The 54,530-nt window shown below is 71.0% G+C and carries 43 protein-coding genes (1 of these 43 only partly in view); 18 read left to right on the top strand and 25 right to left on the bottom strand.

The genetic code is table 11. The annotated features are described in order from the left end of the window. The 4 genes from KAK03_RS13235 to KAK03_RS13220 all read right to left on the bottom strand — a co-directional run. Positions 1-1,433, bottom strand: a 1,433-nt coding sequence (locus tag KAK03_RS13235; RefSeq protein ID WP_210854422.1) for a cadherin-like domain-containing protein, incomplete at its 3' end; no start/stop codon positions are given. 238 nt (positions 1,434-1,671) lie between these two features. After that, positions 1,672-3,162, bottom strand: a complete 1,491-nt coding sequence (locus KAK03_RS13230) for an HlyD family type I secretion periplasmic adaptor subunit (protein WP_247661137.1) — start codon at positions 3,160-3,162, stop codon at positions 1,672-1,674. Positions 3,163-3,164: 2 nt separating this feature from the next. After that, positions 3,165-5,435: a type I secretion system permease/ATPase gene (locus tag KAK03_RS13225; RefSeq protein ID WP_247661136.1), complete on the bottom strand. Its 2,271-nt coding sequence runs from the start codon at positions 5,433-5,435 to the stop codon at positions 3,165-3,167. Next, complete coding sequence (locus KAK03_RS13220) at positions 5,435-5,980, bottom strand: NUDIX hydrolase (protein ID WP_210854421.1); 546 nt, start codon at positions 5,978-5,980, stop codon at positions 5,435-5,437. The genes KAK03_RS13225 and KAK03_RS13220 overlap by 1 nt, the downstream gene beginning before the upstream one ends. 71 nt (positions 5,981-6,051) lie before the next feature. Between KAK03_RS13220 and KAK03_RS13215 the strand changes: the two genes are divergently transcribed. The 3 genes from KAK03_RS13215 to pgeF are packed head-to-tail and all read left to right on the top strand — an operon-like array spanning position 6,052 to position 8,161. After that, on the top strand, positions 6,052-6,744 hold the full coding sequence (locus KAK03_RS13215; protein WP_210854420.1) for a fumarylacetoacetate hydrolase family protein: 693 nt from the start codon (positions 6,052-6,054) through the stop codon (positions 6,742-6,744). Positions 6,745-6,768: 24 nt separating this feature from the next. Continuing rightward, positions 6,769-7,401, top strand: coding sequence for a maleylacetoacetate isomerase (gene maiA / locus KAK03_RS13210; RefSeq protein ID WP_210854432.1), 633 nt, complete (start codon positions 6,769-6,771; stop codon positions 7,399-7,401). 46 nt (positions 7,402-7,447) lie between these two features. Next, a complete protein-coding gene (gene pgeF / locus KAK03_RS13205) occupies positions 7,448-8,161 on the top strand; it encodes a peptidoglycan editing factor PgeF (RefSeq protein ID WP_210854419.1) in 714 nt (237 codons plus the stop codon). Here the strand turns inward: pgeF and KAK03_RS13200 are convergent. Beyond that, positions 8,093-8,368, bottom strand: coding sequence for a hypothetical protein (locus KAK03_RS13200; RefSeq protein ID WP_210854418.1), 276 nt, complete (start codon positions 8,366-8,368; stop codon positions 8,093-8,095). The genes pgeF and KAK03_RS13200 overlap by 69 nt on opposite strands. A 213-nt stretch (positions 8,369-8,581) precedes the next feature. Between KAK03_RS13200 and phaC the strand changes: the two genes are divergently transcribed. From phaC to phbB, 3 genes are all read left to right on the top strand, one after another. Then, on the top strand, positions 8,582-10,201 hold the full coding sequence (gene phaC / locus KAK03_RS13195) for a class I poly(R)-hydroxyalkanoic acid synthase (protein ID WP_247661146.1): 1,620 nt from the start codon (positions 8,582-8,584) through the stop codon (positions 10,199-10,201). A 67-nt stretch (positions 10,202-10,268) separates the two neighbouring features. Next, complete coding sequence (locus tag KAK03_RS13190) at positions 10,269-11,447, top strand: acetyl-CoA C-acetyltransferase (RefSeq protein WP_210854417.1); 1,179 nt, start codon at positions 10,269-10,271, stop codon at positions 11,445-11,447. A gap of 133 nt (positions 11,448-11,580) precedes the next feature. Beyond that, positions 11,581-12,318, top strand: coding sequence for an acetoacetyl-CoA reductase (gene phbB, locus KAK03_RS13185; protein WP_210854416.1), 738 nt, complete (start codon positions 11,581-11,583; stop codon positions 12,316-12,318). Positions 12,319-12,445: 127 nt separating this feature from the next. Here phbB and KAK03_RS13180 read toward each other — a convergent pair whose 3' ends face one another. The 5 genes from KAK03_RS13180 to map form a co-directional block, all read right to left on the bottom strand. Next, on the bottom strand, positions 12,446-13,063 hold the full coding sequence (locus KAK03_RS13180) for a YitT family protein (protein ID WP_210854415.1): 618 nt from the start codon (positions 13,061-13,063) through the stop codon (positions 12,446-12,448). Beyond that, entirely contained in the window at positions 13,060-13,278 is a 219-nt protein-coding gene (locus tag KAK03_RS13175) for a DUF2788 domain-containing protein (protein ID WP_210854414.1), read from the bottom strand. Before KAK03_RS13175 ends, KAK03_RS13180 begins: the two co-directional genes overlap by 4 nt. Before the next feature lie 155 nt (positions 13,279-13,433). Further along, positions 13,434-14,231, bottom strand: a complete 798-nt coding sequence (locus tag KAK03_RS13170; RefSeq protein WP_210854413.1) for a DUF2189 domain-containing protein — start codon at positions 14,229-14,231, stop codon at positions 13,434-13,436. A 63-nt stretch (positions 14,232-14,294) separates the two neighbouring features. Next, positions 14,295-16,901, bottom strand: coding sequence for a [protein-PII] uridylyltransferase (locus KAK03_RS13165; protein WP_210854412.1), 2,607 nt, complete (start codon positions 16,899-16,901; stop codon positions 14,295-14,297). Next, a complete protein-coding gene (gene map / locus KAK03_RS13160) occupies positions 16,901-17,713 on the bottom strand; it encodes a type I methionyl aminopeptidase (protein ID WP_210854411.1) in 813 nt (270 codons plus the stop codon). The genes KAK03_RS13165 and map overlap by 1 nt, the downstream gene beginning before the upstream one ends. Positions 17,714-17,832: 119 nt before the next feature. On the opposite strand from map, the gene purL reads away from it, so the two are divergent. From purL to KAK03_RS13145, 3 genes are all read left to right on the top strand, one after another. Beyond that, positions 17,833-21,840 (top strand): phosphoribosylformylglycinamidine synthase, encoded by a 4,008-nt coding sequence (purL, locus tag KAK03_RS13155; protein ID WP_210854410.1) that lies wholly within the window; start codon positions 17,833-17,835, stop codon positions 21,838-21,840. A gap of 290 nt (positions 21,841-22,130) precedes the next feature. Further along, positions 22,131-22,745, top strand: coding sequence for a DUF938 domain-containing protein (locus KAK03_RS13150; protein WP_210854409.1), 615 nt, complete (start codon positions 22,131-22,133; stop codon positions 22,743-22,745). A 9-nt stretch (positions 22,746-22,754) separates the two neighbouring features. Further along, entirely contained in the window at positions 22,755-23,120 is a 366-nt protein-coding gene (locus KAK03_RS13145) for a hypothetical protein (protein WP_210854408.1), read from the top strand. A gap of 15 nt (positions 23,121-23,135) precedes the next feature. Here KAK03_RS13145 and KAK03_RS13140 read toward each other — a convergent pair whose 3' ends face one another. From KAK03_RS13140 to KAK03_RS13125, 4 genes are all read right to left on the bottom strand, one after another. Beyond that, entirely contained in the window at positions 23,136-24,284 is a 1,149-nt protein-coding gene (locus tag KAK03_RS13140; protein WP_210854407.1) for an aminotransferase class V-fold PLP-dependent enzyme, read from the bottom strand. 79 nt (positions 24,285-24,363) lie between these two features. Further along, positions 24,364-26,376, bottom strand: coding sequence for a serine hydrolase (locus tag KAK03_RS13135; protein ID WP_210854406.1), 2,013 nt, complete (start codon positions 26,374-26,376; stop codon positions 24,364-24,366). 161 nt (positions 26,377-26,537) lie between these two features. Continuing rightward, the gene (locus KAK03_RS13130; protein WP_210854405.1) at positions 26,538-29,393 is read right to left on the bottom strand and encodes a serine/threonine-protein kinase; all 2,856 of its coding nucleotides are present in this window, start codon (positions 29,391-29,393) and stop codon (positions 26,538-26,540) included. A gap of 8 nt (positions 29,394-29,401) precedes the next feature. After that, positions 29,402-29,968, bottom strand: coding sequence for an ECF-type sigma factor (locus KAK03_RS13125; protein ID WP_210854404.1), 567 nt, complete (start codon positions 29,966-29,968; stop codon positions 29,402-29,404). 160 nt (positions 29,969-30,128) lie between these two features. Between KAK03_RS13125 and KAK03_RS13120 the strand changes: the two genes are divergently transcribed. From KAK03_RS13120 to KAK03_RS13100, 5 genes are all read left to right on the top strand, one after another. Then, positions 30,129-30,929, top strand: a complete 801-nt coding sequence (locus KAK03_RS13120; protein WP_210854403.1) for an alpha/beta fold hydrolase — start codon at positions 30,129-30,131, stop codon at positions 30,927-30,929. Further along, a complete protein-coding gene (locus KAK03_RS13115) occupies positions 30,922-32,820 on the top strand; it encodes a PAS domain-containing hybrid sensor histidine kinase/response regulator family protein (protein ID WP_210854402.1) in 1,899 nt (632 codons plus the stop codon). Before KAK03_RS13120 ends, KAK03_RS13115 begins: the two co-directional genes overlap by 8 nt. 170 nt (positions 32,821-32,990) lie before the next feature. Beyond that, complete coding sequence (locus tag KAK03_RS13110) at positions 32,991-33,566, top strand: ECF-type sigma factor (protein ID WP_210854401.1); 576 nt, start codon at positions 32,991-32,993, stop codon at positions 33,564-33,566. A 22-nt stretch (positions 33,567-33,588) separates the two neighbouring features. Continuing rightward, on the top strand, positions 33,589-36,435 hold the full coding sequence (locus tag KAK03_RS13105) for a serine/threonine-protein kinase (protein ID WP_210854400.1): 2,847 nt from the start codon (positions 33,589-33,591) through the stop codon (positions 36,433-36,435). 148 nt (positions 36,436-36,583) lie between these two features. Continuing rightward, the gene (locus KAK03_RS13100; RefSeq protein WP_210854399.1) at positions 36,584-39,208 is read left to right on the top strand and encodes an ATP-binding protein; all 2,625 of its coding nucleotides are present in this window, start codon (positions 36,584-36,586) and stop codon (positions 39,206-39,208) included. Positions 39,209-39,215: 7 nt separating this feature from the next. Here the strand turns inward: KAK03_RS13100 and KAK03_RS13095 are convergent, their stop codons facing one another. From KAK03_RS13095 to KAK03_RS13085, 3 genes are all read right to left on the bottom strand, one after another. Then, entirely contained in the window at positions 39,216-40,232 is a 1,017-nt protein-coding gene (locus KAK03_RS13095; RefSeq protein WP_210854398.1) for a hypothetical protein, read from the bottom strand. An 81-nt stretch (positions 40,233-40,313) separates the two neighbouring features. Then, positions 40,314-41,597 carry a PQQ-dependent sugar dehydrogenase gene (locus KAK03_RS13090; RefSeq protein WP_210854397.1) on the bottom strand — a complete coding sequence of 428 codons (1,284 nt, stop codon included), beginning with the start codon at positions 41,595-41,597 and terminating at the stop codon, positions 40,314-40,316. 51 nt (positions 41,598-41,648) lie between these two features. Continuing rightward, positions 41,649-42,278 (bottom strand): LysE family translocator, encoded by a 630-nt coding sequence (locus KAK03_RS13085; protein ID WP_247661134.1) that lies wholly within the window; start codon positions 42,276-42,278, stop codon positions 41,649-41,651. Positions 42,279-42,385: 107 nt separating this feature from the next. On the opposite strand from KAK03_RS13085, the gene KAK03_RS13080 reads away from it, so the two are divergent. The 3 genes from KAK03_RS13080 to KAK03_RS13070 are packed head-to-tail and all read left to right on the top strand — an operon-like array spanning position 42,386 to position 43,561. Next, positions 42,386-42,844, top strand: a complete 459-nt coding sequence (locus KAK03_RS13080; protein WP_210854396.1) for an Lrp/AsnC family transcriptional regulator — start codon at positions 42,386-42,388, stop codon at positions 42,842-42,844. A gap of 10 nt (positions 42,845-42,854) precedes the next feature. Then, positions 42,855-43,100, top strand: coding sequence for a DUF3297 family protein (locus KAK03_RS13075; RefSeq protein ID WP_210854395.1), 246 nt, complete (start codon positions 42,855-42,857; stop codon positions 43,098-43,100). A 2-nt stretch (positions 43,101-43,102) separates the two neighbouring features. After that, on the top strand, positions 43,103-43,561 hold the full coding sequence (locus tag KAK03_RS13070) for a hypothetical protein (RefSeq protein ID WP_210854394.1): 459 nt from the start codon (positions 43,103-43,105) through the stop codon (positions 43,559-43,561). Here the strand turns inward: KAK03_RS13070 and KAK03_RS13065 are convergent. From KAK03_RS13065 to KAK03_RS13050, 4 genes are all read right to left on the bottom strand, one after another. Beyond that, positions 43,527-44,036, bottom strand: coding sequence for a nucleoside 2-deoxyribosyltransferase (locus tag KAK03_RS13065; protein WP_247661133.1), 510 nt, complete (start codon positions 44,034-44,036; stop codon positions 43,527-43,529). The genes KAK03_RS13070 and KAK03_RS13065 overlap by 35 nt on opposite strands. Before the next feature lie 19 nt (positions 44,037-44,055). Next, entirely contained in the window at positions 44,056-46,083 is a 2,028-nt protein-coding gene (locus KAK03_RS13060) for an NADPH-dependent 2,4-dienoyl-CoA reductase (protein ID WP_210854392.1), read from the bottom strand. 157 nt (positions 46,084-46,240) lie between these two features. Beyond that, entirely contained in the window at positions 46,241-47,881 is a 1,641-nt protein-coding gene (locus KAK03_RS13055; protein ID WP_210854391.1) for a SulP family inorganic anion transporter, read from the bottom strand. A 4-nt stretch (positions 47,882-47,885) separates the two neighbouring features. Then, a complete protein-coding gene (locus KAK03_RS13050; RefSeq protein ID WP_210854390.1) occupies positions 47,886-49,136 on the bottom strand; it encodes a nitronate monooxygenase in 1,251 nt (416 codons plus the stop codon). A 109-nt stretch (positions 49,137-49,245) separates the two neighbouring features. Between KAK03_RS13050 and KAK03_RS13045 the strand changes: the two genes are divergently transcribed. Further along, entirely contained in the window at positions 49,246-49,461 is a 216-nt protein-coding gene (locus tag KAK03_RS13045) for a SlyX family protein (RefSeq protein ID WP_210854389.1), read from the top strand. A gap of 68 nt (positions 49,462-49,529) precedes the next feature. Here KAK03_RS13045 and KAK03_RS24980 read toward each other — a convergent pair whose 3' ends face one another. From KAK03_RS24980 to KAK03_RS13025, 4 genes are all read right to left on the bottom strand, one after another. Next, entirely contained in the window at positions 49,530-51,251 is a 1,722-nt protein-coding gene (locus KAK03_RS24980; protein WP_210854388.1) for an ATP-binding protein, read from the bottom strand. 137 nt (positions 51,252-51,388) lie between these two features. Beyond that, positions 51,389-53,368, bottom strand: coding sequence for a peptidase U32 family protein (locus KAK03_RS13035; protein WP_210854387.1), 1,980 nt, complete (start codon positions 53,366-53,368; stop codon positions 51,389-51,391). A 44-nt stretch (positions 53,369-53,412) separates the two neighbouring features. Continuing rightward, a complete protein-coding gene (thrH, locus tag KAK03_RS13030; RefSeq protein ID WP_210854386.1) occupies positions 53,413-54,033 on the bottom strand; it encodes a bifunctional phosphoserine phosphatase/homoserine phosphotransferase ThrH in 621 nt (206 codons plus the stop codon). Positions 54,034-54,119: 86 nt separating this feature from the next. Beyond that, positions 54,120-54,530, bottom strand: the final stretch of a protein-coding gene (locus KAK03_RS13025) for a molybdopterin-dependent oxidoreductase (RefSeq protein WP_210854385.1). It continues 1,803 nt past the right edge of the window; only the last 411 of its 2,214 coding nucleotides appear in the window; the start codon falls outside the window, past its right edge; its stop codon occupies positions 54,120-54,122.

Genomic DNA, 54,530 nt, shown 5'->3' with positions numbered 1-54,530 from the left:
TCGTTGACCGGGTCGACGGTGATGTCCACCGTGGCGATGGCGGTGCCGCCGTGGCCGTCGTCGACGATCACGGTGAAGCTGTCGCCTCCGTTGTAGTCGGGCCCGGGGGTGTAGGTCCAGGTGCCGTCGGCGTGCACGACCACGCTGCCGTGGGTGGGTGCATCGTCCAGGCGGAAGGTGAGGGCGTCACCGTCCTTGTCCGAGCCCTTGACCTGGCCGCTGACGGGCGTGTCCTCGGGCGTGCGCTCGGCGTAGTGGCCGGTGGCGGGGTCGTAGCTGGGGTCGGGGTCCGGACCCACCTGCGGCGGGTCGTTGACCGGGTCGACGGTGATGTCCACCGTGGCGATGGCGGTGCCGCCGTGGCCGTCGTCGACGATCACGGTGAACGAGTCGTGACCGTTGTAGTCGGCGCCCGGCGTGTAGGTCCAGGTGCCATCGGGCTTGACGACGACGCTGCCGTGGGTAGGCGCATCGTCGAGCCGGAAGCTCAGCGTGTCGCCGTCGACATCGGTGGCCTTGACCTGGCCGGCCACCGGGGTGTCTTCCGGCGTGCGGGCGCTGTAGTGGCCGGTGTCGGGGTCGACGTTGGGGTCGGTGACCGGGGTGCCGTCATCGCCAGGCTGGGTGCCGGGCACGGGCGGGTCGTTGACCGGTGTGACCGTGATCGTGATCGTCGAGCCGATGGTCTGGCCCTGGTCATCGACCACGGTGTAGGGCACGGTGATCTGACCGTGGAAGTCGGGCGCCGGCTTGAAACTCAGCGTCCCGTCGGGGTTCAGCGACAGCGTGCCCTGCGGCAGCACCAGCGGGTTGCCCACGCTGATCGGCTGGCCGCCCACCGTGGTCACGGTGAGCACGCCGCCCTGGGTGCCGGTGTCGTTGACGCGCGGGTCGAAGCTGACCGAGCCGTCTTCTGCCACGCTGACCGAGTCCGGCGCCGCCGCAGCCGCCGCCAGGTCGGGCCCCTTTTCCTCGTCGCGCACGGTGATGGTGGGGCTGCTCAGCGGGCTCAGTTCCAGCCCGGCCGGGGTCACCGATTCGGCCACGCGGTCGACCCGCAGGCCGGCCTGCAGCGCATCGCCATCGCCCGCCGCGGGGTTGCTGTCCGGGTCGCCGGTCTCCAGGGCCTTGATCGCCTTGTCGGCGTTGCCTGCAGACGCCTTGGCGGCGGCGGCATGGGTGGCGGCGCGCGCGGCCGGCAGATCGGCCTTGGCGATCACGTCCACCGTCTTGGCGGCCCGCCCCGGGGCCTCATGCGTCCGGGCAGCGGCTTCGCCGCCCGGTGCGGCGCCGGCCGCGGCGGCCTGCACCGGCGTGGCCAGCTTGGCCGGCAGCGGGGCGCCCAGGGCGACCTGGATCGCCTTGTGGACGACCGCGGACGACTTCAGGGCGTGGACGGGGGTGGGGGCGGCGGGCTTGGCGTTGTCGGGCATGAGCGGGGCTCCAGGGTCGGTGGACGCCAGCGGCCGAGGGTGATCGGCGCGCCGGACGCGCGTGGCGTGATCCAGCCGGCTCGCCGAAGCGATCCGACCGACCAGGCCGATCCGAGACCGTGGAGCAGGGCGGCTCAGCCGCCGACGCGTGTGCGTCGGCAGACCAAGTCGTCCAGGGGGGCGCCGTCAGGCGCTGGACACCCGCCGCCCACGGTGAGCGGCATGCCTGGTGTCCGTCTTATCGTTCGCGCAGTGCGTAAGCTTTAGCCTTGATGATCGGCTTGAGCAGGTAAGACAGCACGGTCTTGCGACCGGTCAGGATGTCCACCTCGGCGGTCATCCCGGGCAGCACCGGCAGCTTGTCGCCAAAATTGGGCTGCTGGGTGCGCACGCGCACGACGTAGAAGGCATTGCCTTTCTCGTCGACTTCGGTGTCGGGGCTGATGTTCTCGACCGTGGCTTCCAGACTGCCGTAGATCGAGAAATCGTAGGCGGTGAACTTGACGTTGGCCTTCTGGCCGGGCACCAGGAAGGCGATGTCGCGGGGCAGGACCCGTGCCTCCAGCACCAGGGTGTCGTCCAGCGGCACGATCTCCACGATGTCCTTGCCGGGCTGGACCACGCCACCCACGGTGTTGGCCATCAAACGCTGCACGCGGCCGCGCACCGGTGACTTGACCTGGGTCTTGTCCACCTTGTCGTCCAGCGCCACCTTGCCCTCGTTGAGCGCGTTGAGCTTGCCCAGTGCCTCGGAGAGCTCCTTGCGGGCCTCGTTGCGGAACTGCAGCTCGGTCTCCTGGACCTTGCGGTTGGCTTCGCCGATCGCGGCCTGGGCACGTGCGATCTGCGCGGCGGCGCCCTCGGCGTCGCCACGGTTGCGGGTCACGTCGCGCTCCAGGCGCAGCACGTCGACTTGCGAGACCGCGCCCGTGGCCAGCAGCGGCCGGGTCTGGTTGAGTTCCTGCTGCGCCAGCTCCAGGCCGCGGATCGCGGCCGAGCGACGTGCCTGGGCCTCGGACAGCTCCTGCTGGCGCTGCATCACCTGCTGGCGGCTGATCGACACCAGCGTGGAGAGCTCACTCATGCGCGACTCGTACAGGCGACGCTCTTCCTCGATGATGTGCTCGTCCTCGGCGTCCTTGCCGGAGGGCGGCTTGAAGGTCGACCCCTCCGCCTGCGCACGCAGCCGGGCCACACGCACCTGCAGCGCAAAGCCCTGGGCGTTGGCCTCGCGCACGCCCGAGGTGGCGCGGGTTCCATCAATGCGCAGCAGCAGCTGGCCGGCGTCGACCACGTCGCCCTCGCGCACCTTGATCTCGGAGACCACGCCGCCGTCGAGCGCCTGCAGCACCTGCAACTGGCTGGAGGGCACGACCTTGCCGTCGCCGCGGGTCACTTCGTCGACCTGGGCGAAGGCGGCCCAGGCCAGCAGCACCGCCAGCGTGATGGCGGTGACGCGCACCAGGTGCTGGGCGCGGGCCGTGGACTGGCGCGACATCACGCCCTCGACCGTGCGCTCGAAGGCGTCCATGCCCGGCATCACCGCCGTGCCAGCCGGTGGCGGCAGGACGATCTGCTTGAGCGCGCTCCAGACCTGTCCCGGCTTGCGCTGGGCGGCCGCGGGCTTGGCGGGCGGCGCCATCGTGACCGAGGGGGCTGCGGGGGCCGCGGGCGCTGCGACCGGCGGTTGGGTGCCTGCGGGCACCGAGGCGTTGTCTTGCTCGCTCATGCTCATGCCGCCCTCGCGATGCGGCCGCTTTGCAGCGCTTCCATGATGCGGTCGCGCGGGCCGTCGGCCACCACGCGTCCGCCATCGACCACGATGACCCGGCTGACCAGCGACAGCAGCGAGGTCCGGTGGGTCACCAGCACCACGGTCTTCTCGCGGGTGAACTCACCCAGGCGCTGGGTGATCTGGGCCTCGGTGGAGAAGTCCATTGCGCTGGTCGGCTCGTCCAGCAGCAGCACCGGCGAGTTGTGCAGCGCGGCGCGGGCCAGGCCCACGCCCTGGCGCTGACCGCCGGAGAGGTACTCGCCGCGCTCGCCCACGTTGAGGTCGAAGCCGTGCGGATGGCGGTTGATGAACTCGCCCAGGCCGGCCAGTTCAGCGGCCGCGACGATCGAGCCGTCATCCGCATAAGGCAGGCCGAAGGTGATGTTGTCGCGCAGCGAGCCGAAGAACAGCATCACGTCCTGCGACACGCAGCCCACATTGCGGCGCAGGTCGGCGGGGTCGAGCTGGCGCAGGTCGATGCCGTCGATCAGCACCGCGCCCTCGGTGGGCTGGTACAGGCCCATCAGCAGGCGCTGCAGCGTGGACTTGCCCGAGCCCACTTTGCCGATCACCGCCACCCGTTCGCCGGGCTGGACCTTGAAGCTGATCTTGTCCAGCGCCTTGTCGTCGCGGCCGGGGTAGGCAAAGGACACGCCGCGGAACTCGATCTCGCCGCGCAGCTTGGCGCGGTGGATGTAGGCCTTGCCGGCCGGACGCTCGACCGGGTTCTTCATGATCTCGTCCAGGCCGGTCAGCGCGGTGCGCGCGCCCTGGTACTGCATCAGCAGCGCGACGATCTGGCCGGCGGGCATCAGCGCGCGGCTGGCCAGCATCGACGAGGCGATCAGGCCGCCCATCGTCAGCATGCGGTTGCCGATCAGGTAGACACCGATGACCACGGTGGTCACCGTCACCAGCTGCAGCACGAAGTTGGTCAGGTAGCCGGCGCCCTGCGACAGGCCGCGCATGCGCACCGAGGTGCTGGCCAGGAAGACGTTGGTCTTCTCCCAGCGCGACTGGATCACGCCCTCGGCGCCCTGCGCCTTGATGGTCTCGATGCCGGTGAGCGCCTCCACCAGCGTGGCGTTGCGCATCGCCGAGGCACGGTAGGTGGATTCCGACAGCCGCTGCAGCTTGTCCTGCAGCAGCCAGCCGGCGCCCATCACCGCGGCAAAGCCCACCACCACGGGAATGGCCAGCCAGGGCGAGATGACGATGATGACCAGCAGGAACAGCGCGGCGAAGGGCAGGTCGATCAGCGCGGTCACGGTGGACGAGGCGATGACGTCGCGCACCGTCTCGAAGCCGCGCAGGTTGGAGGCGAAGGAGCCCACCGACTGCGGCCGCTTCTCCAGGCGCATGCCCAGTACCTGTTCCATCAGGCGGGCGCTGAGCTCCACGTCGATGCGGGCGCTGGCCTCATCGACGAAATGGCTGCGCAGCTTGCGCAGCAGCAGGTCGGCCAGCAGCACGATCACCACGCCGACCGCCAGCGTCCACAGCGTTTCATAGGCGGCGTTGGGCACCACGCGGTCGTAGACGTTCATCGTGAACATCGGCAGCGCCAGCGCCAGCACGTTGACCAGGCCGGCGGCCAGCAGGATGTCGCGGTAGACGTGGCGCTGACCCAGCAGCGCCGACCAGAACCAGTGGCCCTTGGCGCGCTCATGCACCTCGGGCGCGCGCTCGTCGAAGCGGAAATGCGGCCGCACATACAGCACCAGGCCGCGGTAGCGCGCTTCCAGCTGCTCGGTGCTGAGCTGCACCGCACCCTGGCCGGTTTCCGGCAGCAGCACCCGGGCCTCGCCGGCCTCGGTCCAGCCCAGCAGCACGCAGCTCTTGTCGTCCTGCAGCAGCAGGATGGCGGGCAGCGCGGCGGCGTCAATGGCCTGCACCTGCTGGCGCTCCAGCCGGGTGTACATGCCGGCCCGGGCGGCGGCCCGCTCGGCCAGGTCCAGCGACAGGCGGCCCTGGTTGTTCAGCGGCAGGCCGGCGCTGAGCGAGGCACGGGTGGCACCGTGGCCATGCAGGCGGCAGATCTCGACCAGGCAGTCGAGCAGCGGGTCTGGCGTCAGCAGATCCTCGCGCTGGCCCGGCGGCGGCAGTCGACCGCTGACCACGCGCGTGGCAGCCACCGCCGGGGCGGGGGCCGGGGCGGCTGGCGTGGGGGTGGGCGCGGGTGTCCCGGGAGCGGGCATGGTCGGCTCGGGCGGCGAAGAGGTCGTCATCAGGCGATATCGGAGGAATGGACGCCGAATTGACCCCGACGTCGGTCGTCGAAGAATCGGGTCAAGGTTTCCCGCACGGTGCGGAAGGCCAGTTCATCCCAGGGCACCTCGTCCTCGCGGAAAAGGCGGGCCTCCAGGGTCTCGGGACCGGGGTCCAGGTGGGTGTCGAGCATGCGGGCGCGGTAGAACAGGTGGACCTGACCCACGCGCACCACATTGAGCACGGTGAACAGGCCGTCCAGCTCGACGTGGGCGCCGGCCTCCTCGACCGTTTCGCGCAGCGCGCCCTCGGCGGTGCTTTCACCCAGTTCCATGAAGCCCGCCGGCAGCGTCCACAGGCCGTGGCGCGGCTCGATGGCGCGGCGGCACAGCAGCACCTGCTCGCCCCAGACCGGGACGGTGCCGACCACGTTCAGCGGGTTCTCGTAGTGGATCAGGGCGCAGGCGCTGCAGACGGCGCGCGGCCGGTTGTCGTCGGCCGGCACCTGGTACTGGGTGGGCGCGCCGCAGGCGCGGCAATGCTGGATGGTTCGGGCTGCCCACATGTCACTGAGTGTAGCGGCCCGCATGGCATCATCGACGGCTGCACAGCCCTCGTCAGTGAGAGAACCCGCCCATGGATGTCATTTTTCCGCCGGCCCCACCGGTCATCGTGCCCACCATCGACGGCCGGGGTTTTCCGGTGCACCGCATCTACTGCGTCGGGCGCAACTACGTGGACCACGCGATCGAGATGGGGGCCACCGGCCGTGAGCCCCCGTTCTTCTTCATGAAACCGGCCGACGCCGTGGTGCCGGTCGCGGCGGGCCAGACAGGCCACATCCCGTACCCGTCGCAGACGAAGAACCTGCACCACGAGGCCGAACTGGTGGTGGCCATCGGCACCGGTGGCACCGATATCCCGGTGGAGCAGGCCGTGCGCCACATCTTCGGCTACGCCTGTGGCCTGGACATGACCCGCCGCGACCTGCAAAACGAGATGAAGAAGCAGGGCCGCCCCTGGGACATCGGCAAGTCCTATGACCAGTCCGCGCCGATCGGCCCGATCCACCCGATCAGCGCCACCGGCGAGTTGCTGACCGGTGCAATCAGCCTGAGCGTCAACGGCCAGGTGCGCCAGCAGGCCGATGTCTCGCAGCTGATCTGGAGCGTGGCCGAGACCATCTCCGTGCTGAGCCAGGCCTGGGCCTTGCAGCCGGGCGACCTGATCTACACCGGCACGCCCGCTGGCGTGGGGGCGGTGGTCTCGGGCGACCGCATGGACATGCAGATCGACGGCCTGGGCGGGCTGTCGGTGGTGGTGGACTGACACGGAGGCGCGGCGACCATGGCGATCGAGCTGTTCAACTACTTCCGCTCGTCGGCGTCCTACCGCGTGCGCATCGCGCTGGCGCTCAAGGGCCTGCCCTTCGACTACCGTGCGGTGCACCTGCAGAAGAACGAGCAGACGGCCGAGTCCTACGCCGCCGTGTCCGCGGCCCGGCTGGTGCCGCTGCTGCACGACGGTGACGCCTGGGTGCACCAGTCGATGGCCATCATCGAGTACCTCGACGAGACCCACCCCGAGCCACCGCTGCTGCCCGCCCATCCGCTGGACCGCGCCCGGGTGCGCGCGCTGGCGCAGGACATCGCCTGCGAGATCCATCCGCTGAACAACCTGCGCGTGCTGCGCTACCTGGTGCAGTCCATGGGCGTCAGCGAGGACGACAAGAACCGCTGGTACCGCCACTGGGTCGAGACCGGCCTGGAGACCGTCGAGCGGCAACTGGTGGCCCGTCCGGGTCGCTTCTGCCACGGCGACACGCCGACGCTGGCCGACTGCCTGCTGGTGCCGCAGATCTTCAACGCGCAGCGCTTTGACTGCCGCCTGGACCACGTGCCCCAGGTGATGCGGGTCTTCGAGGCCTGCATGGCGCTCGATGCCTTCGAATCCACCCGTCCCGAGAAGTGCCCGGATGCGGCCTGAGGACTGGCTGCGGGCTGACGGGTTGCCGGCCGGGGTGGCCGGGGGCATGTCCACGCGGGCCGGTGGGGTCAGCCTGGCCCCGTTCGACGCGCTGAACCTGCGGCCCTCTGGGCTGCGCGCCGATGCGGTGGACGACCCGCTGGCCATTGCCGAGAACCAGCGCCGCTGGGCGGCCGTCATGGCTCCCGCGCGGCCGGTCTGGCTGGATCAGGTGCATGGCGCGCGCGTCGTGCGCCTGGGGCTGGCAGACCTGAACGAGGCCAGCGGTCCCTTTCACCAGGCCGATGCGGCGGTCACCACCGTGCGCGGCGTGGCCTGCACCGTGCTGGTGGCCGATTGCCTGCCGGTGCTGCTGGCCGATGTCCGGGGCGTCGCCGTGGGTGCCGCGCATGCGGGATGGCGTGGACTGGCTGGCGGTGTGCTGGAGGCCACGGTGGCTGAACTGTGCGACGCGGCCGATTGCGCCCCGGCCGCGCTGCAGGCCTGGCTGGGCGCCTGCATCGGCCCGACGGCCTTCGAGGTGGGCGAGGACGTGCGCGCCGCTTTCGGTGCCTCGGCGCAGGCCCACTTCCGCCCCACCGGCGAGGCCGGGAAATGGTGGGCCGACCTGCCGGCGCTGGCCCGCCAGCGGCTGGCGGCGGTGGGCGTGAGCCAGGTCAGCGGCGGACGCTGGTGCACGGTCAGCGACCGGTCACGCTTCTTCTCGTTCCGGCGGGACCGGGTCACCGGTCGCCACGCGGCCTCGGTCTGGCTCGCCTGAGCGGGCGTTTTCAGCCGGCGCTTCGGCGGCCTGCCGCGCGCGCCGCCGCAAGGGTGTGCCCAGGATGTACAGCAGGATCCACAGCGGCAGCACCCCGTAGCCCAGCAGGATGAACAGTGCGCCAAGCAGGCTGCCGCGGGGCGCCGTGGCTTCCGCGGCGGCCATCATCACGACAACGAACCCCCAGGCGATGGCGACGATGTGCATTTCGAATTATGAAAAGTAGAATCAAATGGTGGAAAATTCAGTCATCATGGGGTAAGCTTGCGCCCGAAGAATGCTGCCACACACCACAGGCCGATCAGGCCACATGATCGAGGAGACACGCGCGTGAAGATGCCGGCCATGCCCACCCTGGACGCCTTCGGTCCGCAAGCCCAGCAGTCGGCCGACGCCTTCGGCGCTGCCATCGGCGGACTGATGAAGTCGATGGGCGCGCTGAACCTGCCCGGCGACGCGCTCGCCAAGCTGCAGGCCGACTACCTGAAGGAAGCCACGCTGATCTGGAACGGCACGCTGCAGTCGATGCAGGGTGGCGAGGCCGCCGCTGCTGCGCCGATCAAGGACCGCCGCTTCTCGTCCAAGGACTGGAGCGCCACCCCGGCCAGCGCCTTCAGCGCCCAGATGTACCTGCTCAACGCCCGCACGCTGATGCAGATGGCCGAGAGCGTGCAGGGCGATGCCAAGACCAAGGGCCGGATCCGCTTCGCGGTGCAGCAGTGGGTCGACGCGATGAGCCCCAGCAACTTCCTGGCGCTCAACCCCGAGGCCCAGCGCAAGGCGCTGGAAAGCCGCGGCGAGAGCATCTCCAAGGGCGTGCAGCAACTGGTGCACGACCTGCAGCAGGGCCATGTCTCGCAAACCGACGAGAGCCTGTTCGAGGTCGGCCGCAACGTGGCCACCACCGAAGGCGCGGTGGTCTTCGAGAACGAGTTCTTCCAGCTGATCGAGTACAAGCCGCTGACCGCCAAGGTCTACGAGCGGCCGATGCTGTTCGTGCCGCCGTGCATCAACAAGTACTACATCCTGGACCTGCAGCCCGAGAACTCGCTGATCCGCTATACCGTGCAGCAGGGCCACCGGGTGTTCGTGGTCAGCTGGCGCAACCCGGATGACTCGATGGCCGCCAAGACCTGGGACGACTACATCGAGCACGGCCCGATCGCCGCCATCCACACGGTCCAGGCGATCACCGGCGCCAAGACCATCGACACGCTGGGCTTCTGCGTCGGCGGCACCATCCTGTCCACCGCGCTGGCGGTGCTGGCGGCGCGCGGCGAGCAGCCGGCCGAGTCGGTCACGCTGCTGACCACCTTCGTCGATTTCGCCGACACCGGCATCCTCGACCTCTTCGTCGACGAGCCGATGTGCCAGATGCGCGAGATGACCATCGGCGAGCGCGCGCCGCAGGGCCCCGGCCTGCTCAAGGGCCAGGAGCTGGCCACCACCTTCAGCTTCCTGCGTCCGAACGACCTGGTCTGGAACTACGTGGTGGGCAACTACCTGAAGGGCGAGACCCCGCCGCCCTTCGACCTGCTGTACTGGAACAGCGACTCGACCAACCTGCCGGGCCCGATGTACTGCTGGTACCTGCGCAACACCTACCTCGAGAACAAGCTCAAGGTGCCGGGTGCGCTGACCACCTGCGGCGAGAAGGTCGACCTGGGCGCGATCAAGGCGCCGGTCTACCTGTATGCCTCGCGCGAGGACCACATCGTCCCCTGGACCGGCGCCTATGCCTCCACCCAGGTGTTCAAGGGCAAGAAGCGCTTCATGCTGGGCGCCTCCGGCCACATCGCCGGGGTGATCAACCCGCCGGCGGCCGGCAAGCGCAGCCACTGGGTGAACGACAAGCTGCCCGAGACCGCCGAGGCCTGGCTGGCCGGCGCCAAGGAAATGCCCGGCAGCTGGTGGACCGACTGGGCGCAGTGGCTGGGCAGCCATGCCGGCAAGCAGGTGGCCGCGCCCAAGTCCTACGGCAACGCCAGGTTCAAGGCCATCGAGCCGGCGCCGGGCCGCTACGTCAAGCAAAAGGCCTGAGTCGGCCGAGCCCGCAACGCATTCATACTTCACGGCCTGACCGTGGCCATTTCCTGAGGAGACTTTCATGACCGACATCGTCATCGTTGCCGCCGCCCGCACCGCCGTGGGCAAGTTCGGCGGTTCCCTGGCCGGCGTCGCCGCCCCTGAGCTGGGTGCTGCGGTGATCCAGGGCCTGCTGGCCCGCACCGGCCTGGCCGGCGAGCAGATCGGCGAGGTCATCCTGGGCCAGGTGCTGACCGCCGGCTCGGGCCAGAACCCGGCGCGCCAGTCGGTGATCAAGTCGGGCCTGCCCAACGCGGTGCCGGCGATGACCATCAACAAGGTCTGCGGCTCGGGCCTGAAGGCGGTGATGCTGGCCGCGCAGGCCATCCGCGACGGCGACAGCGAGATCATCATCGCCGGCGGCCAGGAGAACATGAGTGCCTCGCCCCACGTGCTGATGAACAGCCGCAATGGCGCCCGCATGGGCGACACCAAGCTGGTCGACACCATGATCAACGACGGCCTGTTCGATGTGTACAACAAGTACCACATGGGCATCACCGCCGAGAACGTGGCCAAGCAGTACGGCATCAGCCGCGAGGCCCAGGACGAACTGGCCCTGGCCAGCCAGCGCAAGGCCGCTGCCGCCCAGGACGCCGGCAAGTTCAAGGACGAGATCGTCGGCATCAGCATCCCCCAGCGCAAGGGTGATCCGGTGGTCTTCGACGCCGACGAGTTCCTGAACCGCAAGACCAGCCTGGAAGGCCTGGCCGGCCTGCGCCCCGCCTTCGACAAGGCCGGCTCGGTGACCGCCGGCAATGCCTCGGGCATCAACGACGGCGCCGCCGCGGTGATGGTGATGAGCGCCGCCAAGGCCGCCGCGCTGGGTCTGAAGCCGCTGGCCCGCATCGCCAGCTACGCCAGCGCCGGTCTGGACCCGGCCATCATGGGCATGGGCCCGGTGCCGGCCGCCCGCAAGGCGCTGGAGCGCGCCGGCTGGAAGGCCGCCGACCTGGACCTGCTGGAAATCAATGAAGCCTTCGCGGCCCAGGCCTGCGCGGTGCACAAGGAAATGGGCTGGGACACCGACAAAGTCAACGTCAATGGCGGCGCGATCGCCATCGGCCACCCGATCGGCGCCTCCGGCTGCCGCATCCTGGTCACGCTGCTGCACGAGATGCAGCGCCGTGACGCCAAGAAGGGCATCGCCTCGCTGTGCATCGGCGGTGGCATGGGTGTGGCGCTGACCGTCGAGCGCTGATCCCTGGTCACCACGCGCGGGTTGACCCGGGCGTGGATGTGCATGAGCGGGTGAGTACGGACCCGCGACTTCCCGGTCGGGGCAGATCATGACCCCACCGGACCCCAATGGAATCTCTAGAGGAGCAAGAGCAATGGCACAGAAAGTGGCGTATGTGACGGGTGGCATGGGCGGCATCGGAACCGCGATCTGCCAGCGTCTGGCCAAGGATGGCTTCAAGGTCATCGCCGGCTGCGGCCCGAGCCGTGACTTCGACAAGTGGCTGGGCGAGCAGAAGGCCCTGGGCTACTCCTTCTACGCCTCGGTGGGCAACGTCGCCGACTGGGACAGCACGGTGGAGGCCTTTGCCAAGGCCAAGGCCGAGCATGGCCCGATCGACGTCCTGGTCAACAACGCCGGCATCACCAAGGACCGCATGTTCCTGAAGATGACCAAGGAAGACTGGGACGCGGTGATCAGCACCAACCTGACCTCGATGTTCAACGTGACCAAGCAGGTCGTGGCGGACATGGTGGAGCGGGGCTTCGGCCGCATCATCCAGATCTCGTCGGTCAACGGCGAGAAGGGCCAGGCCGGCCAGACCAACTACTCGGCCGCCAAGGCCGGCATGCACGGTTTCACGATGGCCCTGGCCCAGGAACTGGCCGCCAAGGGCGTGACGGTGAACACCGTCAGCCCGGGCTACATCGGCACCGACATGGTCCGTGCGATCAAGCCGGAAGTGCTGGAGAAGATCATCGCCACCATCCCGGTCAAGCGCCTGGGCACCCCCGAGGAAATCGGCTCGGTCGTGGCCTGGCTGGCGGGTGACGACTCCGGCTTCACCACCGGCGCCGACTTCTCCTGCAACGGCGGTCTGCATATGGGCTGACCGCCCAAGGGCGGTCCGCCCATATGCAGACCGCCTTCGGCCGACCGTTGGGCTCCCCCTGCCCCCTCCGGGAGGGGGTTCCAGCCAGACAGTCGATCTCGGGCCGGCATTGCCGGCCCGTGTCGTTTCAGTAGGCCACGTAGCGGCCGGGCTTGTGGTTCACCGCCAGCGCGAAGTTCATCGCCACGGCGCCCAGCACGCTCAGCGCCAGACGGCGGGCGTCGGTGAAGGGCCAGCTGGCCAGCAGGATGGCGGCGTCGATGCTCAGCTGCACGATGCCGGCGCGCCAGCCGTAGCGCTCCTGCAGCCACAGCACCACGGTGTTCAAGCCGCCCAGGCTGGCGCGGTGGCGGAACAGGATGATGAAGCCGGTGCCGATCAGCGATCCGCCGGCCAAGGCGGCGAACAAGGGGTTCAGCGTGCTGTAGCCCAGCCACTGCGGCATCAGCTCCGACAGGCCCGACAGCAGCGTCACCGCCGACAGCGTCTTGACCGTGAACTGCGGCCCCAGGCGCTGCCAGGCCAGCCAGTAGAAGGGCAGGTTGATCACGAACAGCAGCGGGCCGAAAGGCAGGCCGCTGCCGTAGTGAGCCAGGAAGGCCAGGCCGACCGTGCCGCCGGTCATCAGACCCAGGTGGCGAAACATGGTCAGGCCGATGCTGACGAACAGCGTGCCGATCAGCAGCGCCTGGGCATCGTCGAACAGCGTGTGGCGCTGCGGCTCGGCCTCGTCGGGCGCGTTCATTCGACGATGCCGACCATGAAGTACTTGATGATGCCCTTGAGCACGAAGCCCAGCAGACCCACGCCCAGACCCAGCAGCAGCACGAAGGTGCCGAAACGGCCGGCCTTGGACTCGCGCGCCAGCTGCAGGATGATGAACACCATGTACAGCATGAAGGCCGAGACCCCGAAGGTCAGGCCGAACCAGGCGATTTGTTCTTCCGTGTAGCCGAACATGTCAGTGTTGCCCGGCCGCTCCGAAGGGACTGAGCGCCTTCTCTGTGAGCTTCGGACGAAGTGAGCGTGGAAATGTCATGTCAGTCCCGCCCGGCCGTTCCGAAGGGACTGAGCGCCCCCTTGGGGGGAACGAACGAAGTGAGAGTGGGGGCATGTCAGGACCGCTCCGCCATCCCGGAGGTGTCCACCAGGTCGCGGTAGGCATGCCAGCTGGCGTGCGCCAGCCAGGGCACCACGAACACCAGGCCCACCATCACGCTCAGCATGCCCAGGCCGCTCAGGGCCAGCAGCAGGAAGGCCCACAGGGCCATCGGTGCGGGGTGGGTCAGGACGGTCTTCCAGCTCACGAAGACGGCGGTGAGCACGCTGATCTGCCGGTCCAGCAGCAGCGGCAGGGTCACCACGCTGGAGGCGTAGACCGGCGCCGCCAGCACCGCGCCCAGCGCCATCCAGGTTTCGAACAGCGCACCACCTGGCGCCAGCACCACCAGGCGCAGGAAGTCCATCGGCGTGCGCACGCTGGCACCGGTCTGGGTCCAGATCAGCGCTGCCGAGGTCAGCACCCAGCCGGTGCCGGCCAGCGCCAGCAGCAGGCCGAACACCACCAGCCGCAGGTCGTTGGGCTTCCAGGCCCGCAACGCGGTGCCCAGGTCGGGTTGCTCGCCACGTTCAAGCGCTCGGCTGATCGCATACAGGCCGGTGGCCACCACCGGCGCCACCAGCAGGAAGCCGGTGAAGGCGCCAATCAGCAGCCAGAAGCGATCGGCCGCCAGCACCACGACCAGGGTTCCCCACAGCGCGGCGGCCACACCATGCAGCAAGCCGGGCACCGGGCAGTTCATCAGGTCGCCCCAGCCGCGCGCCAGCCAGCCCAGGGGCCGCAGCATCGGAATGCGGCGGACCTTGTAGCTGCGTGACTCGATCACGGCCTTTTCGGTCAACTTGTTGGGCATCAGAGGGCTCCCATGGTGTCAGAGCGGTCGCGGTGGGACTTGAGCTGCAGCAAGCTTCGGCGTTCAGCGCACGTCGGCCAGCACGTCGAGCAGCTCGCTCTCGACCTGCAACTGCAGCCGCGGCTGCTGCAGCTCGGCGCCGCTGACCAGGAAGGTGTCCTCGACGCGCTCGCCCAGCGTGCTGACCTTGGCCAGCTGCAGGTTGATGTGGTGCGCGGCCAGCACCCGGGCGATCGCGTACAGCAGGCCCGAGCGGTCGCTGGCACTGACGCTGAGCAGCCAGCGCTGCGCCTTCTCGTCGGGTCGCAGCGCCACCCGCGGCTTGACCGGGAAGGAACGCACCCGGCGCGACACCCGCCCGCGCGAGGGCGGCGGCAGCGGTCCGTCGCTGGCCAGCGCGGCGCTGGCCTGGGTCTCGACCAGCTTGATCATGTCGCGGTAGGCGGCCGGGCTCTGGTCCTCGGCGTTGGGGTTGACCACCTGGAAGGTGTCGAGCGCGTAGCCGCTGCGCGTGGTGTGGACCTTGGCGTCCTGGATCGAGAAGCCGGCCCCGTCGAAGTAGCCGCAGATGCGCGCGAACAGGTCGGCGCGGTCGGGCGAGAAGACCAGCACCTGCAGGCCTTCGCCAATGGGCGAGGGGCGCGCACTGACCAGCGGCACCTGGGTCTCCAGGTGGCGCCACAGCGCGCGGGCGTGCCAGGCGATCTCGGCGGCATCGTGGCGCGCGAAGTAGCTGACGTCCAGCGTCTTCCACAGCGGCTGCTCGGTGCCCGGCAGCGCGGCGTGCAGCGCGAGGATCTGCATCGCCTCCTGCTTGCGGGCCTCGATCTCGGCATCGGCGCTGTGCGGGGCGCCGCCCAGCGCACGCAGCGTGTAGCGGAACAGGTCTTCCAGCAGCTTGCCCTTCCAGGCGTTCCAGACCTTGGGGCTGGTGCCGCGGATGTCGGCCACGGTCAGCAGGTACAGGCCGGTCAGGTGGCGGGCGTCGCCCATGCGGCGGGCGAAGCGCTGGATGACCTCGGGGTCGTGCAGGTCCTCTTTCTGCGCCACGGTGCTCATCGTCAGGTGGTGGCGCACCAGGAACTCGACCAGCTCGGTCTCGTCGGGCTCCAGGCCGTGGTCGCGGCAGAAGCGGCGCACTTCGGTGGCGCCCAGCTCGGAGTGGTCACCACCGCGGCCCTTGGCCACGTCATGGAAGAGGGCGGCGATGTAGAGCAGCCAGGGCTTGTCCCACTGGCTGGCCAGCTGGGTGCAGAACGGGTACTCGTGGGCGTGCTCGGGGATGAAGAAGCGCCGCACATTGCGCAGCACCATCAGGATGTGCTGGTCCACGGTGTAGACGTGGAACAGGTCGTGCTGCATGCGCCCGACGATGCGCCGGAACACCCACAGGTAGCGCCCCAGCACCGAGGTCTGGTTCATCAGCCTGAAGGCGTGCGTCTGCCCTTCGGGCTGGCGCAGGATGTCCATGAACAGCTCGCGGTTCAGCGGATCTCGCCGGAACCGGCTGTCCATCACGCCCCGGGCGTTGTAGAGCGCGCGCAGCGTGCGCGCCGACAGGCCCTTGACGCCGGTGGTCTGCTGGTAGACCAGGAAGGTCTCGAGGATGGCGTGCGGGTTGTCCGAGTACAGGTCGTCGCGCGCCACCTCGAGCATGCCGCCGCGGTCCAGGAAGCGGGCGTTGATCGGCCGCATCGGCACCTGCTCGCTGGCACTGACGCGCTCGTCGATGCCCAGCATCAGGATCTGGTTGAGCTGGGTCACCGCCTTGGCCGCCCAGTAGTAGCGGTGCATCAGCTGTTCGCTGGCGCGCGCGCCCTTGGTGGACTGGTAGCCGAAGCTCTCGGCCACCGAGGTCTGCAGATCGAAGACCAGGCGGTCCTCGCGCCGGCCGGCGATCACATGCAGGCGGCAGCGGATCAGGCGCAGCGTGCCCTCATGGCGCTGCAGCTGCTTGACCTCGAAGGGCGTCAGCAGGCCCTTGGCGGCCAGCTCGCTCCAGGTGCGGCCCAGGCCCGCGGCGCGGGCCACCCAGATCACCACCTGCAGGTCGCGCAGGCCGCCGGGGCTTTCCTTGCAGTTGGGCTCCAGCGAGTACGGCGTGTCCTCGTACTTGACGTGGCGCTGGCGCATCTCCAGCGTCTTGGCACGCAGGAAGGCGGCCGGATCCAGCGCCTCGGCGGTGGCCTTGGCAAAGGCCTGGTACAGCCGGCGCGGACCGGTCAGCAGCCGGCTTTCCAGCAGCGAGGTCTGCACGGTGACGTCGGCCTGGGCCTCGCGCACGCAGTCCTCGACGGTGCGCACCGAAGAGCCGATCTCCAGGCCGATGTCCCAGCAGGCGGTGATGAAGGCACTGACGGCCTCGCGTACCGCATCGGTCTCGGGCTCGGGCAGCAGCACCAGCACGTCGACGTCGGAGTAGGGGTAGAGCTCACCGCGGCCGTAGCCGCCCACCGCCACCAGGGCCGCCCCGGCGGGCAGGCCGCTGGCCTGCCACAGCTGCACCAGCGTGGCGTCCACATGCCGCGCCAGGCCGTGCAGCAGCAGGCGCGCACTGGTGGCGCTGGGGCGCGCCTCCTTGAAGTGGGTGAGCAGCGCCTCCTTGCCCTGGCGGAAGCGCGTGCGCAGCTCCGCCACCGACAGCGCGGCGCTGGGCGCGGTCGCCGACATCAGGCGCCGGGCGCGGTGATGAAGGACGGCGGCGGCGGCGTGCGGTCGGAGACCGTCAGCACCTCGTAGCCGGTCTCGGTGACCACCACCGTGTGCTCCCACTGGGCCGACAGCGAACGGTCCTTGGTGACGATGGTCCAGCCGTCGCCCATTTCCTTGATCTCGCGCCGGCCGGCGTTGATCATCGGCTCGATCGTGAAGACCATGCCGGGCACCAGTTCCTCCAGCGTGCCCGGGCGGCCGTAATGCAGCACCTGGGGTTCCTCGTGGAACTTGCGGCCGATGCCGTGGCCGCAGAACTCGCGCACCACCGAATAGCCCTGCGATTCGGCAAAGGTCTGGATCGCATGGCCGATGTCGCCCAGCCGGGCGCCGGGGCGCACCTTGGCAATGCCCTTCCACATGGCGTCGAAGGTGATCTGGCACAGCCGCTTGGCGGCGATGCTGCCTTCGCCCACCACGTACATGCGGCTGGAGTCGCCGTGCCAGCCGTCCTTGATCACGGTGACGTCCAGGTTGACGATGTCGCCGTTCTTCAGCGGCCGGTCGTTCGGGATGCCGTGGCAGACCTGGTGGTTGATCGAGGCGCAGATCGACTTCGGGTAGGGCTTGTAGCCGCTGGGCGCGTAGTTCAGCGGCGCAGGGATCGCCTTCTGCTCGTGCACGATCATGTCGTGCGCCAGCTTGTCGAGCTGCTCGGTGGTCACGCCGGGCTTGACGTGCTCGGCCAGCATGTCCAGCACTTCGGCGGTGAGGCGGCCGGCGACGCGCATCATCTCGATGTCGGCCGGGGTCTTGAAGGTGATTGCCATAAGGGGTCATTATTTCACCTCGCCGTAGAATCCCGGGTTTTCACCGACGGTCGCCCCCGCCTCAGGGCGGGTCATCGTGCGCCACCGTCCCCGACGCCCCCCCCGGAAGCGCCCCGTCCATGGCCCACACCCATCACCTGATGCACTTCGAGGGCGGCAATGCCCTGTCCGCGTTCCGCGCCGCCGCGCTGCTGCCGCGCCTGCAGGCCGCCTGCCCGCGCATCACCGGCGTCAGCGCCCGCCATGTGCACTGGGTGCTGAGCGACCAGGCGCTGGCCGCCGACGACACCGACAAGCTGGCCCGCCTGCTCGACTACGGCGATCCCTGCACCGCCGGTGACGAGGGCACGCTGGTGCTGGTGATGCCGCGCCTGGGCACCGTCTCGCCCTGGGCCTCCAAGGCCACCGACATCGCCCACAACTGCGGCCTGGGTATCCACCGCGTCGAGCGGGTCACCGAGTTCCGCCTGCACCTGAAGGACGGCCTGATCGCCGGCCTGACGGGGGCCAGCAAGGCGCTCAGCGCCGATGAACTGCAGGCCTGCGCCGCGCTGCTGCACGACCGCATGACCGAGAGCGTGGCCTTCGAGCGCGATGCGGCCCGCCACCTGTTCGACGAGCAGCCGGCCGAGCCGATGGCCCATGTTGACGTGCTGGGCCAGGGCCGTGCCGCGCTCGAAGCGGCCAACACCGAATTCGGTCTGGCGCTGTCGGCCGACGAGATCGACTACCTGGTGGCCGCCTTCCAGGGCCTGGGGCGCAACCCCAGCGATGTCGAGCTGATGATGTTCGCGCAGGCCAACTCCGAGCACTGCCGCCACAAGATCTTCAACGCCGACTTCATCATCGACGGCCAGCCGCAGTCGCTGTCGATGTTCGGCATGATCCGCAACACCGAGAAGCTCAACCCGCAGCGCACCGTCATCGCCTACAACGACAATGCGGCGGTGATGGAAGGCGGCCCGGTCACCCGCTGGCTGCCTCAGGGCTACACCGACGCGCCGGTCTATGGCCCGCGTGACGAAGTGGCCCATGTGCTGATGAAGGTGGAGACCCATAACCACCCGACGGCGATCTCGCCGTTCCCGGGTGCGGCCACCGGCGCCGGCGGCGAGATCCGCGACGAGGGCGCCACCGGCCGCGGCGCCAAGCCCAAGGCGGGCCTGACCGGCTTCAGCGTCTCGAACCTGTATCTGCCGGACACCGACGAGCCCTGGGAGGCCCAGCCCTACGGCAAGCCCGAGCACATCGCCAGCGCGCTGCAGATCATGATCGAGGGCCCGATCGGCGGTGCGGCCTTCAACAACGAGTTCGGCCGACCCAACCTGGGCGGCTACTTCCGCGTCTTCGAGCAGACGGTGGGCGAGGGCGCCCAGGCGCTGCGCCGCGGCTACCACAAGCCCATCATGATCGCCGGCGGCATCGGCACGATCAGCGACGGCCAGACAAAGAAGCTGCCCTTCGGCGCCGGCACGCTGCTGGTGCAGCTGGGCGGCCCGGGCATGCGCATCGGCATGGGCGGCGGCGCGGCCAGCTCGATGGCGGCGGGCACCAATGCCGCGTCGCTGGACTTCGACAGCGTGCAACGCGGCAACCCCGAGATCCAGCGCCGCGCCCAGGAGGTCATCAACCACTGCTGGACGCTGGGTGTCGACAACCCGATCGTCGCGATCCACGACGTCGGCGCCGGGGGCATCTCCAATGCCTTCCCCGAACTGGTGGACGGCGCCGGCAAGGGCGCGCGTTTCGACATCCGCAAGGTGCCGCTGGAGGAAACCGGCCTGGCGCCCAAGGAGATCTGGTGCAACGAGAGCCAGGAGCGCTACGTGCTGGCGCTGGACCCGGCCAAGCTGGATGCGTTCGACGCGATGGCCCGCCGCGAGCGCTGTCCCTACGCCGTGGTCGGCGTGGCCACCGACGAGACCGAGCTGATCCTGGAGGACGGCCCCGGCGGCGAGCGCGTGATCGACATGCCGATGGAGGTGCTGCTGGGCAAGCCGCCCAAGATGCAGCGCGACGTGCAGCGTCTGCCCCGGCCGGTGGCACCGCTGAACCTGACCGGCGTGGCGCTGGAGCAGGCCGCGCTCGATGTGCTGCGCCACCCCACCGTGGCCAGCAAGCGCTTCCTGGTCAGCATTGGTGACCGCACCGTGGGCGGCCTGAACCACCGCGACCAGATGGTCGGCCCCTGGCAGGTGCCGGTGGCCGATTGCGCGGTCACGCTGGCCGACTTCAGTGGCCTGCGCGGCGAGGCGATGAGCATGGGCGAGCGCACGCCGCTGGCCAGCATCGATGCGCCGGCCTCGGGCCGGATGGCGGTGGCCGAGGCCATCACCAACCTGCTGGCGGCGCCGATCGACCTGTCCCGCGTCAAGCTCAGCGCCAACTGGATGGCGGCCTGCGGCGAGCCGGGCGAGGACGCCGCGCTGTACGACACCGTCAAGGCGGTGGGCATGGAACTCTGCCCGGCGCTGGGGGTGGGCATCCCGGTGGGCAAGGACAGTCTGTCGATGCGCACCCGCTGGAGCGACGCCGGGCAGACCCGGCAGGTGGTGGCGCCGGTGTCGCTGATCGTCTCGGCCTTCGTCACGCTGGACGACATCCGCGGCACGCTGACGCCGCAGCTGCAGGAGGGTGACACCACGCTGGTGCTGGTCGATCTGGGCAACGGCCGTGCGCGCATGGCCGGCTCGATCCTGGCGCAGACGCTGCAGCAGTTCGGTGACCAGGTGCCTGACCTGGACGATCCGGCCCAGCTCAAGGCCCTGGTGGCCGCCGTCAACCAGCTGCGCGCCGAGGGCCGGCTGCTGGCCTACCACGACCGCTCCGATGGCGGCCTGTGGGCGGCGGCCTGCGAGATGGCCTTTGCCGGCCAGCGCGGCGTCAGCCTGAACGTGGACCTGCTGGTCACCGAAGGCGACGGCATCCACGACAGCCGCGCCGACACCGGCGACGCCAAGAACTGGGCGACCCAGACCAGCGGCCGCCGCGAGGAACTCACCCTCAAGGCCTTGTTCAACGAGGAACTGGGCGTGCTGCTGCAGGTGCGCAGCGCCGACCGCGATGCGGTGCTGGCCACGCTGCGCGCCCACGGCCTGAGCCGCCAGAGCCACGTGGTGGGCAAGACCAACGACAAGCGGGTGGTCGAGGTCTGGCGCGACGCCAAGCCGCAGTTCAGCGCCCCGCTGCGCACGCTGCAGCAGGCCTGGGACGAGGTCAGCTGGCGCATCGCCCGGCTGCGCGACAACCCCGCCTGCGCCGACCAGGAGCACGCGCTGGCCGGCGGCGATGACGCCGGCCTGCACTGGGCGCCGTCCTTCGATCCCTCCGACGACGTGGCCGCCCCGTTCCTGAACCTGGGCGCGCGCCCCAAGGTGGCCATCCTGCGCGAGCAGGGCGTCAACAGCCACGTCGAGACCAGCCACGCCTTCGCACTGGCCGGCTTCGATGCGCACGACGTGCACATGAGCGACCTGCAGTCGGGCGGCGCGCAGCTGGCGCAGTTCAAGGGCTTCGTGGCCTGCGGCGGCTTCAGCTACGGCGACACGCTGGGGGCCGGCGAGGGCTGGGCCCGCTCGGTGATGTTCAATCCGCGGCTGGCCGAGCAGTTCACCGCCTTCTTCGGTCGCAGCGACACCTTCGCGCTGGGCATCTGCAACGGCTGCCAGATGATGGCGGCGCTCAGCCCCATCATCCCCGGTGCCCAGCACTGGCCCAAGTTCACCCGCAACCGCAGCGAGCAGTTCGAGGCCCGCCTGGCCATGGTCGAGGTGCTGGACAGCCCCAGCATCTTCTTCCAGGGCATGGCCGGCAGCCGCCTGCCGATCGCCGTGGCGCATGGCGAGGGCTTTGCCGACTTCAGCCAGCGCGGCGACGCCGCCCAGGTGGCGCGCGCGATGCGCTTTGTCGACGGCAGCGGTCAGCCCACCGAGACCTATCCGCTCAATCCCAACGGCAGCCCGGGGGGCCTGACCAGCGTGACCACGCCCGACGGCCGTTTCACCGTGCTGATGCCGCACCCCGAGCGCGTGTTCCGCAATGCGCTGTTCAGTTGGCAAGGCGGCGACCTCACCGCGCTGAGCCCCTGGATGCGCATGTTCCGCAACGCCCGCCGCTGGGTGGGCTGACGTCTTGCTGCCCACAGCGGCCGTAGGCCGCTGTGGGCAGAGCCCTATTCCGTTGAGCTCCCCCCAGCCCCCCTCCAAGAAGGGGGCTCCAGCATGAGCTTCGGGCCGGCCTGCCGGCCGGCGTGGCGCTGGCACGCTTGGCGCACCACCTTTTGTGGTTCTGACTGGAGCCACCCTCTCGGAGGGGGGCTGGGGGGAGCCCAACGTTCGGGGCCTTGGCCCACAGCGGCCTACGGCCGCTGTGGGCAGCTTGCCGACATTCTGCTTCCGGCCATGGCATGCTGTTGCCGATGAACGCCTCGCCGCCTGCCAAGCCCTTTGCCCCGTCCGCCGAGCGAAACCGGGAGCCGATCCTGGCCGCGTTGCGCCCCCGACTGGCAGGTGTTCGGCGCCTGCTTGAGATCGGCAGCGGCACCGGCCAGCATGCGGTGCACTGCGCACCCGCACTGCCGCATCTGGTGTGGCAGACCAGTGAGCGGCCGGCACAACTCGCTGGTCTGCGGTGCTGGCTGGACGAGGCCGCGCTGCCCAACACGCCGCCGCCGCTGGCCCTGGACATGGACCATCCGGACTGGCCCGAGCAGGCCGGCGGCGCGGTGCACGACGTCGTGTTCAGTGCCAACACGCTGCACATCATGCCCTGGACCACCGTGGGTGCCTGGTTCGCGGCCCTGCCGCGCGTGCTGGCGCCCGCGGGCCGCCTGCTGGTCTACGGGCCCTTCATCGAGGCGGATCGCCCGACGGCGCCGAGTAACCTGCGTTTTGACGCCCAGTTGCGTGCCCAGGTGCCTCACCAGGGGGTGCGCCGGCTGGACGCGCTGGATGCGCTGGCGGCGCAGGTGGGCCTGCAGCGACGGGAGCGGGTGGAGATGCCCGCCAACAACCTGTTGGTGGTGTGGGGCTAGACTCGCCCCATGCCTCTTGACCTGTACGCCCTGCTGGAACGGGACGCCTTCACCCTGGTGCCCGACCGTGCGCCGTTCGACACCGAGGCGATCGCCGACTTCGTGCTGTCAACGCTGACCGGCGCCTGGCGCGACCCGGACCGCCCCCAGGCGCTGCTGGTCTTCGGTGACGACGACGACCTGACCGAATTCCTGGCCACGCGCACGCCGTCCACGCAGGAGCGCTTCAGCTACCCGGTCGTGATGGTGGTGGACCTGCAACCCCAGCGCGTCAGGATCGACATCTTTGCCGGCGAGGAATTCCACGACCCGGCCGCAGAGCTGACGCGCTGGATCGAGGCGCACTGGCCCTGCCACGTCGCCAACGAGGACTGAGCGCCCGGCAGCCGCTCAGCGCAGGGCCGGCGCGTCCAGCAGGCGCTGGATGTCCTGCTCGGTGGTGTAGGCCTGGGCCGAGACGCGCACAAACACCTGGCCGGCGTGCGTGGTGACCGGCACCTCGATCCGGCTCTCGTCAAACAGGCGCTGGCGCAAGGCCTCGGGGTCCTGCGCCGGCACCGGAATGGCGGCCATCTGCGCCCAGTCGCGCTCATCGGCAATGGGCTCCCCACCATGGCGCCGGCACAGCGCGTCCATCGCCTGGGCCACCAGGGCATGGCTGCGCTGGCGCACCGCCGGCCAGTCGTGTGCGTCCTGGAAACGCAGCGCGTCGGGCACGGTCAGCCAGGGCGTGATGTCGCGCGTGCCCTGCCACTGCATGCGCCGCTCCAGCGGCGTGCGGCCCAGCCAGGTGTCCAGACCGGCGTGGCTGAGGGTGTCCTCGGCATAGCCCCAGCTGGTCACCGGCGCGTCCAGCATGGCCTGCCAGGCCGGCTGCGCGTGCAGGAAGGCCGAGCCCTTGGGGGCGCACTGCCACTTGTGGCAGTTGCCCACGTAGAAGTCGGCGCCGATGGCCGCCAGGTCCAGCGGGATCTGCCCCGGCGCATGGGCGCCATCCACCAGCACCGGCAGGCCGCGCTGCCGGGCGGCTGCGCAGACCTCGGCCACCGGCAGGGTCAGGGCGGTGGTCGAGGTGATGTGGCTCAGGTAGATCAGCCGGGTGCGCGGGCCGACGGCAGCCAGCAGCCGCTCGACCACCTGCGCGGGCCGGTAGGGCAGCGGGATCTCGACCCGCCGGTAGTGCGCGCCCCGCTGCGCACAGACCCGTTGCCAGGTGGCGTCGCAGGCGCCGTATTCCAGGTCGGTGGCCAGCACCTCGTCACCCGGCTGCAGCGCAAAGGAGCGGGCCACGACATTGACCCCGGTGGTGGAGTTGGGCATGAAGACCAGGTCCTCGCCGCGTGCGCCGATCGCCTGGCCCAGGGCCTCGCGCGCGGCAGCCAGCAGGCCCCCTGAGCGTCGGCCCAGAAACTCGACCGGGTTGCGTTCCTGCTCGTGCTGCCATCGGGACAGGGCGGCCAGCACCTCGCGCGGGCAGGCGCCGAAGGAGCCGTGGTTCAGGAAGACGATGTCGGGGTCCAGCAGGAACAGGTCGCGCATGGGCGCAGTCTACGGTGCCAGGCCACAGGGGCCGGGAGATGCCTCTCCCGGCCCCTGTTTCACAGCCGCTGGCCGCGGATCACCAGGTCTGCAGCGCCGAGCGGATCTCGTCGCGGAACAGCTCGGCCGAGGCGTTGCCGTGGGCGTTGGTGTAGTCCACATCGGCCTGGCAGTTGGTGCCCGGGGTGTCGTAGTCCTCGAAGCAGGGCACCGGCGTGTCCGAGATCAGGTGACCGTAGCTGTAGGTGCGGTAGTCCAGCTGACCGCCCACCTTGATCGGCAGGCGCATCAGGCCCGCGCCCGAGCGGATGATGACCCGCTGACCGCAGTTGCCGTTGCCATCCGGCAGGCAGGTGCCGTAGCTGCCGCCCTTGCTCCAGGTGCGCACCACACCGCCGAACGACGCGGCCACCGCCGACTTGCCCAGGGCCGCTGCCTCCTGGTCGATGATCGCCTGGATACGCGCGCTGGCGCCCATGCCCGGGTTGGCCGACTCCAGGAACTCGTCGCGTGCGCTGTTGGTGTTGGTGAGCAGGGTGCTGCTCCACACCCCCTCGTAGATGCGGGCCAGGTCGGCCGCGGTGGTGTCGTTGCGCAGGCTGGTCGAGTACTTGCCGGTGGCCGGGTTGGCGTAGGCGCAGCCGATGTTGTGGCGCAGCGTGGTGCCCGACAGACCCGCATTGCCGGCCACGGTGTTGAAGGCCGAGAAGCCGCCGTAGCGCAGCACCGTGCCGCGGGTCGTGCGGTTGTCGGAGATGCGCATCATCTCGTCCAGACCGGTCTCGAAGTTGTAGTTGGTGCGCAGGTTGGCCGGGATCTCCTTGGCCGGGTCCGGGCAGGCGTCCTTGCCCTTGGACATGTCGTACTCGTAGTAGTTGAAGGCCGAGGCCAGGGTGTCGGTGCCGGCCTGCACACGCTGCATGCTGGTCAGCAGGTGCAGCGCCTTCAGCGAGCTGGCGGTCTCGGCGCGGCGGGCGCTGTTGAGGTCCACCTTGACGGCGCCGCCCACCAGCTTCAGGTAGCCCTCGAAGATGCCGCGGGTGGGGTTGCCATTGGCGTCCAGGAAGTTCGCGCCGAACACGCTGCGCATGCGGCGGGTGCTGTTGTTGGCGTTGTCGATGAAGGCGGCGTCATAGCGACGAACGCCGTTGCCGTCGACATAGGTGCGCAGGTCCACCGGCCGCGAGGCCACCTGCAGCGCGTAGTTGTTCAGGTCGGTCAGGCTGGTGAAGCCGTACTGGTACCACCAGGCGCTGTTGTTCGAGCCGGTGTTCTTCACCTGGATGAAGTTGTAGGTGCCGTCGCTGTTGCGGTCGAGCTTGACGATGCGGCCGCTGAAGGACGCCACCTTGGCGGCCACGTTGGCCGGGCTCTGGTTGAGCCACCACTGCCAGGACCGGGCGTCGGTGCCGGTGTTGGCCACCAGCACCGCGCTGTACTTCTTGACGCCGCCTTCCACATAGGTGTCGAGGTCGATCAGGCGATGCCCGCTGTTGGTCAGGTGGGTGCTGATCTGTGCCGAGCTGACGCCGACCAGGTAGCTCCAGGCGCGCGCCGCGGTGGAGGTGTTGGACACCATGATCGCGGCATAGCGGATCACGCCACCACCCGCGTCGTAGGGCTTGAGCTCGATCAGCCGGGCGTTGTTGGCGCTGAGCTGGGTGGCGATGTCGGCCGCGGTCAGGCCGTAGTACCACCACCAGCCCGGGACCGCATAGGCGCCGCTGTTGCGCACCATGCGCACCGTGAAGCGCGGCGCGCCGCTGACGATCCCGTAGATGTCCAGGCCCACCAGCCGGGCGCCCTTGGACGACAGCAGGCTGCTGACCTGGGCGGCGGTCTGGTTGGTGTAGGTCCACCAGCTGGTGGGGGTGTTCACCGAGTGGTCGTCGGTGCTGGCGGTCGGGTCGAGCGCCTCGATGCCGACGTCGCCCAGGGCGTCGACATCGCCCTCGGTCTCGATCTCGCCCTGCAGCGCCGGCTGCAGCGAAGGACGCTTGGCCTGGGCGGCACCCGCCAGGGCGGCCAGCACGGCACACAGGATCAGTGAGGCGCCGGGGCGGCGGGCCAGGGGAGCGAGCGAACGGTTCATGGGATGCAACTCCGAAGAAGGGGTGGGTGTCGTTGACCGGTGCGCTGACGACCGGCCTACCCTTCAATTCGTGAGCGGCCGCCGACACCGGACAGCGACCAGCCCCCCAGGCGTAGGGGGGCAGCGGCGTGCGGCCCTGCCGTGGGGGGCCCCGGCGCGGCTCAGAACACCACCAGCAGCCGGTCGGGCATCGGTGCGCCGCTGGCGGCCAGGTAGTCGGCCTGGCTGCGACTCAGCGCCGCGGCGGCCGCGCGGTCCTGTCCCTGGGCACGCAGCCAGTGCGCGCGCACCGCGCCGGCCAGCGCGCGGTCCGGGTGCCCGGCGGGCCATTCCGCGGCCAGGGCGGCCTCGGCGGCCGACAGCAGCGCGGTGGTCGCCGCACGGTCGGCGGCCAGCGGCGAGGGCAGCAGGCACAGCACCTCGGTCAGCCGGGCCTTGGCCAGTGCGATGCGGGCGGCGGGCGAGGCGGGCTGGTCGGCCTGGATGGTGGCGGCGGCCCGGGCGGTGTCGGCGGCCTCGCGGTGGCGGCCCAGCTGCGCCAGCGCGCCGGCCCGCCAGAGCAGGGTGCTGGCGTGCCGCACGTCCTTGAGCTGCTGGGCCTGGCGCTCCTCGGCGGCCACGGCGTCCAGCACGGCCAGGGCCTCTGCCGCCTGGCCGCGCTGCACCAGCACCTGCCCCAGGCGCCGGCGCAGGCCACGCAGCTCCGACGCCGACAGGCCCGGGTGGGCCTGGGCGATGCGCACCGAGTCGCGTGCGGCCGCCTCGGCGTCGTCCAGGCGCATCAGGCGCAGACGGGTCAGCACCGTGAAGCTGAGGTTCAGCGCCAGTTCGGCGTCGTCCGCGCCATGCATCGCGCGGGAGCGCGCCAGATTGGCCTCCAGCACCTCACTGGCGCGGGCGTAGCGGCCGGCGTCCAGATGGACCATGCCCAGGGTGCGGCCAGCGTCCACCGCCGGGCTGTTGACCGGGCCCAGCAGCCGGTCCATCTCGGTGATCGCGCCCTGCAGCGCGACGGCGGCTGGCTCGAAGGCCCGCTGGCGCCACAGCACATAGCCCAGGTTGGCCTGCATCGCCGCCAGCCCGAAGCCCTGCTCGGGCCAGCCGCGTGCCAGCACGGGCTCCAGGGCGGCGACGATGCGCAGTGCTTCATCGCGCTGGCCGTCGGCCGCCAGGGCGGTGGCCAGCATCGAGCGGGCCTGCACCTCTTCCCAGTGGGTCTGCGGCCAGCGCGCCTGCAGGCGAGGAATCAGGCTGCGCAGCAGGGCGATCGCCTCGCCATGGCGCAGCAGCGAATTCAAGGCCCCGGCGACGCGGTTGTCCAGGCTGAGCAGGGCGTCGTCGCGCTGGCCCGGGTGGGCCTGGAAGATCTGCCGCGCGCGCGCCAGCGTCACCAGCGCGGGCTCGAAGCGGCCATGCAGCACCTGGGCGCGCCCCAGCACCAGCAGCGCATCGCCGTGGGGCAAGCTGCCGTCGCCGTCCTGCGCCAGCGCCAGCGCCAGGCGTTTCTCGGCCATCGGCAGGCTGCGCTTGCCGTCACCCACTTCCAGGCGGATCTCGAGCAGCGCGTCGCTGATGGCGCCACGCAGGCCGGGCTCGGTGCCGAGGTCGCCATCCAGGCGCTGCTCGCCGCGATCCAGCAGGTCGCCCACCGTCAGCGGCCGGCCCTGGGCGCGGCCCGGGCCGACCTCGCGCACCAGGCCGATCAGGAAGTTCTGCACCGCCAGGGTCCGGCGCGCCTCGCGCTCGGCACGGCGCGCCTGGTCCAGGGCCATCAGCAGACCCGCCACCAGCCCCAGCGAGGCCAGGGTGGCGGCCCCGAGCGGCAGCGCGTGGCGGCGGCCGAACTTGCGCAGCCGGTAGTGCCAGCTGTCGGGGTGGGCGCGCACCGGCTGGTGGGCCAGCCAGCGGCGCAGGTCGTCCTCCATCGCCTGGGCGGTGGCATAGCGCTGTTCAGGTGCCTGCCGCAGGGCCTGCAGCAGGATGGTGTCCAGGTCACCGCGCAACTGGCGGCGCAGTTGGGCCGGCTGGGTGGCGCGCCGCTGCGCCGCTTGCGCATCGGGCGAGGTGCGGCTCGGCCGTGTCAGGTCGGCGTCCAGGATGGCCTGTTCCAGCGCGCCGCGGGTGTCGCGGGAGAGGCGGTAGGGCCGGCAGCCGGTGAGCAGTTCGTAGAGCACCACGCCCAGCGAGTAGATGTCCGAGGCGATGCCCACCGGCCGCCCGGCGACCTGCTCGGGCGAGGCGTACATCGGTGTCATCGGCGCCGCGGCCATCTCGGTCACCGGATGGCCGCCAGCCGGACCCTCCAGCAGCTTGGCGACGCCGAAGTCGAGCAGCCGGACCTGACCGTCGGCGGTGACCAGAATGTTGCCGGGCTTGAGGTCGCGGTGCACCACCAGGCGCCCATGGGCGAACTGCACGGCCTGCAGCACCTGCAGGAACAGCAGCACCCGGCTGCGCAGGTCCATGCGCGCGGCGTCGCAGTAGCTGCCCAGCGGCTGACCGTCCACCGGCTCCATCGCCAGCCAGGGTTGCTCACCGCCGTCGGGGAGGGCGGCCGTGCCGGCCTCGTAGAGCCGGGCGATCAGCGGGTGTTCCAGTTGCGCCAGGATGTCGCGCTCGCGTTCGAAGCGCCAGGCGAAAGCGCCCGGCGCGCCAGCCAGGCGCGGCAGCTTCAGCGCCACCTCGCGGCGCGGCTCGCCCTCCACCCGCCGGGCCAGCCAGACACTGCCCATGCCCCCTTCACCCAGGCAGCGCAGCAGCTCATAGGGACCGATGCGCTGGCCGCTGGCCGTGGCCTGCGCCTCACCGATCGATCGGACCAGTTCAGGCAATGCATCGAGCCCCTCGGTGGTGCCGTCGTCGGCCTGGGCCAGCAGCGCCGCCAGCCGGTCGCGCAGTGCGGGATCGCTGGCGCCGATCGCCTGGAGCCGGGCCTGGCGCGCATCGCCCGCCGGCAGCTCCAGCAGTTCGTCCAGCCAGCCCGACAGGCGCTGCAGGTCATCGGCGCTCAGGGCCATGGGCCGCCTCAGGAGAGCAGTTGCGCCTTCAGCAGCAGGCGCGCCTTCTGCCAGTCGCGCCGCACCGTGCGGTCGGTGACGCCCAGCGACTGGGCGATGGTCTGCTCATCCAGGCCGCCGAAGCAGCGCATCTCGACGATGCGCACCAGGCGCGGGTCGACCTGGGCCAGGGCCTCCAGCGCCTCGTGGATGCCCAGCACCTGCTCGTCGGACACCGCCACCGCATCGGCCACCTCGGTGCTGAGCGTGACGTGCAACTGGTCGCCGCCACGGCGCTCGGCGCGCCGCTGGCGCACGAAGTCGATCACGACCAGGCGCATCACGCGCGAGGCGTAGGCCAGGAACTGCCCTTCGCCGCCGGGCAGATCGGCCGCGTCCAGTCTGCGCAGGCGCAGCCAGGATTCGTGCACCAGCGAAGTGGTGTCGAGCAGCGTGACCCCCTCGCTGCGGCGCAGCCGCGCCCGCGCCAGCCGGCGCAGGTCCTGGTACAGGCCGGTGAAATGGGCGTCCGCCACGGGGGCCGAAGGCGGGGGCTCGACGGGCGGCGGGGGCCGGTCAGCCGGAGGCGAGCGCATGGCAGTTCTCCTGCGAAGACCGCGAGGGTGTCGGACGAGTATGCCAGCCGCCGGGTGGCCGGCGACCTCTGGCATGGGGCTTGACATGAAATAAGGAGGTCCCGGGGAGATGGGCTATGCTGTCCTGTCCGTGGCACCTGCTGCTTCCGAGACAACCACCATGACCGAGTCCCGCCTGTTGGCACACCATGCGGTGCTGTCCGGGTCCGGATCGGCCGCCACCGTGCTGGTCCACGGGTTTGGCTGCGACCGACACATCTGGCGCGCCGTGGTGCCGCGGATCGAAACCCTGTCGCGCGTGCTGGCATATGACCTGGCCGGCTGCGGCGATTCGGTATCCACCTGGGATCCCGCCCGGCACGGCAGCCTGCAGGGCCACGCCGACGATCTGCTCGCCCTGCTGGATGAGGCCGGTCAGGACCGTGTGACCGGGGTCGGTCATTCAGTGGGTAGCGTCATCCTGCTGCTGGCGGCGCTGGCCGCGCCACAGCGTTTCGAGCGACTGGTGCTGCTGGCCCCGTCGCCGCGCTTCCTCAACGATCCGCCCGACTATGTCGGCGGCTTCGAGCAGCGCGATCTGGACGAGCTGTTCCAGCTGATGGAGTCCAACCATTTCGGCTGGGCCCAGTTCCTGGCGCCGATGGCCATGGGGCAGTCCAATCCGGTGTCGCTGACGCGTGATTTCGAGCGCGCGCTGTGTTCGCTGGAGCCCCGCATCGCCCGCCAGTTCGCACGCCTGGCCTTCTCGGTGGATGTCCGCGCCCTGCTGCCGAGGCTGACGGTGCCGGCCCTGATCGTGCAATGCGCCGATGACAGCCTGGCGCCGGTGGCCGTGGGACGCTGGATGCACGCCCGGATGCCGGGCAGCTCGCTGGTCGAGTTGCCGATCTCGGGGCATTGCCCGCACGTGAGCCATCCCGAGGAGGTGGTGCGGCTGCTGCGCGGGGTGCTGCATGCCTGAGTCGCGGTCGTCCTGGGACGACCTGCCGGTGGGCGTCGCGCTGGTGTCCGCGGCCGGCGAACTGATCGAGGCGAATGCCTGCCTGGCCCAGTGGCTGGGCCAGCCTGTCGGGCTGCTCAGAGGCTCGCGCATCGACGACTGGCTGACCCGGGCCGGTCGGGTGCTGTACCACACCCATGTGCTGCCCACGCTGCACCTGCACGGTCAGCTGCAGGAGCTGAGCCTGTCACTGCAGTCGGGCGACATGACCCTGCCGGTGCTGGCCTGTGCCTCGCTGGGGGGCGCGGTCGATGCGCGGACGGTCCGTCTGGTGATGTCGCCGATGCGCGAGCGTCAGCGCCTGGAGCGCCAGCTCCAGCGCGCCCAACGTGCCGCCGATGCGGCACCGGTCCTGCTGTTCGAGTACGAGCGCGATGCCCTGGGCCGCGGCGTGTTCACCTACCTCAGCGCCGGCGTGGAGCGCCTGTACGGGCCTGTCGAGCAGGCCTCGATGGTGCCTGAGCAGGCGCTGTGGTCGCATGTGCATCCGGATGACCTGCCAGGGCTGTTGCGGGCGCGCGAGGACTCGGTGCGCGCCGGGGGGGTGTGGGGAGGGCACTTCCGGGTGCGCGCCCAGGGCGCCAGCGACTGGGCCATCGATGACATCCTGGCCACGCCGCAGCCCATGGGCGACGACCGCTGGACCTGGTATGGCACGATCGCCGACGTCACCCGGCAGCACGAGATCGAGCAGTCGGCGCAGCTGCGCGAGGCGGCTCAGCGCGCCAGCGCGGCCAAGAGCGAATTCATGGCACGTACCAGCCATGAGCTGCGCACGCCGCTCAACGGCATCCTGGGTTTCTCGCAGCTGATGGCCGAGGATGCGCGCGAGCCCCTGGGTCCCGAGCAGCGCCGCCGTCTGGGCGTCGTCAATGCCAGCGCTATGCAGTTGCTGGCGCTGATCAACGAGCTGCTCGACATCGCGCGCATCGAGGCCGGCGAGCTGCGCCTGCTGATGCAGCCCGTCCGCCTGCTGCCGCTGTTGCAGCAGGCGCTGGCGGCGATCGAGCCGATGGCCACCGGGGCCGGCCTGAGCATGACACTGCAGTGTCCGTTCACCGTGGCGGTCCAGGCCGATGCCACGCGCTTGCAGCAGGTCCTGACCAACCTGCTGTCCAACGCCGTCAAGTACAACATCCGCCAGGGGCAGGTGGCCGTCGTGGTCCGCCACGCCGATGCTCAGGTGCGCATTGACGTGCAGGACAGCGGGCCCGGCATGAGCGCCGCGCAGCTGCGCCAGCTGTTCCAGCCGTTCAACCGCCTGGGGGCCGAGCGCACCGCCACCGAGGGCTCTGGCCTGGGCCTGGTGATCAGCCGCCAGCTGGTGGAGGCCATGGGCGGCCGGCTGGAGGTGACCAGCCAGCCCGGCCAGGGCTCCACGTTCAGTGTCACGCTGTCCACCGCCGCGGCGCGGCCAGCCGCGGTGCCGCGGGAGGAAGGCATGCCAGGCGCCCGACCGCCCGGACCGCGGCGGCGCGTGCTGTATGCAGAGGACAACCCGGTCAACGCCTTGCTGATGGAACAGGTGCTGGCACCCCTGGACGGGGTGGAGCTGCGCTTGGCGGCCAGCGGCGAGGAGGCGCTGGCCTGTGCCGCGCAGTGGCCGCCCGATCTGCTGCTGCTGGACATGCACCTGGGCGACATGGACGGCCGCACGCTGCTGGGCCGCCTGCGCGACCTGCCGGGTCTGGCCGGTGTGCCGGCGGTGGCGGTGTCGGCCGACGCCATGCCCGACGACGTCGCGCTGGCCCGCGCCAGCGGTTTCCAGGACTACTGGACCAAGCCGATCGATGTGCACCGGCTGCGCATCGGCCTTCTGCAGGCGCTGGAGCGGCGCGAAGCGCCGCCATGACCTCCGCCGGCGCTGCAAATTAGGGGCGCGCCCACATCCGTTACCGCTGGGAGTTACATTTCGGCGCATCAGCGGCTGTCACAGGCGACAGCCGCCGTTGATGTTGGGAGAACGACGTGCGCCAGACCGCGGGCCCCGCAGGGGTCGGCGGGACTGCGCGCTGGCCTGCCATGACCGACCCCTCTGACACCTTGCCGGCTGTCGGCGAGCTGCTGGAGCGTTCCTCCGGCGGCGATGCCCAGGCGCTGCAGCAGCTCTTCGTCGTGCTGTACCCCGAGATCAAGCGGGTGGCGCGCGCACGCCTGGCCCAGGTGCACGGCGCGCCGGGCCTGAACACCACGGCCCTGGTGCACGAGGGGTTCCTGCGCCTGGCCGATGCCTCGCGCCTGCACGGGCGCACGCGCGGGCAGTTCTTCGCCTATGTGGGCCAGGTGCTGCGCTCGGTGGTCATCGACCACCTGCGCAGCCTGGGTCGCGACAAGCGCGGCGGCGAGCAGATCATGGTCACGCTGTCCGAGGCGGCCGGCATGCCGGCCAACCTCAGCTCTGCCGAGGACCTGATCGCCTGCGACCGGGCGCTGAGCCGCATGCGCGAGATCGACGCCGCGCTGTACGAGCTGCTCGAGATCCATGTCTTCGCCGGCCTGACGATCGCCGAGGTGGCGACGCTGCGCGGCGTGGCCACCCGCACCGTCAACCGCGACCTGATCAAGGCGCGGGCGCTGCTGCGCGAACTGCTGGGCTGATGCGCCGGCCGCTGTCCACCCGATGATCGACCGCACGCAGTGGGAGCAGCTCTCGGCGCTGCTGGACGAGGCGCTGGATCTGGCCCCGGGCGAGCGCGCGACCTGGCTGGAGCGGGTGTGTGCCCAGCAGCCGGCGCTGGCCACCGCGCTGCGGCGGATGCTGGCCCAGGCCGAGCGGGCCGAGGCGCAACCCGATGCGGCGCAGGCGCTGGTGACCGCCTTCGACCAATGGCTGGGTCCGGCACTGGTGCCGGGCGCCGACGAGCGCGCCACCAGTGACCTGCGGGGCCTGCCGCTGGGTGCCTGGGTGCTGGCCGAGAAGATCGGCGAGGGCGGCATGGGCCAGGTCTGGCGCGCCAACCGGGCCGACGGCCTGTTCCAGGGCGAGGCGGCGATCAAGCTGCTGCGGGCCGATCTGCCGGCCGAGCGCTTCTCGGCCCGCTTCGCGCGCGAGCGGGCGGTGCTCGCACGCCTGAACCACCCCGCCATCGCCCGGCTGCTGGATGCCGGTGTGGCCCAGGGCCAGGCCTACCTGGTGCTGGAGCTGGTGCGCGGCCGGCCGCTGTCCGAACATGCCCGGCTGCATGCGCCGCTGCTGGACCAGCGGGTGGCGCTGCTGCGCAGCGTGGCCCAGGCGGTGGAGGCGGCCCATGCGCAGCTGGTGATCCACCGCGACCTCAAGCCGTCCAATGTGCTGGTCACCGCCGAGGGCCAGCCCAAACTGCTGGATTTCGGCGTCGCTGGCCTGTTGGACGACGACGCCGCGGCCGACGACCTGACGCGCCTGACCGGCCGCGGCCTGACCGTGGGGTACGCCGCGCCGGAACAACTGGCCGGCCAGCCGGTGGGTACCGCTGCGGATGTCTTCTCGCTGGGCGTGATGCTCTATGAGCTGGTCAGCGGCGCACTGCCCTTCGGCGCCGCGGGCGACAGCCGGGCGAGCCTGGAGCGCGCGGTGATGGACACCGAGCCCCACCGCCTGCTGAGCGCCACCCCGACGCCGGGGGGACCCGGCCCGGCCGAGGACGCCGGGCGCGCCCGCGGCGACCTGGAGGCGGTGATCGCCAAGGCACTGCACAAGGACCCGGCACAGCGCTACCGCAACGTCAGCGCCTTCATCGAGGACCTGGACCACTGGTCGGCCCGCCGGCCGGTGCGCGCCCAGCGCCGCGACTGGCGCCATGACAGCCTGCTGTGGCTGCGCCGCCATGCGCTGCTGGCGGGCAGCACGGCGATCGTCACCTGCTCGCTGGCGATCGGTCTGGGCACCAGCCTGTGGCAATGGCAGCGGGCCAAGGAGGCCGCGCGGCAGTCGGACGAGGTCACGGCCTACCTGCAGGAGCTGCTGGCCTCGGCCAGCCCCGATCGCCATGGCGGCGAGTGGCCCACCGTCTTGCAGCTGCTGCGCAAGGCGCGCGAAGACGTGCTGCAGCGCTTCGGCGATTCGCCCGAGACCCGGCTGCGCGTGCTGCAGGTGCTGGTGGCGACCAACCAGCAGCTCAACCGCCACGACATCGCGCAGCCGCTGGCGCGCGAGCTGGTGGCGCTGAGCGTGCAGATCCACGGGGAGGAGTCCGCGCCCACGCTGAAGGCCCGGCTCGACCAGTCCCGCAGCTGGATCCTGCAGGGCCAGCCCGACCTGATCGTCGAGAGCATCGCCCCGGCGATCCCACGCCTGCGGCGGGTGTTCGGCGCCGACAGCGACGAGCTGCTCAACGGCCTGATGCTGCTGGACGCCGCCTATGCCCGCCTGGGCCGCGCCGACGAGGCCGCCCAGGCCCTGGCGCAGGCCTGGCAGATCATCGAGCCGATGCAGGGCCCCGAGGCCGAGCGCATGCGCGCCAGCTACCTGAACCACCTGAGCATCGTCCAGAGCGCCCAGGGCCATCTGCGCGAGGCGATCAACACGCTCAAGCGCACCGAGGTCTACTGGGGCCGCACCGAGCCGAACTGGCAGCGCGAGGTGCTGACCTACCAGCGCAACCTGCTGGCGCTGCAGATCCGGGCGGGCGACTACGGCGACATCGAACCCCGGCTGCGCAGCCTGCTGCCGCGCATCGATGCGCTGATGAAGCCGGGCAGCGGCCTGAACCTCTCGCTGCGCCACGAGCTGGGGCGCTTCCTGCTGGAGACCGGCCGCTGGCCCGAGGCCCTGCGCCAGCGCGACGAGGACCTGGCCTACGCCCGGGCGGCCGGCGTGGTGCACCCGGTCGCCCAGATGGCGCTGCAGGCCCAGCGCCTGCAACTGCAGGGCCTGACGCATGCCGTGGCGCCGGCCGCGTACGACGCCCAGGCCCGCGCCCTGATGCAGCAACTGCAGACGGAGCAGGAGTGGCTGGGGCAGCAGCGCGTGGAGATCCGCCTGGCGCTGGCCCGCGGCGCCCTGGCCCTGGACCTGGGCGAGCTGGCCGGCTCGCTGGTCGATGCACTGCGGCAGGAGCCTGGGGTGCGTGACGGCTGGGATCGGCCGGTGCGTGCCCGGGTGGACAGGCTGTCGGCCCAGCTGGCGCGCTGGCGGGGCGACCTGCCGGCGGCGCGCCAGCTGCTGGCGCGGCTGGTGGCGGCCGGGCCCGGGATGGCCGGCCCCACGGTCGAGGCCTGGTCGACTGCCCTGGACCACGCCTGGGTGCTGCAGCAGCTGGGGGCGGCCGGTGCCGCCGAGGCGCTGGCCGAGGCGCAGCGGCGCCGGCCGCCGTCCGTGCCGCCGGGGCACCCGCTGGACCAGGTGCAGCGCTACCTCGAGCGGGCCTCGGACACGCGCGACCCGGCAGGCGCGCGGGCGGCCCTGGCCGCGATCCTGGCGTCGCAGGGCGCGGCCACGACGGAGGTGACCGGGGGGCGGGCCTCGCTGTTCGGCGCGCTGATCTGAAGCGCCGCCGAGCACCGGGCCGCGGCGGACCCAGCCTGCCGTGGACTCGGTGTTTTCCCGCACCTGTGTCGCACAGGCGGGTCCGGCGACGTCTGTACCAGCATCACGGCCACCCACGGTGGGTGGCTGCGCAGACCCCGCCCGGCCCATGAACCCACCTGTCCCCGTCAGCCCGCACCTGTCGACCGCCACGCGCGTGGTCTCGGGCGAGGAGCTGGTGATCGACCGCCGTGCGCGCCGCGTGTATCGGCAGGGGCAGCCGCTGACGGTGGGGGTGCGCGCCTTCGAGCTGCTCAGCGCGCTGATCGACGCCGACGGGCGGGTCCTCAGCGCCGAGGAGCTGCGCCGTCAGGTGTGGGAGGACAAGTCGGTGGGCGACAACAACCTGCGCGTGCAGCTGACGCTGCTGCGCCGGGTGCTGGGCGCCGACGCCATCGTCCATCACCGCGGCCGCGGCTACCAGCTGGTGCTCAGCACCCGGGCGCAGGAGGACGCGGCCGAACTCGCCGCCGAGGCCCTGTCGGTTGCCCCGAAGGACGACCTGCCGGAGTCGCCCTGGCCGCTGGTGGGGCGTGACCGCTGTCTGGCCGAGGTCTCGGCGCGCCTGCTGCAGCACCAGCGCGTCACGCTGCTGGGCCCGCCGGGGGTCGGCAAGAGCGGCCTGGCGCTGGCTGCGGCGCGGGCCGCCGCGGGCGATGCCGGCCGGCCGGTGTGGTGGATCCACCTGGCCCCGCTGCGTGATGGTCTGCAACTGGCCAGCGCGATCCGGTCGGTGCTGCAGCTCGACATCAGCGGTCCGCTGTCGCTGGAGCGGGTGGGCTCGGCCCTGGGTGACCGCGAGGGCCTGCTGGTGCTGGACGCCTGCGAACACCTGCTGTCGCTGGTCACCGCCTTCTGCGATCGTCTGCTGCGGGTGGCGCCCCACGTGCGCGTGCTGGCCACCACCCGCAAGAGCCTGCGCAGCGCCGGCGAGCAGGTGCTGGTCGTGCCGCCGCTGGAGCTGCCGGCCGAGGCGCCTGACACGCCGCTGGGCGCGGTGCGCGCCAGCAGCGCCTGCCAGCTGTTCGAGATGCGCGTGCGCTCGGCCGACCCGCGCTTCCGGCTGACCCCGGTGAACGCGCCGGTCGTGGCCGAGATCTGCCGCCGGCTCGACGGCAACCCCCTGGCCCTGGTGCTGGCCGCCAGCCGCGTGCCCTCGGTGGGTCTGCTGGACCTGCGCGATTCGCTGGACCAGCGCCTGACCTGGGTGCGACCGGCGGTCGATGACGACGAGCGCCACCAGAGCCTGCATGCCGCGCTGGCGTCCAGCCACGCCTTGCTCCGGGCCGCCGAGCAGCGCCTGCTGTGGGTGGTCAGCGTCTTCGACGGCCCCTTCGGTCTGGACGACGCGCGGGCCGTGGCCCATGCCGACCCGGCGCTGGACCGGGTGTCGCTGGTGGACGCGATGGCCACGCTGGTCGAGCACGGCCTGGTCGAGGTGGACGGCGACAGCCTGCTGGGCGCCGATGCGGCGCGGGCGCGCTACACGCTGCACGAATCGGTGCGCCTGTTTGCGCGCGACCTGTTGCAGGGCTCGGGTCGGCTCGACGATGTGCTGCGCGCCCATGGCCACCACCTGCTGACCCAGTTGAAGGACCGCCAGGCGACCGACCGTCCGGCCCTGGCGCAGCCCGACGCGGTGCGGCGTCAGCACGCCAGCGTGCAGCGGGTGATCGCCTGGGCCAGCGCGGCCGATCCGCTGCTGGCGCTGCGCCTGTGCGCGCTGTGCGCCACGCCCTGGCGCCGCATGGGCCTGCATGCGCTGGCGCGACAGCTGGCGCGGCCCCTGCTGGCCCTGCCGGTGGAGCCCGCCCAGGTCTCGGCCCGCATTGAGCTGCTGCTGGCGCTGTGTGCGGTGGATGCCGAATTGGAGGACGCCGCGGCCGTGCTGGCCGACGCCACCGAGGCCCTGGCGCTGCTGGACGGGCGTCCGGACACCTGGCAGCGCGCGCAGGCGCTGGGCTGGCGCGCCCAGGCCTGGGTGCTCGACGGCCGGCTGGGGCTGGCCTGCCAGGGGCTGGCCGAGGCCGTGCCGCTGTGGCGCGAAACCGGCGACGAGCGCGGTCTGAGCCAGGCCCTGCAGCAGCAGGGCGGCGCGCTGCTGATGGCCGGCCGCAGCGAGGAGGCGCGTGCCGCGCTGCAGGAGGCCCAGATGCTGTGCCGCGCCGCCCGCGAACGCAGCCTCGGTGAGGACGACTGGGGTCTGATGCAGATCCACGAGCAGCTGGGCGAGCTGGAACTGGGCGCGGGCCAGGTGTCGCTGGCGGCCGAGCACCTGGAGCGGGCGGCGCTGCTGGCCCGGCGCGCACCCAACCACTTCCGCCTGGCGCGCACCCTGGCCCTGCTGGGCCATGTGTACCTGCGCCTGGGCGAGCGCGAGCAGTCGGCGGTGTGCGTGGCCGAAGGCATCGACATCGCGCTGCGCCAGGGCTTCGCGCGGCTGCTGGCCGACAACGCCAGCGTGCTCTCCGGTGTGCTGATGGCCGCCAACCAGCCGGTGCGGGCCCTGGCGGCCAGCCGCTATGCCGAGCGCCAGCGCGAGCGCCTGGGCATGCTGTGCCCGCCGGTGATGCAGGACCTGATGGATGTGGTGGCCCTGCAGGTGGTGACGGCGATCCCGGCGCGCCAGCGGCGCGCTGCCGAAGCGCAGGCCGAACTGGTCACGCTGGAAGAGCTGCGCGACTGGGCCGGCGACGTGGCGGGCCTGCCGCCCGGCGGCCCGCTGGCGCACTGAGTCAGCTTCAGTCCGGCGTGGGTGCGGTGGGCGGGGCGGGGGTCGGCGCCGGCTTCATCGAGGCCCGCAGCGTCATGAAGCGGCCCAGCAGGTCGAACCAGAACGGCGCGCCCAGCATCACCGCGAAGGCGCTGACCAGCCAGCCCAGGGCCAGCATCATCAGCGCCAGCGGATCGGCGTTCTGCAGGCCGCCCTGCGGCGCCAGCTGGGGCAGGCTGCCGCCGGGCTGCCAGCCGATCGGCAGGCCGATCGCGCCCAGCCGGTGCTGCAGCGCATCGAGCCGCTGGGCCGGCGCCTGACCAGCCAGACCGGCCTGGGCGTCCTGCACCAGGCTGGCCTGCTGCACCGCCGCCTCGCGCAGCGCGCGGTCGGCCAGCAGGCGGTTCATCACGTGCAACGCATCGATGTTCAGCACCACCGCGGCCAGCAGACCCACCGTGAACAGCACGGCCTGGGTGCGGCGCTTGTACCAGCCGCTGGCCCGCTGCATGGTGCCGTCGAACCACTGGGCCAGGTGCTGCCGTGTCGCCGCCAGGTCGTCATTGCCGCGGTCCAGCGCCCACAGCAGCACGCGCCGCAGGTGCGGCGAGTCGTACTGCGCCACGCGTTCACGCAGCGCCTGGGGTGTCAGCGGGGCGTTGGCGGCGGCGCTGCCGTCGCCGCGCGCCACCAGGTCGATCAGCGCATCGGCAAAGCGCTCCGAGGGAATGTAGGAGGGCAGCTGGCGCCGCGCATGCAGCCGCATGTGCCTGGACCCCAGGCCCGGTGTGAAGGGGCTGCGCCAGAGCTTCTTCGGGTCGTAGCGGCCCTGGAACAGCGAGTAGATCAGCGGGTGCTCGTACAGGCGCTGGGCGACCGTGCCATCGTCGTCGTTGAGCAGCACGCGCAGGCCGCGCTCCAGGTCCATCGCGCGCCACTTCATGATGCCCTCGATCCATTCCTGGATCGCGGTGCAGATCAGCGACATCGTGAGGAACAGGAAGGCCATGCCAATGGCGACTTCCAGGGTTTCCGAATTGAACATGGGCCTCCCGGGCGGTGGGGCCACCAGTCTCGTCGGACCCCGGGCCGGCGGGCACCCGGCAAGATAGGGATGCCCCAGCGATCAGGGCGCGCTGTAGCGGATGCGGTAGAGCGCGCCGGCGTGGTCGTCCGAGACCAGCAAGGAGCCATCCGGCAGCTCGGCCACATCCACCGGGCGGCCCCAGTAGCGGCCCTGGTCCAGCCAGCCCTCGGCGAACACGGTGGGCGCGCCGGCCTGGCCGTCGGGCTGCAGCGGCACGAAGTTCAGCAGCGCGCCGGTGGCCTGGCTGCGGTTCCAGGAGCCGTGCGAGGCGACGAAGATACCGCCGCGGAAGCTGGCCGGGAACTGCCTGCCGCGGTAGAAGTGCATGCCCAGCTGCGCCTGGTGCGCGGGGAACTCGGCCTGCGGCGGGGTCCAGGTGGCGGGCGGCGGCAGGTCCTTCAGGTCCGGGGCCACGGCGGTGCCGGCCACCGGGGTGTTGCGGCCGTGGATGAAGGGGTAGCCAAAGTGCTCGCCGCCCGGGCGGGTGATGCGGTTGAGCTCGCCGGGCGGGATGTCGTCGCCCATGTGGTCGGTCTGGTTGTCGGTGAACCAGACGGTGCCGGTGCCGGGCTGCAGGTCCATGCCCACGCTGGCGCGCACGCCGCGTGCCAGCACCTCGCGGGCGCTGCCGTCGGCCGCGCGCAGGCGCACCAGGCCGCCGATGCCCAGGCGCTCATAGAGCGCCACCTTCTCGCGCGGCTGCACGTTGTAGGGCTGGCCCAGGGTGATGTAGAGCCAGCCGTCGTCGGACACGCGGCAGGTGCGGTCGCCATGGTTGGGCCGGGCCTCTTCCGGCGGCACCAGCGTTCCCTGGGGCACCACGGTGACCAGCTCCAGCGAGGCATCGGTGCCCGCGCGCGACGCTCCCACCAGGCGCAGCACCCGGTTGCGCTCGGCCACCACCAGGTCACCAGCGGGCGTCAGGCACACCCCGTTGGGCGACACAAAGCCCTGGCCGGGCGCCAGGGCCCGCACCTCGTCGGCCTGGCGGTCACCGTCGCGGTCGGTCACGGCCCAGACCGTGTCGCGGCGGGTGCCGACGAAGACCCGGTCGCCCGCCGGCGACACCGCCAGGTGGCGCGCCCCGGGCACCAGCGCGTAGAGCTCGATCTGGAAACCCGCGGGCAGGCGCACGCGCCGCAGCTGTTCACGCAACTGCTGCGCCTTGGCATCCTGCTGCGGGACGGGCGGCTGCGCGGCATCGAAGGCGGGCACCCGCTGCGCAGCGGCCGGGGCGCCGGCCAGGGCCAGCACCAGCGTGACCAGACCGGACAAGACGGATGCGGCGGACAGGAGCGGCGGGGTGGGGCGGGCAATGGGCATGTGGCGATTCTCGGCGTCGTGCGGCGACCCGGCTGCTGGCGGGGGCTCTGCTCAGGCGCCCAGCTGCGCCCACTGCCACAGCGCAAAGGCGGCCAGCAGCAGCGCCGAGGCGGCATTGATGCGGCGTCGCCAGGCGTCGTCCAGCGCATGGCGCAGGCGGCTCACGCCCCAGCTCAGGCCCAGCCACCACAGCGCGGAGCCCAGCCACACACCCAGCACCATCAGCGTGGGCGACAGCGGCGGGCCGCCGGCGCCCGCCAGTGCGCCGAAGACGGCGATGAAGGACAGGATGGTCGCCGGGTTCGACAGGGTCAGCGCGAAGGTGCCGCCGAAATGGCGCAACAGGTCGCCGCCCGAGGGCAGCGGGGCCGCGCCAGTGGCCAGCGGTGCGCGCCAGGTCTGCCAGGCCAGCCACAGCAGCAGCGCACCGCCGCCCAGCGCCAGCGGCACCCGCGCGCCCACCAGCCAGGTGATCGCCGCCTGCACGCCCCAGGCGCCCAGCGCGCCATAGGCGGCGTCGGCGCAGGCGGCGCCCAGACCGGTGGCCAGTCCAGCGGCCATGCCGCCGTCCAGCGTGCGGCGGATCGTCAGCAGGCCGATCGGGCCGACCGGGGCGGCAATGCCCAGTCCGACCAGCACGGCCTGCAGGAAACGGGAATCAGTCAGTGCATCCGTCATCATGATCAGGATGCTAAGTGGGTCAATCGGTCATGACCAGTCGATTTGTCTGGTCTAGCGGCGGCATTGGCGTATGATTTTCTGGTCCGAAGCACTTGGTACCGAAAACCATGACCTTCGATGTCGATGCCCGTTCCTGGGCCCTGCTGCAGGCGCTGCAGCGCGATGGCCGGGCACCGCTGAAGGTCCTGGCTGAAGCCTGCGGCCTGAGCGTGGCCGCCACCGCTGAGCGGCTGCGACGTTTGCAGGACGCCGGCGTGGTGCGGGGCGTGCACGCCGAACTCGACCCGGTGCGGGCCGGCTACGGTGTGCAGGCCGTGGTGGCCATCCAGGCGCCGCAGCCCGGCAAACAGCCGCTGCTGGCCTGTCTTCAGGAGATGCCCGAAGTGCTGGAGTGTCACCACGTGACTGGGGCCGATTCCTACCTGGTGCAGGTGGTGGCGGTGGACCTGGCCCACCTGGAAACGCTGGTGTCCGCGATCAGCCGTTGGGGCGAGACGCGCACCTCGCTGGTCTTCTCGACGCCGATCCGCCGCCGGCCGCTGCAGCCGCCGCGCCGACCTGCCTAGAATCCCCACCATGACCGAAACCACCAAGCCTGCGCTGCCCGACCGCCTGAGCGTCGACCCCAAGAGCCCGCACCATGTGGCGGCGGTGTTCGAACACGAGATCGGCATCCGCTTCAACGGCAAGGACCGCTTCGACGTCGAGGAATACTGCCTCAGCGAAGGCTGGATCAAGGTGCCCGCCGGCAAGACGCTGGACCGCAAGGGCCGGCCGCTGTGCATCAAGCTCAAGGGGGCGGTGGAGGCCTTCTACCGCTGAAGGTGCAGCACGACTTCAGCACGCCGGCGGCGCTCTGGAGCGATTTCACGCTGCATGCCAGCGTGCTGGCCGTGGCGGCGGTGGGGGTGTCGCTGGCGGTGTGGGCCCTGGGTCGCCGAAGCCTGCCGCGCTGGGGGGTTGGCGAGTCGGCGCTGGTGGGCGCGCTGCTGCTGCTGATCGGCCTGTGGGTGATCCAGGCACAAACCCTGGACCGGTTCTGGCGCATCGAGGCCTCGGCGGGCCAGCTGCGGCTGTTCCCGCGTGAGGGGGAGCCGGTGATCTGGCGTGCGGCCGACATCGATGATGTCCGCTATGGCTTCCGGGGCAAGCTGGCCTACGGGCCGTGCCGGCTGGTCGTTGAGACGCGTGATGGCCAGCGCCTGCTCACCGCCAGCCAGCGCCTGACCCTGCAGGACTGCCAGGCGCTCAGGGCGCAGGTGCTGCGCGCTCTGGCACCTTGAGCGCCCTGGCATCCAGCGCGCGCAGCGCGGCGGCGGCGTCGCCCCGCACCAGCCTGGCCGCGCCGGCCAGCATCAGATTGCGCGGCAGCCCGAAATCCTCGACCAGCAGGCCTTGCGCATCATGGCTGCCGCCCAGCTGCGCCCGCAGCGGTCGGTCGTCGTCCAGGTAGCCCAGCACCGGCGTGCCCAGGGCCGCGGCAAAGCCCACCTCGAACGCGGTGCCCGAGTCGGGTTCATGGCCGCGGAAGTCGTTCAGGTTGGCCAGCACCAGGTCGGCGCGACGGATCAGCGCGCAGTTGGCCTCGTAGATCCAGCGCGCTGCGGCGGGCCCCTGCAGCCCCTCGGGCAGGGTGTTGTCCAGCGGGTACAGCCCGGTGTGGCCATGCGCTGCGCACAGCGCCTTCAGCCGCTCGCCCTGGGCCAGCGCATCCGGGCGAAAGACATCGAAGCCGGCCAGGTAGATCGTCAGCGCCATGGGCGCCAGTATCGCCCGCCTACAGCCGGGCCCCGAGGCGCACGCCCTGGTCGATGGCGCGTTTCGCATCGAGCTCGCCGGCCTCCTGGGCGCCGCCGATCACATGCACGGTCAGCCCGAGGGCTTGCAGCGGCGCCTGCAGCGCACGCAGCGGCTCCTGGCCGGCGCACAGCACCACGGTGTCGACCTCCAGCCAGCGCGGGTTCTCGCGCTGCTCGCCTTCGCTGATCTTCAGGCCGGCGTCGCTGATCTGCTCGTAGTTCACGCCGCCCAGCATGCGCACGCCGGCGCGCTTGAGCACGCTGCGGTGGATCCAGCCGGTGGTCTTGCCCAGGCCGGCACCGGGCTTGCTGGCCTTGCGCTGCAGCAGCCAGACCTGGCGGGCCGGCGGATGCGGCTCGGCCTCGGGGGCCAGGCCGCCGCGGGCCAGCGCCGGGTCGGTCACGCCCCACTCGGCCAGCCAGGCGGGCAGGTCCAGCGCGGTGCTGCGGCCCTGGTGGGTCAGGAACTCGGCCACGTCGAAGCCGATGCCGCCGGCACCCACCACCGCCACCCGCGGCCCGACCGGGGCGCCACGCAGCACGTCGATGTAGCTCAGCGCCTTGGGATGGGGCAGGCCCGGGATGGACGGCGTGCGCGGCAGCACGCCGGTGGCCAGCACCACCTCGCTGACGCCCAGCGCCTGCAGCGACTCTGCGGTGGCCCGCGTGTTCAGGTGCAGCCGCACGCCGGTGCGGTTCACGCGTTCGCCCCAGTAACGCAGCGTCTCGTGGAACTCCTCCTTGCCGGGCACCTGCTTGGCCAGGTTCAGCTGACCGCCGATCTCGGCGGCGGCGTCGACCAGGTGCACGGTGTGGCCGCGCTCGGCCAGCGTGGTGGCGGCGGCCAGCCCGGCCGGTCCGGCGCCGACCACGGCGACGGTCTTGCGGGCGCTGGTGGGGGTGATCAGGATCTCGGTCTCGCGGCAGGCCCGCGGATTGACCAGGCAGCTCGAGAGCTTGTTGTCGAACACATGGTCCAGGCAGGCCTGGTTGCAGGCGATGCAGGTGTTGATCTCGCGCGCGCGGCCCTCGCGCGCCTTCTTCACGAAGTGGGCGTCGGCCAGCAGCGGCCGCGCCATCGAGACCATGTCGGCATAGCCTTCGGCCAGCAGGGTGTCGGCCAGCTCGGGCGTGTTGATGCGGTTGCTGGTGATCAGCGGGATGCCCACCTCGGCCTTCATCTTCTTCGTCAGCCAGGCGAAGGCGGCGCGCGGCACGCTGGTGGCGATGGTGGGCACACGGGCCTCGTGCCAGCCGATGCCGGTGTTGATGATGGTGGCGCCGGCCGCCTCGATGGCCTTGGCCAGCTGCACCACCTCGTCCCAGCTGGAGCCGCCGGGCACCAGGTCGATCATCGACAGGCGGTAGATCAGGATGAAATCGGGGCCCACCGCCTCGCGGGTGCGGCGCACGATCTCCACCGGCAGGCGCATGCGGTTCTCGTACGAACCGCCCCAGCGGTCGTCGCGGTGGTTGGTGGCCGCCGCGATGAACTGGTTGATGAAGTAGCCCTCGCTGCCCATGATCTCGACGCCGTCGTAGCCGGCCTCGCGGGCCAGCGTGGCGCAGCGCACGAAGGCGCGGATCTGGCGCTCGATGCCGCCCTCGGACAGCTCGCGCGGGCGGAAGGGCGAGATCGGGCTCTTGATCGCCGAGGGCGCCACCGCCAGCGGCTGGTAGGCATAGCGGCCGGTGTGCAGGATCTGCAGCGCGATCCTGCCGCCGCGCTGGTGCACCGCCTCGGTGACCACCCGGTGGCGCCTGACCGCTCCGCGCGTGGCCAGCGTGCCGGCGAAGGGCTTGGCCCAGCCCTCGATGTTGGGCGCGAAGCCACCGGTGACGATCAGGCCGACCTCGCCCTCGGCGCGCTCGGCGAAGTAGGCGGCCAGCTTGGTGAGGTCGCGGCCTTCTTCCAGACCGGTGTGCATCGAGCCCATCAGCACGCGGTTCTTCAGCGTGGTGAAGCCCAGGTCCAGGGGTTGCAACAGGTGGGGGTAATGGCTCATGGTCGGGGCACGGGTGGACGGCTCGGCCGATTGTGGTGGCGCCGGGCCACCGGGCGACTGGAGGTTTCGCCCTAATCGATGTCGCGCAGGTGACGCGCGGTACGGGGGTCAGGGCCTGTCCACACCACCGCCACCCTTCCGGTCGTGTGAACAGGCCCTAGCGCGGGTCGGCGTCAGGCTGCAGGGCCTGGTGCATGCTCAGGAACACCCGGCCATGGGCGCGCGCGGCCCAGTCGGCGGTCTTCAGGCGGTCCATCAGGGGGCCCTTGACCTCGGCCAGATCCAGCCGCACGCCGCGGGCATGCAGCGCTTCGTCGAGCGCCAGCAGCGCCGTCAGGCCGCTGAAGTCGATCGCGTTGACCGGCGACATCTGCAGCACCACGCGGCGGGTGTCCTCGTCCAGCTGGTCCTGCACCAGGCTGCCCAGGTCGCGGGCGTTGGTGAACAGCAGGCTCTCGTCGATGCGCAGCGCCACCACGCCGGGCTGTTCCTCGGTGGCGTGGCGCTCGATGTTGCGGTAGTGCTCGGTGCCGGGCACGCGGCCGATGCGGGCCACGTGCGGGTCGGCGGTGCGCTGCAGCAGCAAGGCGGCCGACAGCGCCACGCCCACGCTCAGCGCCACCTCCATGCTGGCCAGCACGGTCAGCGCGGCCACGCCCAGCATCACCCAGAACTCCTCGCGGGCATAGCGCCAGGCCAGGCGGAACGGCTGGAGATCAAGCATCGACGAGGCCGCCAGCACGATCGTGGCCGCCAGCACCGCCCGCGGCAGCAGGGCCAGCGGGGCGGCCAGCAGCAGCGCACTGAGCGCCATCAGGCCGGCGACGATCACCCCCACCCGCAGGCTGCGGGCATTCGCCTCGAAGGCCACGGCGCTGCGCGACAGGCCACCGCCCACCGGCATGCCGCCACTCAGCGCCGCCAGCAGGTTGGCACCGCCCAGGCCGCACAGTTCGCGCCGCGGCACCAGGTGCTGGCGCCGCCGCGCGGCCAGCGAGCCGGCCACCGCCAGGTGCTCGACCGACACCAGCAGCGCCAGCAGCGCGGCGCTGGGCAGCATCAGCCGCCACAGCGCCGGGTCCAGTGCCGGCCAGGTGGGTCGGATGGCCAGCGCCGGCAACGCGCCCACCACCGCCACGCCGTGGCCGCTGGCATCGGCCAGCGCGGCCCCGGCGATCGCCAGGGCCATCACCGCCAGCGGCGCGGCGCGCCCCGCCTGGCCGCCGGCGCGACGGCCCAGCCACAGCAAGGTGATGGCGGCGACGGTGATGCCCAGCGTGAGCAGGTGGCCCGGACGCGCGGCGCCCAGCCAGCCGGCCGCGACATCCACCAGCCGCGTGCCCCCGGACGAGCTGCCCGCCAGCACCGGCAGCTGCGTGATGACGATGGTCAGCGCGGCGCCGGTCATGAAGCCGTGCAGCACCGGCACGCTCAGCAGCGCCACCAGCGCATCGAAGCGCAGGGCGGCACCCAGCAGCAGCACCGCGCCGGTCTCCAGCGCCAGCACGCCGGCCAGCGCGGCGGCGGAGGTGCCCTCGGGCGCCACGGCCAGCGCATGCTGCAGGGCCTGGGCCGTCATCAGCGACAGCACCGCGCCAGGACCCATCACGCTGACCGGGCTGGTGCCCACCGCGGCGTAGGCCAGCGCGGGCACGATGCTGGCCGCCAGGCCCAGCTCGGCCGGCAGACCGGCCAGCAGCGCATAGGCCAGGCTCTGCGGGATCAGCAGCAGCGTGATGATGCCGGCGGCGACGGCGTCGTCGCGCCAGGAGGGGGGCAGGGCCTGGGGGGCGGGCAAGTGTTCAGGCCGGCTCGGGCAGCGCGATGCTGTCGTCGGTGCTGAACTGGTAGTCGCGGAAGACGTGGGCGGCGCTGAGCAGCTGGTAGCTGCCGTCGGGCGCACGGTGGGTGGTGTCCTTCAGGCGCCAGGTGAGCTGGCCGCAGGTCCAGATCTCGAAGTTGCGCATGTGGGTGCACAGGCAGGTCTTGTCGGTCACCGAGATGCGCTTGGCATCGGGGTGGGCTTCGATCTCGCGGTTCCAGGCCTCGATGTAGGCGCACTTGCCGCTGGCATCGAGCAGGTAGCCGTAGGCCTCGCAGTTCGGGCGGATGCCGTCGCCAATGCCGGGGCTGGACTTGATCATGCGCATCGGGTAGCCGGTGGGCGAGATCTGGTTGACCTCGATGTCGTCCTCGCCGGCCTTGAAGTACTCCTGCTTGACCTCGTCGGGCAGGCCGCATTCCCGGGTCACGGTGAAGCGCGTGGCCACCTGCACGCCGGCGCCACCCATCTCCAGGAAGCGCACGGCGTCGGAGCCGGTGAAGATGCCGCCAGCGGGCAGCACCGGGATGTCCAGGTGCTCGTCCTTCAGGTACTTCAGCACCTCGCCGACGATGGTGGCCAGGTCATGTTCGGCCCAGTCCATGCCGAAGCCCAGGTGGCCGCCGGCCAGCGGACCTTCGACCACGATGTAGTCGGGCAGGCGGTTCAGGCGGGCGTTCTTCTTGAGGAACAGCTGCAGCGCGCGCACCGACGAGACGATGATGCCCAGCTTGGCATCGCGAAAGCGCGGATGGTCCTCGATCAGCGCGAAGGAGCCCAGGTGCAGGCCGGCCGCCAGCGTGATGCCGTCGATGCCGGCGTCCAGCGCGGTGCTCATGCGCACCTTCAGGGTTTCCTTCGGGGCGTTCATCGTCAGCTTTTCCATGCAGTTGATGAACACCATGCCGGGCCCGGTCTTGCGGGCCATCGTCGATTCCACGTGCAGCCGCGTGGCCTCGGCCAGGTGGTCGAGGTTGAACTTGACGTCGGACTTGTCGCGGTTCTCGGCGTTGTACTTGTACTGGGCCATCTTGGCCTTGACGTACTTGGTCTGGTAGCGCCGGTCCGACACGGTCTTGATCATCGCGTCGGAGATGTGGCCCACGCCGCCCAGGCGGGCCGCTTCGAGGGCCAGATCGGAGGTGGAGATGTCGACACCCATGCCGCCGATCATGATCGGCACCAGTTCGTGGCGGCCCAGGCGCAGGCGGAAATCGTCCAGTCTCTTCATGCGGTTCTCGTGTTCGGGGGAGCGTCCCCGGCGGCGTACGGCGGGAAAGCGCGTATGTTAAGTGCTGGGCCATCCTTGACGGCGTCGTGGGATCTGATAATCCCCGGCCATGAGCGATTCCCCTGACGCGGATCAGCGCCTGACGGCGCTGGAGATCAAGATCAGCTACCTGGAGGATCTGGCCGACACCCTGAACAGCCTGGTGGCGCGCCAGCAGCAGCAGATCGAATGGCTGGCCCGCGAGCTGCTGCAGCTGCGCCGCCAGGGCGCCGAGCCCGGCACGCCCGGCGGCGGCCTGCTTGACGAGCGCCCGCCGCACTACTGAGCGGCTCGCCGGCGAGCCCACCCACGGGACGATCCGGCGGTCGCCGGGCCGTCGTTCGGATGACCAGGTCAGTGGGCCGGTGCCGGCCCGACCGACAGCCAGGGGGTGACGCGGCTGAGCAGTTCGTCCATGCCGAAGGGCTTGGCGAGGTGGTCGTCCATGCCGGCATGCTGCGAGAGCCGTTCGTGTTCGGCCACCGCATTGGCGCTGATGCCGATGATCGGCACCCGCGGCGTGCCCAGGCGCTGCTCCCGCTCGCGCCAGCGGCGGGTGGCCTCGTAGCCATCGAGCGCGGGCATCTGGCCGTCCATCAGCACCAGGCCGATGCCGCCCTTGTGCAGCAGGTCCAGCGCCTGCAGACCGTCTTCGGCCTCCAGCACCGACAGGCCGCTGCGCGACAGCATCTCGACCGCGACCAGGCGGTTCTGCGCGTCGTCGTCGACCACCAGCACGGTGCCCTGCAGCGGCCGCTTGGCGTCCATGTCGGCAGGTTGATGCGGGCTGGGGCTGGCCTGGGTGGCGACCAGCGGCAGGCACACGGTGAAGCGGCTGCCGCGCCCCAGCACGCTGTCGACCAGGATGTCGCCGCCCATCTGGCGGGCCAGGCGCTGGGCGATCGTCAGCCCCAGGCCGGCCCCGGTGGCGGCGCGCTGCGGGCCATGGTCGACCTGGAAGAAGGGCTCGAAGACCATGGCCGCGTCCGAGGTGGACAGACCCTGGCCGCTGTCGGCCACCTCGATCAGCAGCCCCCGATCGGCCGACCAGTCCAGCGCCAGCAGCACCTGGCCGCGGTCGGTGAAACGCACGGCGTTCGAGAGCAGCGCATCGACCAGTTGGTTCAGCCGCGCACGGTCGGCCAGCACCGCTGCCGGCAGCGCGGCCGACAGCGTCAGGTCCAGCCGCAGGCCCTTGGCCTCGGCGGCCGGGCGGTGCCCTTGCAGCATCGACGGCGCCCAGTCGCCCAGGCTCAGCGGCGCCGGTGCCATCCGTGCCGGCGCGGTGTCCAGGGCGCTGTATTCCAGCACCTCCGAGAGCGAATGCATCAAGCCGGCGCTGGAGTGCCGGGCGGCCTCGAGGATGCGGGACTGGCGGGCGGTCAGCGGTTCGCGGGCCAGCAGGTCCAGCGCGCCGATCGTGCCGCTCATCGGCCGCCGGATCTCATGGGTCATGGTCTCGAGAAAGCGCGCGCGCGCGGCGGCATCGCGTTCGAGCTGGCGGTTGGCTGCGCCCAGCTGCTCGTTGACGGCCGCGGTTTCCAGGCTCTGGCGCAGCGCCATCAGCGTGGTTTGGCGGAAGTGCGACGCGCCGCGCATCAGCGCCACGAAGAAGGCGCTGGTGCCCAAGGCGATCTCGGGCCACTGTTCCGGCTGCGACCACAGCGTCACAGCGATCAGCGAGCCGGCCGTTGGCAGCACGATCCATTCGAAGGAGCGGCCGATCAGCGACATGTAGAACGAGGCCACGCACAGCGCGCCCAGCAGGATCGTCACATGCAGCATGGCCTGTGGCGGCGACAGGTGCGGCATCAGCCAGACCGTGGCGACCGACCACATCAGGCCGCTGAGCGCCGCATTCGCCTGCACCTGCCGCTCGGCCCGGTGCAGCGAGGCGGCCTCCTCGGGTGGCTGGCGGTCCAGATGGCGCATGAACCACAGACGCCACAGGCCGCTGCCCAGCGCCATGCCGGCCACGGGCAGCAGCGGCCAGATCGGGTCGAGTGACCAGGCCGGGGCCAGCAGCACGGCCACGGCCAGCCACAGCATCGGCACGCTGGCGCGTGCACCGGACACGGAAAAACGCAGGGCTCCTCGGCGCAGTGCGAGGTCGATCTCAGACGGGGTCAACGGGGCAGGCAGGCAAAGTCATCAGCTGCGCTCATTGTCCGAGCGCATGGGTGGCGTTTGCCATCCCCAGAACGCCGCGCCACTCAGGGGCGCTGGCGGTAGAAACGCACAGGTGTGCCGTCGTCCTGCCGCATCTGCCTGGCCTTGTTCACGACCGAGCGCTGCATCCGGCCCACCACATGCATCTCGCAGGGCTTGCAGTCGAAGCGCAGGCTCAGGATCTCGTCGCCGTGCTGGATGGTCAGCGGCTCGGCGCGCACCGTGCCCTGCACGCCGGTCACGCCCTTGGCCTGCTTGGGGCACAGGCTCAGCGAGAAACGCACGCAGTGCTTGGTGATCATCAGGCTGGCGTCGCCCAGTTCCTGGTGGCTCTCGTACGCGGCGCCCACCACCTGCACGCCATGGCGCACATAGAAGTCATGGGCCTTGTGGTTGTAGACATTGGCCAGGTAGCTCAGCGTGTCCTCGGGGTAAGGCACCGGCGGCTGCTGTTCGGCGCGGCGCTGCGGGCGCCGGGCCCGACGGGCCTGCTCGCGCACGGCCTCGAGCGCGGCCACTGCGTCCCGGCGCAGTGCATTGAGCGCCGCGGCAGGCAGGAACCAGGGCTGGCTCAGTGTCAGGCGCACCGAGCGGGCCTCGAAGATCGTGGCGCCCAGTTTGCCCAGGCCCTCGCGCAGCGCGGCCTCGGCCCGCTGCGTCTGTTCTGCGGGCTGGTGCGTGTGCGCCAACGTGGCGCGCGCCGCATGGCCATCGGCATCGACCACGTCCAGTGCGAAACCCTCGGGGGTGTCGGACAGGCGCAGGTCCAGCGCGATCCGGCGCTCGGCGCTCTTCTTGCGCAGCACGCGGTCCCAGGCCATGTCGCGGTTGCGGCTGAGCACGGTGTCGCGGCGCAGGTCCTTCAGCGTGGCGATCGGCTCCTTGGGCACCAGCTTCCAGCGCCCGGCGGCGGCATCGATCGCCTCGACGGTGTTGACCTGCACCCCGGCGAGTTCACCCTGCAGGTCGAACCAGGTGATCGAGTCGCCGTTGTTCGGCTCGCCGACACCGGCGTCAAGCTGCACCTCCAGGTGGTCCTTCGCCACCTTCAGCACATGGCCCAGGGGCATGCCGGCGTGCTTGGGGGTGTCGAAGGCACCGATGTCGATCTGGCGGCCGTTGACGAAGTAATCGGTAGCGCCGCGGTTGAAGTTGCGCTGCGGGTCAGGGTTGAAGCTGAAGGTGGTGCGGCCCGACGACGCGGCGCGCAGCGACGGCCGCAGGGCCAGCTCGTCGTCGAGCAGGCGGCGGTAATGGGCGGTGATGTTCTTCACGTAGCCCATGTCCTTGTAGCGGCCCTCGATCTTGAAGCTGCGCACGCCGGCGTCGATCAGCGCGCCCAGGTTGGCCGACTGGTTGTTGTCCTTCATCGACAGCACATGCTTCTCGTGCGCGACGATGCGCCCGGCGGTGTCGGTGACGGTCCAGGGCAGGCGGCAGGCCTGCGAGCAGTCGCCGCGGTTGGCGCTGCGGCCGGTCTGCGCATGGCTGACATAGCACTGGCCGCTGTAGGCCACGCACAGCGCGCCGTGGACGAAGAACTCGATCACGGTGTCGGGCAGGGCCTGGGCGATCTCCTGGATCTGCGGCAATGTCAGCTCACGCGCCAGCACCAGCTGCGAGAAGCCGCTGGCCGCCAGGAAGCGGGCCTTGTCCAGCGTGCGGATGTCGCACTGGGTGGAGGCATGGATCTCGATGGGCGGCAGGTCCAGCTCCATCAGGCCCATGTCCTGCACGATCAGCGCATCGACGCCGGCCTCGTAGACCTCGCGCACCATGCGGGCGGCAGGCGCCAGTTCGTCGTCGCGCAGGATGGTGTTGAGGGTGACGAAGATCTTCGCGCCGAAGCGATGCGCGTGGCGCACCAGGCGCTCGATCTCGGTCACCGGATTGCCGGCCGCCGCCCGCGCGCCGAAGCCGGGGCCGCCGATGTAGACCGCGTCCGCGCCATGGTTGACCGCCTCGATGCCGATCTCGGCATCGCGGGCGGGGGCCAGCAGTTCCAGCGTGTCAGGGCGGCTCATGGCGCGCATGGTACCGGCGTGGCCGGTGCCGCGCCGCTGTGGGGTCAGGCCGCCGCGAGCAGGCGCCGGGAGGCCGCGCGGAAGTTGGCCAGCAGTTGCGCGTAGTCGTGGTTCACCGGGAACTGCGGGAACTGCTCGACGATGGACGCCGGCGGATGGATGAAGAAGCCGGCGTGGGCGGCGCCCAGCATGCCGGTGTCGTTGTAGCTGTCGCCGGCGGCCATGACCTGGAAGTTCAGGCCCTTGAGCGCGTTCACCGCATGGCGTTTCTGGTCGGGCTGGCGCAGACGGTAGTCACGCACGAAGCCCTGCTCGTCGATCACCAGCTTGTGGCAGAACAGCGTGGGGCGGCCGAGCTGGCGCATCAGCGGGTCGGCGAACTCATAGAAAGTGTCCGACAGGATGATGACCTGGAACTCCTCGCGCAGCGTGTCGAGGAATGCCTTGGCGCCCTCCAATGGCTGCATGCCGCCAATGACCTCCTGGATGTCCTGCAGCTTCAGGCCATGCTGGGCCAGCAGGTCGATGCGAAAGCGCATCAACTTGTCATAGTCGGGCTCTTCGCGGGTGGTGCGCGAAAACTCGGGGATGCCGGTGCGCTGGGAAAACGCGATCCAGATCTCGGGCACCAGGACGCCTTCGAGGTCCAGGCAGACGACTTGCATGACATGACTCCGCAGTGAGGGGCAGTGGGCACCGGGCCCGCCGCGAAACGGCGCGCATGATACCCGTCGCCCCTGGCGTGGGGCTGTCAGGCGGGCGCCAGGGTCACCGGCACGCCGGCCAGCACGGCGTTGCCCGACAGCGGGTCGCGCAGGCGCTCGTCGAGCAGGTCATTGAGGCTGGCGCCCGGGCGTTCGGCCGCGACGCGCAACTGGGCGCCAGGCCGGTCGTGGCCCCAGCCGTGCGGCAGGCAGACCACGCCCCGGGGCAGATCGGTGCTGCAGGCCACCCGCACCCCCACCGCGCCGCCCGGGCCGGCCAGGCGCGCCGACGCGCCATCGGCCACGCCATGTGCCGCGGCATCGTCCGGATGGACCCACAGCGTGCTGCGGTCGGGGCCCTTGGCCAGCACCGGCAGGTTGTGCATCCAGCTGTTGTTGCTGCGCAGGTCGCGCCGGCCGATCACGACCAGCGGCGGGGCTGGGTCGGCCAGCCGCTC

The organism is Ideonella alba (genome assembly GCF_018069845.1).
Taxonomy (GTDB): Bacteria; Pseudomonadota; Gammaproteobacteria; order Burkholderiales; family Burkholderiaceae_C; genus Ideonella; species Ideonella alba.
The sequence above is the reverse complement of the archived record's forward strand: the minus strand, read 5'-3'. Positions and strand labels throughout refer to the sequence as shown.

Coding starts and splice junctions, on each gene's coding strand:
- KAK03_RS13130 (WP_210854405.1), bottom strand. CDS start 29,393: ATGGCCCTGAGCGCCGATGACCTGCAGCGCCTGTCGGGCTGGCTGGAC.
- KAK03_RS13050 (WP_210854390.1), bottom strand. CDS start 49,136: ATGAAGAGACTGGACGATTTCCGCCTGCGCCTGGGCCGCCACGAACTG.
- KAK03_RS13100 (WP_210854399.1), top strand. CDS start 36,584: ATGAACCCACCTGTCCCCGTCAGCCCGCACCTGTCGACCGCCACGCGC.
- KAK03_RS13090 (WP_210854397.1), bottom strand. CDS start 41,597: ATGCCCATTGCCCGCCCCACCCCGCCGCTCCTGTCCGCCGCATCCGTC.
- KAK03_RS13165 (WP_210854412.1), bottom strand. CDS start 16,901: ATGTCGGCGACCGCGCCCAGCGCCGCGCTGTCGGTGGCGGAGCTGCGC.
- KAK03_RS13110 (WP_210854401.1), top strand. CDS start 32,991: ATGACCGACCCCTCTGACACCTTGCCGGCTGTCGGCGAGCTGCTGGAG.
- KAK03_RS13045 (WP_210854389.1), top strand. CDS start 49,246: ATGAGCGATTCCCCTGACGCGGATCAGCGCCTGACGGCGCTGGAGATC.
- KAK03_RS13085 (WP_247661134.1), bottom strand. CDS start 42,278: ATGATGACGGATGCACTGACTGATTCCCGTTTCCTGCAGGCCGTGCTG.
- KAK03_RS13060 (WP_210854392.1), bottom strand. CDS start 46,083: ATGAGCCATTACCCCCACCTGTTGCAACCCCTGGACCTGGGCTTCACC.
- purL (WP_210854410.1), top strand. CDS start 17,833: ATGGCCCACACCCATCACCTGATGCACTTCGAGGGCGGCAATGCCCTG.
- KAK03_RS13225 (WP_247661136.1), bottom strand. CDS start 5,435: ATGACGACCTCTTCGCCGCCCGAGCCGACCATGCCCGCTCCCGGGACA.
- KAK03_RS13115 (WP_210854402.1), top strand. CDS start 30,922: ATGCCTGAGTCGCGGTCGTCCTGGGACGACCTGCCGGTGGGCGTCGCG.
- KAK03_RS13075 (WP_210854395.1), top strand. CDS start 42,855: ATGACCGAAACCACCAAGCCTGCGCTGCCCGACCGCCTGAGCGTCGAC.
- KAK03_RS13175 (WP_210854414.1), bottom strand. CDS start 13,278: ATGTTCGGCTACACGGAAGAACAAATCGCCTGGTTCGGCCTGACCTTC.
- KAK03_RS13135 (WP_210854406.1), bottom strand. CDS start 26,376: ATGAACCGTTCGCTCGCTCCCCTGGCCCGCCGCCCCGGCGCCTCACTG.
- KAK03_RS13125 (WP_210854404.1), bottom strand. CDS start 29,968: ATGCGCTCGCCTCCGGCTGACCGGCCCCCGCCGCCCGTCGAGCCCCCG.
- map (WP_210854411.1), bottom strand. CDS start 17,713: ATGGCAATCACCTTCAAGACCCCGGCCGACATCGAGATGATGCGCGTC.
- KAK03_RS13150 (WP_210854409.1), top strand. CDS start 22,131: ATGAACGCCTCGCCGCCTGCCAAGCCCTTTGCCCCGTCCGCCGAGCGA.
- phaC (WP_247661146.1), top strand. CDS start 8,582: ATGAAGTCGATGGGCGCGCTGAACCTGCCCGGCGACGCGCTCGCCAAG.
- KAK03_RS13230 (WP_247661137.1), bottom strand. CDS start 3,162: ATGAGCGAGCAAGACAACGCCTCGGTGCCCGCAGGCACCCAACCGCCG.
- KAK03_RS13200 (WP_210854418.1), bottom strand. CDS start 8,368: ATGCACATCGTCGCCATCGCCTGGGGGTTCGTTGTCGTGATGATGGCC.
- KAK03_RS13065 (WP_247661133.1), bottom strand. CDS start 44,036: ATGGCGCTGACGATCTACCTGGCCGGCTTCGATGTCTTTCGCCCGGAT.
- KAK03_RS13105 (WP_210854400.1), top strand. CDS start 33,589: ATGATCGACCGCACGCAGTGGGAGCAGCTCTCGGCGCTGCTGGACGAG.
- KAK03_RS13170 (WP_210854413.1), bottom strand. CDS start 14,231: ATGCCCAACAAGTTGACCGAAAAGGCCGTGATCGAGTCACGCAGCTAC.
- pgeF (WP_210854419.1), top strand. CDS start 7,448: ATGTCCACGCGGGCCGGTGGGGTCAGCCTGGCCCCGTTCGACGCGCTG.
- KAK03_RS13095 (WP_210854398.1), bottom strand. CDS start 40,232: ATGTTCAATTCGGAAACCCTGGAAGTCGCCATTGGCATGGCCTTCCTG.
- KAK03_RS13080 (WP_210854396.1), top strand. CDS start 42,386: ATGACCTTCGATGTCGATGCCCGTTCCTGGGCCCTGCTGCAGGCGCTG.
- KAK03_RS13145 (WP_210854408.1), top strand. CDS start 22,755: ATGCCTCTTGACCTGTACGCCCTGCTGGAACGGGACGCCTTCACCCTG.
- KAK03_RS13215 (WP_210854420.1), top strand. CDS start 6,052: ATGGATGTCATTTTTCCGCCGGCCCCACCGGTCATCGTGCCCACCATC.
- KAK03_RS13035 (WP_210854387.1), bottom strand. CDS start 53,368: ATGAGCCGCCCTGACACGCTGGAACTGCTGGCCCCCGCCCGCGATGCC.
- KAK03_RS13180 (WP_210854415.1), bottom strand. CDS start 13,063: ATGAACGCGCCCGACGAGGCCGAGCCGCAGCGCCACACGCTGTTCGAC.
- thrH (WP_210854386.1), bottom strand. CDS start 54,033: ATGCAAGTCGTCTGCCTGGACCTCGAAGGCGTCCTGGTGCCCGAGATC.
- KAK03_RS13140 (WP_210854407.1), bottom strand. CDS start 24,284: ATGCGCGACCTGTTCCTGCTGGACCCCGACATCGTCTTCCTGAACCAC.
- KAK03_RS13190 (WP_210854417.1), top strand. CDS start 10,269: ATGACCGACATCGTCATCGTTGCCGCCGCCCGCACCGCCGTGGGCAAG.
- phbB (WP_210854416.1), top strand. CDS start 11,581: ATGGCACAGAAAGTGGCGTATGTGACGGGTGGCATGGGCGGCATCGGA.
- KAK03_RS13220 (WP_210854421.1), bottom strand. CDS start 5,980: ATGTGGGCAGCCCGAACCATCCAGCATTGCCGCGCCTGCGGCGCGCCC.
- KAK03_RS13120 (WP_210854403.1), top strand. CDS start 30,129: ATGACCGAGTCCCGCCTGTTGGCACACCATGCGGTGCTGTCCGGGTCC.